The 53,277-nt window shown below is 72.0% G+C and carries 58 protein-coding genes and 1 pseudogene (1 of these 59 only partly in view); 28 read left to right on the top strand and 31 right to left on the bottom strand.

The features are described from left to right. A protein-coding gene (locus JMJ55_RS24945; RefSeq protein WP_202828329.1) for a TRAP transporter small permease crosses the window boundary here: on the top strand, positions 1-109 show its end. It extends 386 nt beyond the left edge of the window; only the last 109 of its 495 coding nucleotides appear in the window; its start codon lies off the left edge, out of view; it ends in the stop codon at positions 107-109. Positions 110-112: 3 nt separating this feature from the next. Further along, positions 113-1,393: a TRAP transporter large permease gene (locus tag JMJ55_RS24940; RefSeq protein ID WP_202828328.1), complete on the top strand. Its 1,281-nt coding sequence runs from the start codon at positions 113-115 to the stop codon at positions 1,391-1,393. On the opposite strand, the gene JMJ55_RS24935 is transcribed toward JMJ55_RS24940, so the two are convergent. Beyond that, the gene (locus JMJ55_RS24935) at positions 1,375-2,064 is read right to left on the bottom strand and encodes a hypothetical protein (protein ID WP_202828327.1); all 690 of its coding nucleotides are present in this window, start codon (positions 2,062-2,064) and stop codon (positions 1,375-1,377) included. The genes JMJ55_RS24940 and JMJ55_RS24935 overlap by 19 nt on opposite strands. 102 nt (positions 2,065-2,166) lie before the next feature. Here JMJ55_RS24935 and hydA point away from each other — a divergent pair, with 102 nt between their 5' ends. Then, positions 2,167-3,645: a dihydropyrimidinase gene (hydA, locus tag JMJ55_RS24930; RefSeq protein ID WP_202828326.1), complete on the top strand. Its 1,479-nt coding sequence runs from the start codon at positions 2,167-2,169 to the stop codon at positions 3,643-3,645. A gap of 169 nt (positions 3,646-3,814) precedes the next feature. Here the strand turns inward: hydA and JMJ55_RS24925 are convergent, their stop codons facing one another. Further along, positions 3,815-4,492: a DNA-3-methyladenine glycosylase family protein gene (locus tag JMJ55_RS24925; protein WP_202828325.1), complete on the bottom strand. Its 678-nt coding sequence runs from the start codon at positions 4,490-4,492 to the stop codon at positions 3,815-3,817. Positions 4,493-4,657: 165 nt separating this feature from the next. On the opposite strand from JMJ55_RS24925, the gene JMJ55_RS24920 reads away from it, so the two are divergent. The 3 genes from JMJ55_RS24920 to JMJ55_RS24910 all read left to right on the top strand — a co-directional run bounded on the left by JMJ55_RS24920 (position 4,658) and on the right by JMJ55_RS24910 (position 7,407). Continuing rightward, positions 4,658-5,377: a response regulator gene (locus tag JMJ55_RS24920; protein ID WP_202828324.1), complete on the top strand. Its 720-nt coding sequence runs from the start codon at positions 4,658-4,660 to the stop codon at positions 5,375-5,377. Further along, entirely contained in the window at positions 5,374-6,720 is a 1,347-nt protein-coding gene (locus tag JMJ55_RS24915; RefSeq protein ID WP_236034021.1) for an ATP-binding protein, read from the top strand. Before JMJ55_RS24920 ends, JMJ55_RS24915 begins: the two co-directional genes overlap by 4 nt. Positions 6,721-6,969: 249 nt before the next feature. Beyond that, a complete protein-coding gene (locus tag JMJ55_RS24910) occupies positions 6,970-7,407 on the top strand; it encodes a helix-turn-helix domain-containing protein (protein WP_202828323.1) in 438 nt (145 codons plus the stop codon). Here JMJ55_RS24910 and JMJ55_RS24905 read toward each other — a convergent pair. From JMJ55_RS24905 to JMJ55_RS24895, 3 genes are read right to left on the bottom strand one after another with little or no spacing between them, the layout of a single operon-like run. Next, positions 7,398-7,670 carry a Txe/YoeB family addiction module toxin gene (locus JMJ55_RS24905; protein ID WP_202828322.1) on the bottom strand — a complete coding sequence of 91 codons (273 nt, stop codon included), beginning with the start codon at positions 7,668-7,670 and terminating at the stop codon, positions 7,398-7,400. The genes JMJ55_RS24910 and JMJ55_RS24905 overlap by 10 nt on opposite strands. 9 nt (positions 7,671-7,679) lie before the next feature. Then, a complete protein-coding gene (locus JMJ55_RS24900; RefSeq protein WP_202828321.1) occupies positions 7,680-7,955 on the bottom strand; it encodes a type II toxin-antitoxin system Phd/YefM family antitoxin in 276 nt (91 codons plus the stop codon). A gap of 58 nt (positions 7,956-8,013) precedes the next feature. Beyond that, positions 8,014-8,868, bottom strand: a complete 855-nt coding sequence (locus JMJ55_RS24895) for an ATP-binding protein (protein WP_202828320.1) — start codon at positions 8,866-8,868, stop codon at positions 8,014-8,016. Between the two features lie 94 nt (positions 8,869-8,962). Here JMJ55_RS24895 and yajC point away from each other — a divergent pair, with 94 nt between their 5' ends. Both yajC and JMJ55_RS24885 read left to right on the top strand, forming a co-directional pair. Then, positions 8,963-9,292: a preprotein translocase subunit YajC gene (gene yajC, locus JMJ55_RS24890; protein WP_202828319.1), complete on the top strand. Its 330-nt coding sequence runs from the start codon at positions 8,963-8,965 to the stop codon at positions 9,290-9,292. Continuing rightward, positions 9,289-9,726, top strand: coding sequence for a hypothetical protein (locus JMJ55_RS24885; protein WP_202828318.1), 438 nt, complete (start codon positions 9,289-9,291; stop codon positions 9,724-9,726). The genes yajC and JMJ55_RS24885 overlap by 4 nt, the downstream gene beginning before the upstream one ends. A gap of 67 nt (positions 9,727-9,793) precedes the next feature. Here JMJ55_RS24885 and JMJ55_RS24880 read toward each other — a convergent pair whose 3' ends face one another. Continuing rightward, positions 9,794-10,192, bottom strand: coding sequence for a hypothetical protein (locus JMJ55_RS24880; RefSeq protein ID WP_202828317.1), 399 nt, complete (start codon positions 10,190-10,192; stop codon positions 9,794-9,796). Positions 10,193-10,302: 110 nt separating this feature from the next. Next, positions 10,303-11,079: an enoyl-CoA hydratase/isomerase family protein gene (locus JMJ55_RS24875; protein ID WP_202828316.1), complete on the bottom strand. Its 777-nt coding sequence runs from the start codon at positions 11,077-11,079 to the stop codon at positions 10,303-10,305. Between the two features lie 60 nt (positions 11,080-11,139). On the opposite strand from JMJ55_RS24875, the gene JMJ55_RS24870 reads away from it, so the two are divergent. The 3 genes from JMJ55_RS24870 to JMJ55_RS24860 all read left to right on the top strand — a co-directional run bounded on the left by JMJ55_RS24870 (position 11,140) and on the right by JMJ55_RS24860 (position 13,941). Next, positions 11,140-12,312, top strand: a complete 1,173-nt coding sequence (locus JMJ55_RS24870; RefSeq protein ID WP_202828315.1) for a CaiB/BaiF CoA transferase family protein — start codon at positions 11,140-11,142, stop codon at positions 12,310-12,312. Further along, complete coding sequence (locus JMJ55_RS24865; protein WP_202828314.1) at positions 12,312-13,490, top strand: mandelate racemase/muconate lactonizing enzyme family protein; 1,179 nt, start codon at positions 12,312-12,314, stop codon at positions 13,488-13,490. The genes JMJ55_RS24870 and JMJ55_RS24865 overlap by 1 nt, the downstream gene beginning before the upstream one ends. Positions 13,491-13,617: 127 nt before the next feature. Next, positions 13,618-13,941: a hypothetical protein gene (locus JMJ55_RS24860; RefSeq protein WP_202828313.1), complete on the top strand. Its 324-nt coding sequence runs from the start codon at positions 13,618-13,620 to the stop codon at positions 13,939-13,941. Here JMJ55_RS24860 and JMJ55_RS24855 read toward each other — a convergent pair. From JMJ55_RS24855 to JMJ55_RS24840, 4 genes are all read right to left on the bottom strand, one after another. Continuing rightward, a complete protein-coding gene (locus JMJ55_RS24855; RefSeq protein WP_202828312.1) occupies positions 13,928-14,965 on the bottom strand; it encodes a WD40 repeat domain-containing protein in 1,038 nt (345 codons plus the stop codon). The two genes, JMJ55_RS24860 and JMJ55_RS24855, sit on opposite strands and share 14 nt — an antisense overlap. After that, entirely contained in the window at positions 14,962-15,978 is a 1,017-nt protein-coding gene (locus JMJ55_RS24850; RefSeq protein WP_202828311.1) for a CobW family GTP-binding protein, read from the bottom strand. The genes JMJ55_RS24855 and JMJ55_RS24850 overlap by 4 nt, the downstream gene beginning before the upstream one ends. A gap of 214 nt (positions 15,979-16,192) precedes the next feature. Then, complete coding sequence (locus JMJ55_RS24845) at positions 16,193-16,966, bottom strand: response regulator (protein WP_202828310.1); 774 nt, start codon at positions 16,964-16,966, stop codon at positions 16,193-16,195. A 5-nt stretch (positions 16,967-16,971) separates the two neighbouring features. Beyond that, a complete protein-coding gene (locus JMJ55_RS24840; RefSeq protein ID WP_407927558.1) occupies positions 16,972-18,303 on the bottom strand; it encodes an aspartate aminotransferase family protein in 1,332 nt (443 codons plus the stop codon). Positions 18,304-18,431: 128 nt separating this feature from the next. Between JMJ55_RS24840 and JMJ55_RS24835 the strand changes: the two genes are divergently transcribed. Continuing rightward, the gene (locus JMJ55_RS24835; protein WP_202828309.1) at positions 18,432-19,097 is read left to right on the top strand and encodes a glutathione S-transferase; all 666 of its coding nucleotides are present in this window, start codon (positions 18,432-18,434) and stop codon (positions 19,095-19,097) included. A gap of 86 nt (positions 19,098-19,183) precedes the next feature. Next, positions 19,184-19,837: pseudogene (locus JMJ55_RS24830) on the top strand (FkbM family methyltransferase); the annotation flags it as partial. Here the strand turns inward: JMJ55_RS24830 and JMJ55_RS24825 are convergent. From JMJ55_RS24825 to JMJ55_RS24815, 3 genes are read right to left on the bottom strand one after another with little or no spacing between them, the layout of a single operon-like run. Next, the gene (locus JMJ55_RS24825; protein ID WP_202828307.1) at positions 19,827-20,912 is read right to left on the bottom strand and encodes a calcium:proton antiporter; all 1,086 of its coding nucleotides are present in this window, start codon (positions 20,910-20,912) and stop codon (positions 19,827-19,829) included. The pseudogene JMJ55_RS24830 and the gene JMJ55_RS24825 overlap by 11 nt on opposite strands. Further along, positions 20,909-21,637 (bottom strand): aspartate/glutamate racemase family protein, encoded by a 729-nt coding sequence (locus JMJ55_RS24820; RefSeq protein ID WP_202828306.1) that lies wholly within the window; start codon positions 21,635-21,637, stop codon positions 20,909-20,911. Before JMJ55_RS24820 ends, JMJ55_RS24825 begins: the two co-directional genes overlap by 4 nt. A 28-nt stretch (positions 21,638-21,665) precedes the next feature. Next, positions 21,666-22,061 carry a hypothetical protein gene (locus JMJ55_RS24815; protein WP_202828305.1) on the bottom strand — a complete coding sequence of 132 codons (396 nt, stop codon included), beginning with the start codon at positions 22,059-22,061 and terminating at the stop codon, positions 21,666-21,668. 194 nt (positions 22,062-22,255) lie between these two features. Here JMJ55_RS24815 and JMJ55_RS24810 point away from each other — a divergent pair, with 194 nt between their 5' ends. After that, a complete protein-coding gene (locus JMJ55_RS24810) occupies positions 22,256-22,678 on the top strand; it encodes a DUF3775 domain-containing protein (protein WP_202828304.1) in 423 nt (140 codons plus the stop codon). Positions 22,679-22,691: 13 nt separating this feature from the next. Here JMJ55_RS24810 and JMJ55_RS24805 read toward each other — a convergent pair whose 3' ends face one another. The 4 genes from JMJ55_RS24805 to JMJ55_RS24790 form a co-directional block, all read right to left on the bottom strand. Further along, positions 22,692-23,441, bottom strand: coding sequence for a DUF1194 domain-containing protein (locus JMJ55_RS24805; protein WP_202828303.1), 750 nt, complete (start codon positions 23,439-23,441; stop codon positions 22,692-22,694). 66 nt (positions 23,442-23,507) lie between these two features. After that, entirely contained in the window at positions 23,508-24,668 is a 1,161-nt protein-coding gene (locus tag JMJ55_RS24800; protein WP_202828302.1) for a DegT/DnrJ/EryC1/StrS family aminotransferase, read from the bottom strand. A 166-nt stretch (positions 24,669-24,834) separates the two neighbouring features. Continuing rightward, positions 24,835-25,557, bottom strand: coding sequence for a transposase (locus JMJ55_RS24795; protein ID WP_328702773.1), 723 nt, complete (start codon positions 25,555-25,557; stop codon positions 24,835-24,837). A 61-nt stretch (positions 25,558-25,618) separates the two neighbouring features. After that, entirely contained in the window at positions 25,619-26,215 is a 597-nt protein-coding gene (locus JMJ55_RS24790; protein ID WP_202828301.1) for an NAD(P)H-dependent oxidoreductase, read from the bottom strand. Between the two features lie 76 nt (positions 26,216-26,291). Here JMJ55_RS24790 and JMJ55_RS24785 point away from each other — a divergent pair, with 76 nt between their 5' ends. Next, positions 26,292-26,912: a TetR/AcrR family transcriptional regulator gene (locus tag JMJ55_RS24785; RefSeq protein ID WP_236034020.1), complete on the top strand. Its 621-nt coding sequence runs from the start codon at positions 26,292-26,294 to the stop codon at positions 26,910-26,912. Between the two features lie 61 nt (positions 26,913-26,973). Next, on the top strand, positions 26,974-27,927 hold the full coding sequence (locus JMJ55_RS24780; RefSeq protein ID WP_202828299.1) for a Gfo/Idh/MocA family protein: 954 nt from the start codon (positions 26,974-26,976) through the stop codon (positions 27,925-27,927). A gap of 25 nt (positions 27,928-27,952) precedes the next feature. On the opposite strand, the gene JMJ55_RS24775 is transcribed toward JMJ55_RS24780, so the two are convergent. The 9 genes from JMJ55_RS24775 to JMJ55_RS24735 form a co-directional block, all read right to left on the bottom strand. Then, a complete protein-coding gene (locus tag JMJ55_RS24775) occupies positions 27,953-29,905 on the bottom strand; it encodes a polysaccharide biosynthesis protein (protein ID WP_202828298.1) in 1,953 nt (650 codons plus the stop codon). 50 nt (positions 29,906-29,955) lie between these two features. Further along, a complete protein-coding gene (locus tag JMJ55_RS24770) occupies positions 29,956-30,378 on the bottom strand; it encodes a DUF2442 domain-containing protein (RefSeq protein WP_202828297.1) in 423 nt (140 codons plus the stop codon). After that, positions 30,365-30,601, bottom strand: a complete 237-nt coding sequence (locus JMJ55_RS24765) for a DUF4160 domain-containing protein (RefSeq protein ID WP_202828296.1) — start codon at positions 30,599-30,601, stop codon at positions 30,365-30,367. The genes JMJ55_RS24770 and JMJ55_RS24765 overlap by 14 nt, the downstream gene beginning before the upstream one ends. A 7-nt stretch (positions 30,602-30,608) precedes the next feature. Then, complete coding sequence (locus tag JMJ55_RS24760; protein WP_236034026.1) at positions 30,609-31,742, bottom strand: glycosyltransferase; 1,134 nt, start codon at positions 31,740-31,742, stop codon at positions 30,609-30,611. Beyond that, positions 31,739-32,818 (bottom strand): non-hydrolyzing UDP-N-acetylglucosamine 2-epimerase, encoded by a 1,080-nt coding sequence (wecB, locus tag JMJ55_RS24755; protein WP_328702772.1) that lies wholly within the window; start codon positions 32,816-32,818, stop codon positions 31,739-31,741. The genes JMJ55_RS24760 and wecB overlap by 4 nt, the downstream gene beginning before the upstream one ends. Next, the gene (locus JMJ55_RS24750; RefSeq protein WP_202828294.1) at positions 32,815-34,014 is read right to left on the bottom strand and encodes a glycosyltransferase family 4 protein; all 1,200 of its coding nucleotides are present in this window, start codon (positions 34,012-34,014) and stop codon (positions 32,815-32,817) included. The genes wecB and JMJ55_RS24750 overlap by 4 nt, the downstream gene beginning before the upstream one ends. Further along, a complete protein-coding gene (locus tag JMJ55_RS24745; RefSeq protein WP_202828293.1) occupies positions 34,015-35,205 on the bottom strand; it encodes a DegT/DnrJ/EryC1/StrS family aminotransferase in 1,191 nt (396 codons plus the stop codon). Between the two features lie 127 nt (positions 35,206-35,332). After that, positions 35,333-35,809 (bottom strand): protein-export chaperone SecB, encoded by a 477-nt coding sequence (secB, locus tag JMJ55_RS24740; RefSeq protein WP_202828292.1) that lies wholly within the window; start codon positions 35,807-35,809, stop codon positions 35,333-35,335. Between the two features lie 54 nt (positions 35,810-35,863). After that, positions 35,864-36,442, bottom strand: a complete 579-nt coding sequence (locus tag JMJ55_RS24735) for a histidine phosphatase family protein (RefSeq protein WP_202828291.1) — start codon at positions 36,440-36,442, stop codon at positions 35,864-35,866. Between the two features lie 113 nt (positions 36,443-36,555). Here JMJ55_RS24735 and JMJ55_RS24730 point away from each other — a divergent pair, with 113 nt between their 5' ends. From JMJ55_RS24730 to JMJ55_RS24715, 4 genes are all read left to right on the top strand, one after another. Next, on the top strand, positions 36,556-37,233 hold the full coding sequence (locus JMJ55_RS24730; RefSeq protein ID WP_202828290.1) for a Tim44/TimA family putative adaptor protein: 678 nt from the start codon (positions 36,556-36,558) through the stop codon (positions 37,231-37,233). Positions 37,234-37,275: 42 nt separating this feature from the next. Continuing rightward, complete coding sequence (gene mltA / locus JMJ55_RS24725; RefSeq protein WP_202828289.1) at positions 37,276-38,325, top strand: murein transglycosylase A; 1,050 nt, start codon at positions 37,276-37,278, stop codon at positions 38,323-38,325. A gap of 65 nt (positions 38,326-38,390) precedes the next feature. Beyond that, positions 38,391-39,158 (top strand): (Fe-S)-binding protein, encoded by a 768-nt coding sequence (locus tag JMJ55_RS24720; RefSeq protein ID WP_202828288.1) that lies wholly within the window; start codon positions 38,391-38,393, stop codon positions 39,156-39,158. Beyond that, entirely contained in the window at positions 39,155-39,889 is a 735-nt protein-coding gene (locus tag JMJ55_RS24715; protein ID WP_202828287.1) for a 2OG-Fe dioxygenase family protein, read from the top strand. Before JMJ55_RS24720 ends, JMJ55_RS24715 begins: the two co-directional genes overlap by 4 nt. A gap of 6 nt (positions 39,890-39,895) precedes the next feature. Here JMJ55_RS24715 and JMJ55_RS24710 read toward each other — a convergent pair whose 3' ends face one another. Then, entirely contained in the window at positions 39,896-40,105 is a 210-nt protein-coding gene (locus tag JMJ55_RS24710; protein WP_090664183.1) for a hypothetical protein, read from the bottom strand. 114 nt (positions 40,106-40,219) lie between these two features. Here JMJ55_RS24710 and JMJ55_RS24705 point away from each other — a divergent pair, with 114 nt between their 5' ends. After that, positions 40,220-41,635, top strand: a complete 1,416-nt coding sequence (locus tag JMJ55_RS24705; RefSeq protein WP_202828286.1) for an amidase family protein — start codon at positions 40,220-40,222, stop codon at positions 41,633-41,635. Between the two features lie 63 nt (positions 41,636-41,698). Here the strand turns inward: JMJ55_RS24705 and JMJ55_RS24700 are convergent, their stop codons facing one another. Genes JMJ55_RS24700 through JMJ55_RS24690 form a run of 3 tightly spaced genes read right to left on the bottom strand, consistent with a single transcriptional unit; the run spans position 41,699 to position 44,806 of the window. Beyond that, entirely contained in the window at positions 41,699-43,114 is a 1,416-nt protein-coding gene (locus JMJ55_RS24700) for a TRAP transporter large permease (RefSeq protein ID WP_202828285.1), read from the bottom strand. Between the two features lie 19 nt (positions 43,115-43,133). Next, positions 43,134-43,682, bottom strand: coding sequence for a TRAP transporter small permease subunit (locus tag JMJ55_RS24695; protein WP_202828284.1), 549 nt, complete (start codon positions 43,680-43,682; stop codon positions 43,134-43,136). A 23-nt stretch (positions 43,683-43,705) separates the two neighbouring features. Next, on the bottom strand, positions 43,706-44,806 hold the full coding sequence (locus JMJ55_RS24690) for a TRAP transporter substrate-binding protein (RefSeq protein ID WP_202828368.1): 1,101 nt from the start codon (positions 44,804-44,806) through the stop codon (positions 43,706-43,708). 192 nt (positions 44,807-44,998) lie between these two features. Between JMJ55_RS24690 and JMJ55_RS24685 the strand changes: the two genes are divergently transcribed. The 7 genes from JMJ55_RS24685 (at position 44,999) to JMJ55_RS24655 (ending at position 53,177) form a co-directional block, all read left to right on the top strand. Further along, positions 44,999-46,999 carry a proton-conducting transporter transmembrane domain-containing protein gene (locus tag JMJ55_RS24685; RefSeq protein ID WP_202828283.1) on the top strand — a complete coding sequence of 667 codons (2,001 nt, stop codon included), beginning with the start codon at positions 44,999-45,001 and terminating at the stop codon, positions 46,997-46,999. After that, positions 47,000-47,959: a respiratory chain complex I subunit 1 family protein gene (locus JMJ55_RS24680; RefSeq protein ID WP_202828282.1), complete on the top strand. Its 960-nt coding sequence runs from the start codon at positions 47,000-47,002 to the stop codon at positions 47,957-47,959. Then, complete coding sequence (locus JMJ55_RS24675; RefSeq protein ID WP_202828281.1) at positions 47,956-48,624, top strand: hydrogenase-4 component E; 669 nt, start codon at positions 47,956-47,958, stop codon at positions 48,622-48,624. Before JMJ55_RS24680 ends, JMJ55_RS24675 begins: the two co-directional genes overlap by 4 nt. Next, on the top strand, positions 48,624-50,063 hold the full coding sequence (locus JMJ55_RS24670) for a proton-conducting transporter transmembrane domain-containing protein (RefSeq protein WP_202828280.1): 1,440 nt from the start codon (positions 48,624-48,626) through the stop codon (positions 50,061-50,063). Before JMJ55_RS24675 ends, JMJ55_RS24670 begins: the two co-directional genes overlap by 1 nt. Then, a complete protein-coding gene (locus tag JMJ55_RS24665) occupies positions 50,060-51,571 on the top strand; it encodes a hydrogenase large subunit (protein WP_202828279.1) in 1,512 nt (503 codons plus the stop codon). The genes JMJ55_RS24670 and JMJ55_RS24665 overlap by 4 nt, the downstream gene beginning before the upstream one ends. Positions 51,572-51,588: 17 nt before the next feature. Beyond that, positions 51,589-52,128, top strand: coding sequence for an NADH-quinone oxidoreductase subunit B family protein (locus JMJ55_RS24660; protein WP_202828278.1), 540 nt, complete (start codon positions 51,589-51,591; stop codon positions 52,126-52,128). 338 nt (positions 52,129-52,466) lie between these two features. Then, positions 52,467-53,177: a pirin family protein gene (locus JMJ55_RS24655; RefSeq protein ID WP_202828277.1), complete on the top strand. Its 711-nt coding sequence runs from the start codon at positions 52,467-52,469 to the stop codon at positions 53,175-53,177. Positions 53,178-53,277 lie beyond the last annotated feature (100 nt).

Genomic DNA, 53,277 nt, shown 5'->3' with positions numbered 1-53,277 from the left:
CGTCACCGCCGCCATCATGGCGCTGCGCACGGTGTTCTGCATGGCGGAGGATATCCGCGCCTTCCGCCGCGGCGAGGTGCTGACCGCCTCCGCCGCCCGGGATTTCTGAGGGATGCTCGGCTTCTTCGGGGCCTGGCTCGGGCTGGTGGTGCTGGCCCAGCCGGTGGCCTTCGCGCTGGGCGTCGTCGCGGTCGGCTGGCTGATGCTGGAAGGCGCACCGATGATCACGGCGCCGCAGCGGCTGATGGCGGGGGCGGATAATTTCGCCCTGCTGGCGGTGCCCTTCTTCGTCCTCGCCGGCAATCTGATGAACACCTCCGGCGTGACGGACCGCATCTATGGCTTCGCCTCCGCCATGGTCGGCCATTTCCGCGGCGGGCTGGGACATGTGAACATCCTCGGCTCCATCATCTTCTCCGGCATGTCGGGCAGCGCCGTCGCCGATGCCGGTGGACTCGGCGCGCTCGAGATCAAGGCCATGGTGAAGGAGGGCTACCGGCCGGAATTCGCCGGCGCCTTGACCGCGGCCTCCTGCGTGGTGGGGCCGATCATCCCGCCCTCCATCCCGCTCGTGCTCTATGCGGTGATCTCCAACACCTCGATCGGCCGGCTCTTCCTCGGCGGCATCATCCCCGGCCTCGTCATCGGCGCGGCGCTGATGGCCTATGTCTGGTATGTCGCGGGGAAGGAGGGTTTCCCGCGCGGCCGCCGCCATAGCTGGGCGGAACGCGGCCAGGCCGCCGCCCGCGCCTTCCTGCCGCTGCTGACGCCGGCGATCATCCTCGGCGGCATGTTCGGCGGCATCTTCACCGCGACCGAGGCCGCCGCCGTCGCCGCCCTCTATGCCCTGCTGCTCGGCACGCTGGTCTATCGCGAGATCGGCTGGCGCCAGCTCGTGCAGGTCTTCCGCGAGAGCATGAACACCACCGCGACCGTCGCCTTCATCGTCTGCGCTGCGACCCTCTTCAACTGGGTCCTGGCGCGGGAGAGGGTGCCGCAGCAGGTGGCGGAACTCCTGCTCGGCGTCACCACGGACCCGATGGTGATGCTGCTGCTGATCAACCTGCTGCTCTTCTTCCTCGGCATGTTCATGGAAGCGCTGGCGATCATGGTGCTGACCGTGCCGGTGCTGATGCCGGTGGTGACGCAGCTCGGCATCGACCCGGTGCATTTCGGCATGGTCATCACACTGAACCTGATGCTCGGCCTGCTGCACCCGCCGATGGGCATCGGCCTCTTCGTCGTGGCGAAGGTCGGCAACATCCCCTATGGCAAGCTGGCCTGGGCGACGCTGCCCTTCTTCATCCCGCTGATCGGCGCGCTGGTGCTGCTGACCGTCTTCCCACAGATCACCCTGATCCTGCCCGACCTGGTCTATGGCCCGCCGCGGTAGCGGCCGATCAGCCAGGCGATCAGCGCCTCCTCCTCGCCGGCCGGCAGGAAGGCATTGGCCGGCACCTGCAAGCCGCAATTGCGGATATGCGAGAGCAGCGCCGCAGCCACCGACCCCGCCGCCTGGCTGCGCGCGAAGGAGCCCTGGAAGCCGGTGACCTTGGCCATGGTGATGGCGCTCGCGGTGCGCGTCCGGGGCTGGCCGCCCCTGTTCGCCTCCACCTTCTCCGTGGTGCTGCCGACGAGGCTGTTGGAGCGGCGATCGACCGGCACCACCCGCACCAGCACCCAGCCGCGCCGGGCCGCCGCCGTTTCGGGGAAGAGGTGGTCCACCGCCAGCGGCCGCCCGCCGAGGCTAGAGGGAACGTCGGACATACCGAGCAAGCCGCAGAACCGCGCCCAACGGGCGGCATAGCGGCCGCTGCCGCCTTCCTTCTCCTCGGGCCTCACCCAGAGCTGCGGCCGGCCCTGCCGGTCCCGCCGCATCAGCGCCTCACCCGGCGCCACATCGCCGAGCGGCGACCAGCCCCCGCCGCCACCTGGCCAGCGCGGATCGGCCAGCTTGTCGAGCCAGGTGAGGTCGGGCAGGGCGATATAGGCGATGTTCGGGCTGGCGAGCCATTCATCGACCAGGGCCTGCCACTGGGTGCGGAGGAAATCGGCATAGGTCATGCTGTATGCTGCCCCGCCGGCAGAGATGTTTTCAACCGTCCCGAGGCTTGCCCGCCTCGCGCGCGGCGCGCCAAGCTGCCCGGGTGCGAGGAGGGTGGGGCGATGGCCGACTATGATCTGGTGGTGCGGGGCGGGCAGGTCGCCAGCGGCTTCGGCACCATGCGCTGCGATATCGGCATCCGCGGCGGCCGGATCGCGGCGCTGGCCGATCGCATCACCGATGGCGCGGCGGTGCTCGATGCCGGCGGGCTGCTGGTGCTGCCGGGCGGCGTCGACAGCCACTGCCATATCGAGGAGCCGGCCCGTGGCGGCTATGTCGGCACCGGCGGCGACCTCGCCGTGACGGTGAACGAGGAGAGCTTCCGCACCGCCAGCACCTCCGCCTTCGCCGGCGGCACCACCAGCGTCGTCTGCTTCGTCCCGCAATGGAAGGGCGAGGGCATCCTGCCCCGTGTGGCGGATTACGAGCAGCGCGCGGCGAAGGGCATGCTCGACTACTCCTTCCACCAGATCATCAGCGACCCGACCGATGAGGTGCTGGAGCGCGAGGTGCCACAGATCGTCGCCAAGGGCATCCGCAGCCTCAAGGTCTTCCTCACCTATGAGCCGCTGCATCTCAGCGACGAGCAATTCCTGAAGGTGCTGGTGACGGCGCGGCGGCATGGCTGCCTCGTCACCGTGCATTGCGAGAATTACGCCGCCATCAAGTGGCGCACCGAGATGCTGCTGCGCGCCGGCATGACCGCGCCGAAATACCATGCCTGGTCGCGCCCCATCGTCGTCGAGCGGGAGGCGACGCACCGCGCCATCGCCCTCGCCGAGCTGGTGGACCAGCCGATCCAGGTCTTCCATGTGAGCTGCGCCGAGGCGGCGGAGGAGATCGCCCGCGCGCAGCATCGCGGCCTCAAGGTCTGGGGTGAGACCTGCCCGCAATATCTGACGCTGACGGCGGCCGACATGGACCGCCCGGGCTTCGAGGGCGCGGCCTATATGTGCTCGCCGAGCCCGCGCACGGTGGAGGAGCAGGGCCGCGTCTGGGAGATGATCCGCCGCGGCACGCTCGACATCGTCTCCTCCGACCATTGCGGCTTCTCGATGGGAGGCGAGGCGGGCAAGGCCGTGAGCGGCCGCGACGCCCCCTTCCGCGACATCCCGAACGGCATCCCCGGCCTCGCCGCGCGGCTGCCGATCCTGTTCAGCGAGGGCGTCTCCAAGGGCCGCATCAGCCTCGAGCATTTCGTCCGGCTGACCGCGACCAATCCGGCGCGGCTGATGGGCCTCGCCCCGCGCAAGGGCGTCATCGCCATCGGCGCGGATGCCGACCTCGCGCTCTGGGACCCGAAGAAGCGGGTCACCATCGCCAACCCGCTGATGCAGCACGCCATCGACTACACGCCCTATGAGGGGCTGGAGGTCACCGGCTGGCCGGTGGCGACAATCCGCCGCGGCGAGGTGGTGATGCGCGACGGCGTGGTGCAGGCCGAGCCGGGCACCGGCCAGTTCCTGCCACGCGCGCCCTACGACTTCATCGCCCCGCGCGGCGTGCTGGCGGATGGTTTCGACGCCGCGCCCCGCGCATGATCCCGATCGAGCCCGACTACACCGCTTACGATGCCGGGGACGAGCCCTAGCGCATCGCCCGGCTGATCCGCACCGATGGAAGGGTGCGGGAGCTGCTGCGGATCCTGACGCCCGAGGCTGTGGAGGGCGAGACTATCCCCTGGCCGCTCGATTCGATTTTGGTCGAGCCCTAGCCATCCTCGACGGCCGGCCGGCCCGTCACGAAGCGCCAGTGATGCCAGAGTAGCCGTGCAGCGAGGGACCGCCAGGGCGCCCAGCCCCGCGCCAGGGCCGCCAGCGCCTTCGGCCCCGGCCGCGCCGGCAGGCCGAGCAGATGCGCCGCACTCGCCGCCAGCGCCAGGTCGCCGGAGGGGAAGACATCCGGCCGCTGCTCGGCAAAGAGCAGGTGGATCTCCGCCGTCCAGGGCCCGAGCCCCTTCACCGCAGCGATATGCGCGACCGCCGCCTCGGTCTCCATCCCCGGTAGCGCCGCGAAATCCAACCGCCCGTCGAGGCAGGCGGTGGCGAGCGAGCGGGCATGCGCCGCCTTGGGCCGCGACAGGCCCGCCACGCCGCAGAGCACCGCATCCTCCATCGCCAGCAGCCCGGCGGGGTCCAGCGCGCCCGGCAGGGCCGAAAGCCGCCACCAGATAGCCGCCGCCGCCTGGTTGCTGATCTGCTGGCCGCAGATGGCCCGCAGCAGGCCGGGAAAGCCGGGTTGCCGGGTGCGCCAGGGCAGGGGGCCTGCCACCGCCTCGATGCCCGCGAGGCGCGGGTCGGCCTCAGTCAGGACGCGCAGCCCCTCCCGTGCCCAGTCGGGCGGGGTGGGGAAGGGGGGCGGCGGGGATGATGCAGGGGGGGAGGCCATCCCCGCCGCCTATAGCCGATCCACGCCCCGGTGGGGCAGAGGCGCGCCGACCCCGTGAAGCTGGACCCGCCATGTTGCCGGCGGAAGGTGCCTTCCGTGTTGAATTGCAACGGCCTGCAACGGCCCGGCGCACAGGCGCCCCGCCCGCGCTATGTTACAAACACCATGGAACCCCAGCCCCATATCCTGGTCGTCGACGACGACCGCGAGATCCGCGACCTCCTCTCGAAATTCCTCGAACGCCAGGGCATGCGCGTCGCCGCCGCCCGGGATGCGAGGGAGGCGCGGCGGCTCTGGCCGCTCGGCCGCTACCATCTCGTCGTGCTCGACCTCATGCTGCCGGGCGAGAGCGGGCTGGACTTCGCCAAATGGCTGCGCAGCCAGGGCGATGTGCCGATCGTCATGCTCACCGCCATGGGCGACGAGACCGACCGCATCGTCGGGCTGGAGCTCGGCGCCGACGACTATCTCAGCAAGCCCTTCAACCCGCGGGAGCTTCTGGCCCGCATCCGCGCCGTGCTGCGCCGCGCCTCGGGCGAGGGCGGGACGCCGAAGGAGCCGGCGGCCAAGGCGGTGCGCTTCGGTGGCTGGACGCTGGAGCCGGCGCGCCGCCGCCTGCTCAACCCCGACGGCGCCGAGGTGCCGCTGACGGGCGGTGAGTATGAGCTGCTGCAGGTGCTGGTCGAACGCCCCAACCGGGTGCTGACGCGGGACATGCTGATGGACCTGCTGCGCGGTCGCCAGGCCGGGCCCTTCGACCGCGCCATCGATGTCGCCGTCTCCCGCCTCCGCCGCAAGCTGGAGGATGACGGGCGCAACCCCAGCCTCATCAAGACGGTGCGTGGCGGCGGCTATGTCCTTGCCGCGACGGTGGAGCGCAGTTGAAGGGCTGGCGGGCCTGGCCGCGGAGCCTTGCCGGGCGGACTGCCCTGGTGCTGCTGCTGGCGCTGACGGCGGTGCAGGCGGCCGGCCTCACCATCCATGCGCTCGACCGGGTGGACCTCCAGCGCTTCTCCCAGGCGCGGGAGATCTCGGCCCGCGCCATCAGCGCCTGGCGCACCGTGATCCTGGCCCCGGCCGAGCGGCGCGGGCAGATGCTGGCCGAGCTCGAACTCCCGGCCGGGCTGACCGCGACGCTGGACGACTTGCCGATGGCCCGGCTCGACCAGCCGCCGGTGCCGCCGCCGATCGCGCGGATGCTGCGGCTCGACCTGCTGGGCGGCGGGCCGCCGCGTTTCCGGCCGCGGGAGATCATCACCTCCTGGGAGCAGCGGGCGCCGGTCTTCCGCGCCAGCCTGCGGCTCCCGACCGGAGAATGGCTCAACCTGCGGATCGAGCTGCCGCCGCCGCGGCCCTGGCATTCCGAGACCTTCCTGATCGCCTTCCTGGCCATGACCCTGGCGGCGTGCCTGCTGATCCTCTGGGCGGTGCGGCGGCTGACCCGGCCGGTGCGGACGCTGGCCGAGGCGGCGGAGCGGCTGGGCCGCGACGTGAATGCGCCGCCCATGCCGGAGACCGGGCCGAGCGAGGTCGCCACCGCGGCCCGCGCCTTCAACACCATGGCGGAGCGCATCCGCCGCTTCGTCGGCGACCGCACCCAGATGCTGGCCGCCATCGGCCATGACCTGCGGACGCCGATCACCCGGCTGCGGCTGCGCGCCGAGTTCATGGATGACGACGAACAGCGGCGGAAGATGCTCGCCGATCTCGAGGAGATGGAGGCGATGGTGGCAGCGACGCTGGCCTTCGCCCGCGACGATGCGGCGGCCGAGCCGACCGTGCCGCTCGACCTCGCCGCGCTCTGCCGCACCGTGCTGGACGAGGCGGCGGATGCTCGGCCCGACCTTGCCGCCGCCATCGGCTATCAGGGGCCCGAGCATCTGGTGGTGCCGGCCCGGCCGGTGGCGCTGAAGCGGGCGCTGGCCAATCTGGTCGGAAATGCGCTGGCCTATGGCGGCGCGGCACGGCTGGCACTCTCCCCGCCCGAGGCGGCGGGGCGGCCGGTGCGGCTGGCGATCGAGGATGCCGGGCCGGGCATTCCGCCGGAGGAGCTGGAGGCGGTCTTCCAGCCCTTCCGCCGGCTAGAGGCGAGCCGCAACCGCGAGACGGGCGGCACCGGGCTCGGCCTGCCGATCGCACGGAACATCCTCCGCGCCCATGGCGGCGATGTGGTGCTGCAGAACCGGGCGGGCGGCGGGCTGGTGGCGCTGGCAACGCTGCCCGCCTGAAGGCCGAAGCTGCAGCCTTCGGACAAACCCCCCTGCTGCCCTCCCCGTCATGGCCGGGCTTGACCCGGCCATCTTCTGTCAGCCGGGAATTCCGGCGGTGAGGGATGCGTGGGTCAAGCCCGCGCATGACGGGCGGGACCCGGGCAAACCAGAGGCGGATGCGGCTGTCAAAGAACGAGGACGATAATCCTATATCGACCTCTCCCGATCCGCAATGAAAACCCGTCCCCGCCGCGGCGTTGCAGGGATATGGAGGAAGAGACGGATACCTCGCCGCCCATGGCGGCGCTGATCGAAGGGCGGCTGGAGCGGCTGGGGTTGACGCCCGAGGCGGCAAGCCGCGCCGCCGGCCTGCCGCCGGATTTCGTGGAACGGCTGCTGGACGGGCGGGCACCGGTCCCACGCGGCGACCGGCTGCGGCGGCTGGCCGAGGCGCTCTCGACCTCCGTCTCCTACCTGGTCGGACTCGACCCCGACGTGCCGCCGCCGGCCGAATGGCTGGAGGAGGAGCAGGGCTCCCTCGGCCTGCTCGCTGGCGATGAGGAGGGGCTGCTGCGGGCCTACCGGAAGCTGGAATTCAGCGCCAAGGCGGCGGTGCTGCTGGTGGTCCGCAAGATGGCCGGGCCGGAGGAGGCGCCGGATGCGGTGCCGGTGAAGCAGCTCAGGGGCGGGCGGCGTCAGCCATAGTGGTAGCGGCACTGGGCGACTTCGATCCGCTGATCCTCGCCCGGCTTGCCAGCGACACGGTAGACCAGCCGATGCTCGCCGGTGATCCGGCGGGACCACCAGCCGGCAAATTCGCCGCGCAGCGGTTCCGGCTTGCCGAGGCCGCGGAAGGGGTTGCGCCTGGCATCCTCGATCAGGGCGAGGAGGCGGAAGAAGACCTCCCGGTCGGCTTCGGCCCAGTGGCGCAGATCCGCCCAGGCGGCGGGCGCGAAGCGGACTTCCATCGCCACCGGTCAGGACTGCGGCAGCGCTTCCCCGGCCGGGATCACTATGGCCGGTTCCTCGCCGGCATCGAAGCTGCGGGTCGCCTCGCGCAACCGCTCGGCATTCCTCGGGCTGCTGAGCAGATGCACCGTCTCCTGCCAGGAGGCGAATTCACGTTCCGACATCAGCACCACATTGCCCTTGCCGCCCTGGCGGGTGACCAAGACCGGAGCAGCACTATCCACCGCCTCATCCAGATAGCGGGCGAGGTTCTGGCGCAACTCGGTAAAGGTCACCTGGGTCATGCGGGCAGCCCTTTCACGTACCAATATAAGTACGCGAAGCGCCGCCGCAAGGCAAACCTCACCCCGTCTCCCCGCTCAGCCCCTGCCGCCCCGCGAGATCCTGGATGAACTGCCAGGCCACCCGGCCGGAGCGCCCGCCGCGGGTCACCGACCACTCATTCGCCTCGCGCCGCACCTGCTCCGCCGGGAGGGTGATGCCGAGCGCCGCGGCATAGCCCTCGACCATGGCGAAATAGGTCGGCTGGTCGCAATTATGGAAGCCGATCCAGAGGCCGAAGCGGTCGCTGAGCGAGACCTTCTCCTCCGTCGCCTCGGAGGGGTTGATGGCCGTGCTGCGCTCATTCTCGATCATGTCGCGCGGCATCAGGTGGCGGCGGTTGCTGGTGGCGTAGAACAGGACATTGGCCGGCCGGCCCTCGATCCCACCATCGAGCACGCTCTTCAGCGCCTTGTAGTCGGCATCCTCCCGCTCGAAGGAGAGGTCGTCGCAGAAGACCAGGCAGCGGCGGGACTGGGCGCGGAGGATGTTCAGCAGCGCCGGCAGGGTGCGGATGTCCTCACGCTGGATCTCGATCAGGGCCAGGCTGCCGGCCCGCTCCTCCAGCGCCGCGGCATGCGCGGCCTTGACGAGCGACGACTTGCCCATCCCGCGCGCGCCCCAGAGCATCACGTTGTTGGCCGGCAGGCCGCGGGCGAAGCGCAGCGTGTTCTCCAGCAGCAGGCCGCGCTGCCGCTCGATCCCCTGCAGCAGGCCGATCGCCACGCGGGACACGCGCGGCACCGGGGACAAGCTGGGCAGCGGCTCCGGATGCCAGACGAAGGCATCGGCGCCGTCCAGCCGGGGCGGGGCGGGGGGCGGCGGAGCCAGGCGCTCCAGCGCCTCGGCGATGCGGGTCAGCAGGGCGGTGTCCATCGGGCCTCCGGTGCGGCCGCCCTTGACGGGCGGGGGGCTGCGGCTAGTTTGCGCCCGCCATACGACAGCCGGCTCAACAAGGAAATCGCCCGGGATGCTGATCTCGCCTGCCTATGCCCAGGATGCCGCCGGCGCCGTGGGCCTCGTCACGCAGCTTGCGCCGCTGCTGCTGATCTTCGGCGTCTTCTACTTCCTGCTGATCCGCCCGCAGCAGAAGAAGCAGAAGGAGCATCGGGCGCTGCTCGCCTCGCTCAAGCGCGGCGACCGGGTGCTGACCGCGGGCGGCATCATCGCCAAGGTCGTCACCGTGAAGGACGGCGTGGACGAGGTGGAGGTGGAGATCGCCCCCAATGTCCGCGTCAGCGTTCTGCGCCAGACCATCGGCGACGTGCTGAAGCCGATCGGGACCGAGGCGAAGGGGTGATTCCCCGCCGGGCACTGGCGGCGCTGCTGCCGGTGCCCCCCTTGGTGACGCGATCCGCGCAGGCGGCCGATCCCGCGGCGCGGGCGCTGGCCGGGGCCGATCTGGTGGCGCTCGCCGCCGCGCCGGGCGTCTCGCCCCTGCTGCGCGGCGCCGCCCGCGGGCGGCAGCAATCGGTCTATGAGGGGCTTCGCCTGCCGGGCCCGCCCGTCACCCTGGTCGAGGAGCGCTGGCTGGTCGGCTGGAGCCGGGAGGCGGAGCGGGGCCTCTATCTCGCCTATGACACCGAACAGGAGCGGCTGTTCCTGCTGCTGCTGATCGATGGCGCGGCGGTCTTCCTCGCACCGGGCCGCTGGGCCAGCTGGCCGGCGGCACTGGCCGAGAGCTTCCACCGCTTCGCGCCCGGCCTGCACCCGGGACCAGGCTTCGAGCCATAAAGAAACGGCCCGGATCGCGGGTGCGATCCGGGCCGCCGTCAGATCGGACTGACGGGAGGGGCGGCGATCAGCCGCCGCCGCCGCTCTGGGCGTTGCCGGAGGTGCCGGTGCCGCCGGGGGTGGCGCCCGGACGGATTGCGCCACCCGGCGTCAGCGGGCTGCCGCCAGTGCCGGCGCCGAGGCCCGGAGGATTCGCCCGGCCCGGAGGCGGAGCGCCGCGGCCGCCGGGGGATTCGCCCGGCAGCGCCGAGGTCGGGGCGCCGGCACCGGAGGTGACGCCGCCGCCCACCTGGGGGAGGGTGCCCGGCGCATTCGGGACCGCATTGGTGCCCATGCCCGGGGTCATGGTGCCCGGGGTCGTGGTCGTGGTGCCGCTGCGGGTCTGGCCGGTCGCCGTCTGGGCCTGCGCCATCCCGAAGGAGGCAAGTCCCAGGATAGTCGCTGAAAGCAGAAGGGTCTTACGCATCGGGCTGTTCCACTCCATTTCTTACCGTTACGGGAAGAACAGCGCCCGTGACGCGCACGGGTTTATTGCAGAACACGATCAATCGCGCGGGCGTGACCCGGTGCGAAACCTTAGCGTCCGGTCCATTGGGCCGGGCGGCGGGCCAGGAAGGCGTCCACCCCTTCGCGGAAATCGGCGCTGGTGAAGCACATCTCCACCAGGTCGTCGCCATTCACCGAACGCGCGGCCAGGCGGAGGCGGCGCATCGCCTCCTTGGTCGCCCGCAGGGTCAGCGGCGCATGGCCGGCGACGGTCCGGGCCAGGGCCTCGGCGCGCGCCTGCAGGGCCGCATGGTCCGGCAGGATCTCGGAGACGAGGCCGATGGCGCGGGCCTCCTCCGCCTCGACCAGCCGGGCGGTGTAGATCAGGTCCAGCACCCGGGCCGGGCCGATCAGCGCGGCGAGGCGGCCGTAATTCGCCATCGACAGGCAATTGCCGAGGGTCTTGGCGATCGGAAAGCCGAAGCGGGCATTGGCGGCCGCGATCCGCAGGTCGCAGACTGCGGCGATGGCCGCGCCGCCCCCGGTCGCGGCGCCGGAGATGGCGGCGATGGTCGGCTTCGGGCATTCCTCCAGCGCGACGAGGACGCGGTCGATCCGCTCCTCATAGGCCAGCGCATCCTCGGGCGTGCGGAATTCGCGGAACTGGGAGATGTCGGTGCCGGCGGCGAAGGCCTTCTCCCCGGCGCCGGTGATGACGAGGACCTTCAGCGCATCGTCGGCGGCGGCGCCCGAGGCGATCTCCCGCAGCCGCTCATACATCGGGAAGGTCAGGGCGTTGCGGGCCTGCGGCCGGTTCAGCGTGACGAAGCCGATGCCGTCGCGGATCTCGTAGAGCAGTTCATCCATGGACTTGCCTCCCCGGTGGTTCGCCGGCAAGGCTACCGTGATCAGGAGGAGCCTCCAACCATGCTGCCGCTCGCGCGCTTCACCGTCCTCGACCTCACCCGTGTTCGTTCCGGTCCGACCTGCGTGCGCCAGCTCGCCGACTGGGGCGCCAATGTCATCAAGATCGAGGCGCCGGATGAGATCGATACCGGCAAGGGGATGGGCGGCGAGCGGCATGGGCCGGATTTCCAGCATGTCCATCGCAACAAGCGCGGCGTCACCATCAACCTGAAGAATCCGGACGGGCTCGCGCTGTTCAAGCGGATGGTCGAGAAGGCGGATGTCGTGGTCGAGAACTACCGGCCCGATGTGAAGACGCGGCTCGGCATCGACTATCCGGCGCTGTCGGCGATCAATCCGCGCATCGTGCTCGGCTCGATCAGCGGCTTCGGCCAGACCGGGCCCTATGCGCGGCGGCCGGGCTTCGACCAGATCGCCCAGGGCATGGGCGGGCTGATGAGCGTGACCGGCCTGCCCGGGCAGGGGCCGGTGCGCGTCGGCATCCCTGTCGCCGACCTGACGGCGGGGCTCTACACCGCGCTCGGCATCATGGTGGCGCTGCTGGAGCGGGAGCAGACCGGCCGCGGCCGCTGGGTCCACACCAGCCTGCTGGAAGCGATGGTCGCGATGATGGATTTCCAGGCGACGCGCTGGACCATGAAGCATGAGGTGCCGAAGCAGGCGGGCAACGACCATCCGACCACGGTGCCGACCGGCCTGTTCCACACCAAGGACGGCATGATGAACCTGGCCGGCGGCGGACAGGAGATGTGGCGGCGGATCGTCGAGACGCTCGGCATCGAGGAAGAGGCGAAGGACCCGGATTTCGCCACCGACAAGTCCCGCGCCGCCAACCGCGCCAAGACCAATGCGCTGCTGCAGAAGGCGCTGCTGGAGGATACCAGCGCGAGCTGGATCGAGCGGCTGAACAAGGCCGGCGTGCCGAGCGGCCCGGTCTATTCCATGGACCAGGTCTTCGCCGATCCGCAGGTGCAGCATCTCGGCCTGGAATGGGCGGTGCCGCACCCGACGCTCGGGGAACTGCACCTGGTGCGGGCGCCGATGAACCTCGACGGCGTCGAGCCGCCGCGCCGGCCGACGCCGGAGCGTGGCGAGCACACCGCCGAGGTGCTGGCGGAGTTCGGCGTGGGCGAGGCGGAGCTGGCGGCGCTCAGGGCGAAGGGAGCCGTCTGATGCGCATCACCTCCGTCCGCGATGCGGTCGCGCCGATCAGCAGCGCCATCGCCAATGCCTATATCGACTTCTCGAAGATGACGGCCTCCATCGTCGCCGTCACGATCGAGGATGGCCAGGGCCGCAGTGCCACCGGCTATGGCTTCAACAGCAATGGCCGCTACGCCCAACCCGGCCTGCTGCGGGAGCGCTTCATCCCCCGCCTGCTGGAGGCGCCGGAGGCGGCGCTGGTCCATGCCGATGGCGGGTTGGAGCCGGCCGGGGCCTGGGCGGCGATGATGCGGAACGAGAAGCCGGGCGGGCATGGCGACCGCAGCGTCGCAGTCGGCACGCTCGATATGGCGCTCTGGGACGCGGCCGCGAAGCTGAAGGGCGTCCCGCTCTGGCGGCTGCTGGCCGACCGCTACCGCGGCGGCGAGGCGGATGAGAGCGCCTGGATCTATGCCGCCGGCGGCTACTACTACCCCGGCAAGAACGAGGCGGCGCTGGTCGAGGAGATGCAGCGCTATCTCGATCTCGGCTACAGCGTGGTGAAGATGAAGATCGGCGGCGCGCCCGGCACGCCGCTGCGCGATGCGCTGAAGGAGGATATCGGCCGCATCGAGGCGGTGCTGAAGCTGCTCGGCGGCGACGGCTCGCGCCTCTGCGTCGATGTCAACGGGCGCTTCGGCCTGCATGCGGCGCTGGCCTATGGCGCGGCGCTGGAGCCCTACAAGCTGCATTGGTACGAGGAACCGCTGGATCCGCTCGACTACGCGACCCATGCGACGCTGGCCGAGCATTACCGCGGGCCGATCGCGACCGGCGAGAATCTCTTCTCCATGCAGGACGCGCGCAACCTCATCCGCCATGGCGGGCTGCGGCCGGACCGGGACTTCCTGCAATTCGATCCCGTGCTGTCCTACGGGCTGGTCGAATATCTGCGAACGCTCGCGATGCTGCAGGAGCACGGCTGGTCGCCACGCCGCTGCGTGCCGCATGGCGGGCACCAATTCGCGCTGAACATCGCGATCGGCCTCGGCCTCGGCGGCAATGAAAGCTATCCGGAGGTCTTCGCCCCCTTCGGCGGCTTCGCCGACACGACGCCGGTGCAGGACAGCCGCATCCGCATGCCGGATGTGCCGGGCATCGGCTTCGAGGTGAAGGCCAATCTCTGGGCCGTGATGCGGGAGTTGTAGCGGGAGGACCATCCACGGCGTGGATGGAGGGCATTCGGAGCGAGGATTGGGCATCGGCCCGCGGCGGCATCATTCTCCCGGTCAACGGAAGGCGCCACGCCTTCCATCAGACCGAAGGAGATACCCCATGATCCGCAATGCCCTGCTCGCTTCCGCCCTGATCCTCGGCGCCGGCGCCGCCCATGCCGAAAGCGGCCCCGTGCTGGTCGGCGGCCTCGGTGCCGGCGGCGCCCGCGTCGAGCGCAGCGCCCCGGCCAGTATCGTCGGCGGCGGCAGCGTGCTGCTCAGCGGCGGCGGCAATGACCGCGCCTATAGCTACAGCAGCCTGAATGCCCAGCCGGGCCGCGTCGGCCGGCTGATCGGCGGCGGCGACGAGGCCCAGGTGGTCTACGAGGAAGCCCCGCAGGCGCCCGGCCTGGCCGCCGCCGGCCGCACCGTCACCGGCGGCTGAGATCGACCAGGCCGGCGAAGCCTTCCTCGGTCCCGAAGGCGAGGACCGAGCCCGCCGCATTCCAGCCGAGGGCGGAGATTCCGCCCCGGCCCGGCGGCGCCACCGGCACCACCTTGCCGGAGGCGATCTCGGCGATGAGCACCAGCCCATCGGCGAAACCCGCGGCGACGACCTCATGCTGCGGATGGCAGGCGACGGCGTTGCACAGCACGCCATCGCCGCCGGCCAGCTCGGTCGGCGCCTTGCCCATCGGCCCGCCGCCGAAGAAGGGCCAGATGACGACACTGTCGGCGCCGCTCGTCGCCAGCCAGCGGCCGCGCGCGGTGAAGCTCAGGAAGCGCGTCTTCGACGGGTAGCCCGACATGCGCATGTGCTGGCTGTCGGAGAGGCGCCAGCCATGCAGCGCATTCTCCTGCATCGCCGTGACCACATGCGTGCCGTCCGGGCTGATGGCGATGGCGGCATGGCTGCCCTTCCATTCCAGCACCCGCGGCTTGTCCTCCTTCGCCGCGACGAACCAGAGGCTCGCGCCGTTGTAGTGGCTGGCGGCGACGCGCTTGCCCTTGGCATCGAAGGCCACGCCGCCGACCGAGGTCGGATGCGTCAGCGTCTTGAGCTTCTGGCCCTTGCCATCGAACAAGTGCAGCTGCTTGCCGACCGAGGCGGCGCGCAGCCCGCTCTCATGCGCGGCGACATGCTCCACCCATTTCATCGCGCCCAGCGCGGCGATCTCGGCGACCGTGCCATCGGCATCGGTATGGACCAGGCGGCCATCATCGCCGCCGGTCAGGAAGCCGTCCCGCGCATCGGCGACCAGCGACAGCACGGCGCCGTCATGCGCCTCGGCCGTCGGCCATTCGCCGCCAGGGCGCGCGATGCGCAGCGTGCCGTCGCCGAGGCCGAAAGCGCAGCTTCCATCCTTGGCGAAGGCCAGGCCGATCACCCAGGCGCCGAGCTCCTGCGACCGGCCGCGGGCCGAGAGCAGGAAGTCGGCGTCGCTCACCTCGGAGCCTTGACCGCTCATACCGGGCTCCAGCGGGCGACCTCGGCCTCAACCTTCGCGCCATCCTCGACCTGGCAGGCCTCGAAGCCGCGGCGGAGCATCGGGCGGTTCAGGTCGCGGCCGATGAAGACGAGCTTGGAGCGGCGCGGATCGCCCTCCCGCACGGGGCCGATATAGTCGCCATCGGCGATCATATGAACGGCCTGGAAGGCGAAGCGGCGGTCCTCGCCGGCATAGTAGAGAATGCCCTTGGTCCGCAGCAGGTCCTGGCCCTTCTGGGCGAGGAGCTGGGTGATCCAGGCATTGAAGCGCTCCGGGTCGATCGGGCGGCTGACCTCGAAGCTCACCGACATCACGTCGCCATCGTGGTCGTGCTCGTTCTCGCCGGTGAGGAATTCCGGCTCGCGCTCCAGGATTCGGGCAAGGTTGAAGGCGTCGCGGCCGAGCACGGTATCGATCGGCACGTCGGACTTCGTGCTACGGCGGATCTCGGCATAGGGGTTGATGGCGCGGATGCGGCGCTCGACCTCGGCCGCCTCCGCCTCGCTCACCAGGTCCATCTTGTTCAGGACGATGATGTCGGCGAAGGCGATCTGCTCCACTGCTTCCTTGCTGTCGGCGAGGCGGGCGGGGAGGTTCTTCGCATCGACCACAGTGACGATGGCGTCGAGCTTGGTCGCGCGCTTCACATCCTCATCGGCGAAGAAGGTCTGGGCGACGGGCGCCGGATCGGCGAGGCCGGTGGTCTCGACGATGATGCCGTCGAACTTCCCGCGCCGCTTCATCAAGCCGTTGATGATGCGGATCAGGTCGCCGCGCACGGTGCAGCAGATGCAGCCGTTGTTCATCTCGAACACTTCCTCGTCCGTATCGACGACGAGGTCGTTGTCCACGCCGAGCTCGCCGAACTCGTTGATCACGACGGCGAATTTCCGGCCATGGTTCTCGCTGAGGATGCGGTTCAGCAGGGTGGTCTTGCCCGCGCCGAGATAGCCGGTCAGCACGGTGACGGGGACGGGTGAGGCGTCGCTCATCGGGGGCTCCGCGAAAGGGAAGGGGGTTCTTGGCCGGGGAATATGGGGCGGCCGGGCGCGGAGGGCAAAGGGGCCCCAAGGGCTATAGGTTCAGGGGAGATGGCGGGTGAGGTCCATGCTGTCGTGGAGCACCCGCAACACCTCGACGGCATCCGGACCGGCCTGGCGATAGATGAACAGGTGCCGGCCGCGCTGCCCCGCCTTCAATATAAGGCTATCCCCGCCGCAACGCCATTTTGGCCGCCACGGCGGCGGCGATCAGCGGCGCCATCAGGGCCGGGCGGCGGGAGGGGCTTTCCTCGATCGCCCGGGCCGCAGCCGCGGCGGCGATGGCGCCCACCGAGTCATAGGCCAGCGCCGCCTGCCGTGCCGCCTCCTGCACATCCGGCAGGCCGGGCGCGGTCCGCAAGGTGGCGATGAAGCCGGCCGCGGCATCCAGCGCGGCGGTGTCGCCGGCCCGCCTGCCCTCGGGGCCCAGCTCCTCCAGCAGCGCGGCCCGGCGGGCAGAGTCCAGCGGCTCGGCCGGGGCATGGGCGACGACGATCCGGCGCAGCAGGGCCTCCAGCGCCTCCGGCTCGGCCGGGCGGCGGACCAGGGCGTCGAATCCGGCCTCCTGCGCGGCCTGTTCCAGCCCGCGCTCCTGCTGCCCGGCCAGCCCCACGATCGCCAGGCGGGAGAGGGGCGGCGGCCAGCCGCGCAGCCGCTTCACCGCCTCGAACCGGCGGGCACCGGGGCAGGCCAGGTCCTGCACCACCACATCGACCAGGGTGCGGCTGAGCAGCGCGACCGTCTCCGCCCAGTCGGGGGCCATCAGGCAGCGATGCCCCGCCGCTTCCAGCCCCGCCCGCAGCTGGGCCGTGTCGCCGGCGGCGGTGCCGGCCAGCAGCACCGTCATCGGACGGATTCTCGGGTCGCCGCCCCCCGGCTGGCCGAGCCCCAGCAGCACCGTGGCCGACAGGGTCGGGAAGCTGGGCTCGGCGCGGGGCATGGCGGTTACGCGGCCTCCGCCCGGATGGCGTCGGACAGCGTGCCGTAGAGCCGCTCGACATGCGGCTTCTCGATGATGAGCGGCGGCGAGAGGGCGATGATGTCGCCGGTGACGCGCACCAGCACGCCCTCATCGAAGCAGCGGCGGAAGACCGCGGTGCCGCGCGCCCCCGGCTTGCCCGGGCGGGGCGCCAGCTCGATCCCGGCGATCAGGCCGAAATCGCGGATATCGGTGACGTTCGGCAGGCCCTTCAGGCTATGCGTCGCCTCCTGCCAGAGCGGCTCGATGGCGCGCGCCCGGCCGGGCAGGTCCTCGGCCCGATGCAGCTCCATGGTGGCGATGGCGGCCGCGGCGGCAAGCGGGTGGCCGGAATAGGTGTAGCCGTGGAACAGCTCGATCCCCGCCGGCGCGCCATCGACCACCGCGTCGTAGATCGCGTTCTTCACCGCGACCGCGCCCATCGGCACGGCGGCATTGGTCAGGCCCTTCGCCATGGTGATGATATCGGGCGTGACGCCCAGGCGTTCCGCGCCGAAATCCGTCCCGATGCGGCCGAAGCCGGTGATGACCTCGTCGAAGATCAGCAGGATGCCGTGCTTGTCGCAGATCGCCCGCAGCCGCTCCAGATAGCCCTTCGGCGGGACCAGTACGCCGGTGGAGCCGGCGATGGGCTCGACCATCACGGCCGCGATGGTCTCGGCGCCGTGCAGCGCGACCAGGGCCTCCAGCGCATCGGCGCGCTCGGCGCCATGCTCGGGCAGGCCGCGGGCGAAGAGATTGGCCTGGATGCCATGGGTGTGGGGCAGATGGTCGACATAGGGCAGCAGGGCGCCGAACTGCTTGCGGTTGCCGCCGATGCCGCCGACCGACATGCCGCCGAAGCCGACGCCGTGATAGCCGCGCTCTCGCCCGATCAGCCGCACGCGGCTGCTCTCGCCGCGCGCCTTGTGGTAGGCGAGCGCGATCTTCAGCGCGGTGTCGGCGCTCTCCGAGCCGCTATTGGTGAAGAAGACGCGGTCCATCCCCTCCGGCGTCCGCTCGGCGATGCGCGCTGCCGCCTCGAAGGCGATCGGGTGGCCGAGCTGGAAGGTGGGCGCGTAGTCGAGGATGGCGGCCTGCTGCTGGATCGCCTCCTTGATCTCGCGCCGGCCATGGCCGGCATTGCAGCACCAGAGCCCGGCGGTGCCGTCGAGAATCTCCTGCCCGTCGGCGGTGTGGTAGAACATGCCCTCGGCGCGGGCCAGCAGGCGGGGGTTGGACTTGAAGTAGCGGTTGTCCGAGAAGGGCATCCAATAGGCGTCCATGTTGTTCGGACGCGGCACATTCATCTCGTTCATCAGGCAGGCTCCGGGCGCAGTCCGCCTATGCTAGGCTCGGCGCCAGGGGAACGAAAGGCCATGCTTGGCAGCCCGCAGGGGCGCCGGCCGGCGCGCGCCCCGCCCGCACCCTGTCCAAGGACCGACCCATGCCCGAAGGCCGCCTCGTCATCGGCAGCAAGCGCTACTCCTCCTGGAGCCTGCGCGGCTGGCTCGCCGTGCAGCTCGCCCGCCTCGATGTCGAGGAGGTGGTGATCGCGCTCGGCGAGACTCCCTCGGCCGAGATCCAGGCGGCGACGCCGACCGGCCTCGTCCCCTTTCTCGAGCATCGCGGCATCCGCGTCTGGGAAAGCATCGCCATCGCCGAATACTGCGCCGAGCAGACGTCCGGCCTCTGGCCCGCTGACCCCAGGCTGCGCGCCCATGCCCGCGCCACCGCCGCCGAGATGCATGCCGGCTTCCGCGGGCTGCGCCAGGCCATGCCGATGAATCTCGGCCGCGACTTCTCGGGCGGCGGTCGCACGCCGGAAGCGCTGGCCGATATCGCCCGGATCGAGGCGGTCTGGCGCGAGGCGCGCGCCCTCTCGGGCGGGCCCTTCCTCTATGGCGCGGGCTTCACCCTGGCGGATGCGATGTATGCGCCGGTCGTGACCCGCTTCATCACCTGGGCGCCCGAGCTCGCGGCGGAGACGCGAGACTACATGGCGACGGTGCGCGCGCATCCGCTGATGGAGCGCTGGTATGCCGAGGCCGCGGCCGAGCCCGCCGCCTGGCTGCTCGACAAGTATGAGAACCCGCCCAGCCTCCACGCATGAGCTCGCCGATCGGGCGCAGCCTCCGCATCTACTACGCGCCCGGCCGGGCGGCGGCGCTGGATGCCTTCCATCGCCGCTTCCTCGGCCCCGGCGAACTCGCCTTCGATATCGGCGCCCATGTCGGCGATCGCACCGCGAGCTTCCGCCGGCTCGGCGCCCGGGTCGTCGCTGTGGAGCCGCAGCCGCGCCTCGCCCGGCTGCTGCGGCTGCTCTTCGGCCGCGATGCCGGGGTGGTGCGCATCGCCGCGCTCGTCGGCGCGGCGGAGGGCGAGGCGGTGCTGCGGCTCAACAGCGCCAACCCGACCGTCGCCACGGCCAGCCCCGATTTCATCGCCGCCGCCGATGGCGCGCCGGGCTGGGAAGGCCAGCGCTGGGACATGGCGCTGCCGCGGCCGGTGACGACGCTCGATGCCCTCATCGCCGCGCATGGGCGCCCGGACTTCGTGAAGATCGATGTCGAGGGCTATGAGGCGGCGGCGCTGGCCGGCCTCTCCCTCGCGCCGCGGGCGCTCTCCTTCGAATTCACCACCATCCAGCGCGGCGTGGCGCGGGATTGCCTGGCGCGGCTGGCGACCCTCGGCTACGGCCACTTCAATGCCTGCCTCGGCGAGGGCATGCGCTTCGCCCATGCCGCGCCCATCGGGGCGCAGGCGATGGCCGAGTGGATCGCGGCGCTGCCGGCCGAGGCCAATAGCGGCGATGTCTATGCCGGCCTCGAACCGGCGCGCCTCATGGGCTGAAGATCAACACCAGGAAGACGGCGAAGAGGGTCAGATGCACCGCGCCCTCCAGCGTCGTCGTCCGCGGGCGGGAGAAGGTGAGGGCCGAGAGGATCAGCGTCGTCACCAGCACCACCATCCCGGCCGGCGCGAGGCCGAGCACCACGGGCTGGCCGGTGGCGAGGCCGATCACCAGCACCGCCGGCACCGTCAGCCCGAGCGTCGAGGTGGCGGCGCCGAGGCAGAGATTGACCGCGCGCGTCAGCTGATTGGCCGTGATCGCCCGCAGCGCCGAGATGCCCTCCGGCGTGAAGACCACCATCGCGATCAGCACGCCGCCCAGCGCCGGCGGGGCGCCGAGCACGGCGATGCCGTAATCCAGCACCTTGGCCAGGCTCTTCGCCAGGATGACGATGGGCAGGATATTCGCCAGCAGCAGCGCGAGATGCGGCCAGGTGCTGCCCTGCGGCGGCGGTGCCGGCGGGGCATTCTCCGCCTCCTCCTCCGCATCCATGAAATGGCCGCGGTGCCGCCCGGTCTGCAGCAGGATGAAGATGCCGTAGAGAACCAGGGTGAAGAGCGAGAAGAACCCCGCCTGCAGCCCCGTCAGCGTGCCGTCGGGGGTCGAGCTGGTGAAGTTCGGCAAGACCAGCGCGATGATCGTCAGCGGGATGATGACCGAGAGATAGGCCGCCGCGCCGCGCAGATTGTGGCTCTGTTCCATATGCCGCTGGCCGCCGAGCAGCAGGCCGAGACCGACCACGCCGTTCAGCACGATCATCAGCACCGCGAACATGGTGTCGCGGCCGAGCGTCGGTGCCTCCTGCGCGCCGAGCATGACGGCGGCGATCAGCGCCACCTCGATGATGACGATCGAGAGCGTCAGGATCAGCGTGCCATAGGGCTCGCCCAGCCGGTGCGCCAGATCCTCCGCCTCATGCACCACGCCGAAGGCGAGCCAGATGATCACGCCGAGCAGCCAGGCAAAGAGCAGCGCCGCGAGCATCGGGTCGGCGAGGCCACCGAGCCAGCCGGCGCCGAAGATCTGGAAGGCTCCGACGCTGCCCCAGCCGGCGATCAGCCGGAGGACCATCATGCCCGCCCCGCATAGAGGCGGGTGAGGTCGGCGTCATAGCCGCTGAGCGTCCGGGCACGGCTGCTGCCGGTGGGCGCCAGCCCCGCCAGGGCCACGGCCAGCCGCACGGCGGCCTGGGTGCCATCGACCAGCGGCACCGGCAGATGCGGCTGCAGCACCGGCGCCAGGCCGGCGAGCGGCCCGCCGGCGAGGATCACCACCTCGGCCCCGTCCTGCTCCACCGCCTCGCGGCAGAGGGTGATCAGCAGGTCGCGCCGTTCCTCCGCGACCCGGCCGGGATCGCCGCTGAAGGGCGGGCCCATGCGGAAGCCGCAGCAGCGGGCGCGGAGGCCGTGATGGTCCAGGCAATCCTCGAACATCGGCCGCAGCGCGGCAGTGAAGCTGACCACGGCGAAACGCCGGCCGAGCATGGCGGCGGCATGGAAGGCCGCTTCCGAGATGCCGAGCACCGGCACCTCCAGCAGCTCCTTCGCCGCATCCAGGCCGGGATCGCCGAAGCAGGCGATGACCGCGGCATCATACCCGCCCCGCCGGGCCGAGAGGGCGGCGAGCGTCGCCGGCCCCGCCACCAGCCAATCGGCGCGGGTGACGATGAGCGGCAGGCCATAGGGGGCGGAGACCGCTTCGACCTCGACGCCCGGAGGCGCCACCGCCCGCGCCGCGGCGCCGATCCGGGCCGTGACGCTGTCGGTGGTGTTGCTGTTGACGATGAGGATCCGGGTCATGCGGGGGAGCATAACCCGATTCGGTGATTCAGCTGCGGCGGACCGGCCCCACCGCCAGCCATCCGGCGCCGACCGGCTGGGCGGTCCAGGGTGTCGCGGCGCAGGTATAGAAGGCCTTGCTCAGGCTCGGCAGCGGCTCGCTGGCCTCGCGCGGCGCTTCCCGCGGGGCGGCCCGAGGGGTGGAGGACCGGGCGGCCTCGGCCCGTCGGACCGGGGCCTGGCGCGGGCGCTGGCGGCGCAGCGCGACCTGGCCATAGAGGGCATTGGCCGCCGGGGCCGCACCGCAGCCGAGGCCGGGAGTGACGAGGGAGGGGGCCTCCAGCGCCGGCATGACGGCGCCGCTGGGGGTGGGGAAGCCGCAGACGACGACGAGACCGGCAGTGCCAAGCAGACAGCGCAGCGAGCCAAAGCGAGAGATATCCATGGGTTGGGGGCTCCCATTGTCGGTTCGTCTGAAGGACGGGCCGCTTGTCCGCAACGCCGCTTTCGCCCTCCTGTTGCATCCCGTATCGGTGTAGTCGCGCTTTCATCCTATCGCCCGGCGCGTGGGGAACCGCTGCGGGGTCCGAGGCTTATCCGGGTGACCGCAACGAGGCCGCAACTGGGGACCGGGACGCCATGGCACCTCCGACCGATGACGATGAAGTCGATCTGGGCATCAGCCTGGAGACCGTGGCCACGATCGTGGACCATGCCCGGGCCCTGCAAGGCACCGAGGAGGGCGATCCCGAGCAGCTCTCCGAGGATGACGACAGCGAGGCCGCCCTCCTCCAGGAGGACCCGGACGACATGACCGAGGAGACGCTCGTCGCCTTCATCGACGGGCTGAACCAGGACGAGCAGGCGGCGCTGATCGCCCTGGCCTGGACCGGCCGTGGCGATTATGGGCCCGAGGACTGGGAGGAGGCGGTTCGCCTCGCCACCGAGCGGAACGAGGCGATGGGGGCCGGCGCCTATCTCGTGCAGATGGAGATGCTCGGCGACCTGCTGGCCGAGGGCGTCGCCGCCTTCGGCCTGTCGATCGAAGACATAGAGCGATGATAGGAAAACAATACTAAATCTTCGTCGGCCCGTCAAGCGCCGCGATCTCGCGGATGAGCTTGCGCTTCACCGCCAGGCCGAAGCTCTGGAAATCCTCGGCGACCACGACGAAGGCGCCGGGGCCGCCGATCACATTCTCCCGGTAGTAGTCATCGAGCGGCACAGGCGGCATGCGGCCGAAGGTCGGGCGGTCGTTCACGATCGGCAGGCCGTTGATGGTCACGCCCTCGGCCACCACCCGGTCGCGGGCCAGCTCCACCGGCCCGCCGCTGTTGTTCACCCCATCGCCGGAGACATCGATGACGCGGCGCGACGCCTCGAAGGGGGCGTCGTTCAGCACCCGCAGCGAGAAGTCCAGCGCGCCCGAGATCGAGGTCCAGGAGAGCGAGGCGCGCGGCGCCTCGGCCAGCCGCTCCGCCCAGCCCTGCGCCTCGGCGGCGCCGGCGATGCGGGTCCAGGGGATGACCAGCCGCTGATACTCGGCCCCCGCCCATTCGACATAGGCGAGGCCGATGGCACCCATCATGCCGCCGCGGATGGCCTCGACCACTGCCGGGTCGGAGACGGCGGCACGGTAGCCCTCCCGCTGGAGGCGCGCCTCGTCCTCGTCGACCGAGCGGGAGACATCGACGGCGAGGACCAGCAGCACATCCACCGGTTCGGCCGCGGCCCGGGCATAGGGCGCTGCGGCCAGGGCGGCGCCGGCGGCGAGAAGCAATCGCCGCCGCAGGGGAGAGGGGTGTGGCACCGCCTTGGCCTCCATGACGCTGGATCATCATGGAAGCGCGGCGGGACCGGCCGGTTCAAGCGGGAAGGCCCCCGCCGAGAATTAAAGCCCGGCCAGGAGGGCGGCGGCGACCCGGCCGACCTCCGCCTCGGTCAGGTAGGGGTGCATCGGCAGCGAGAGCACCTGGTCGCAAAGCCTCTCGCTGACCGGGAGCGGCGGCGGCCCGCCCGCGATCCCCGCGGCATGGGCGCCGGCATAGGCCGGCTGGTGGTGCAGCGGCTTCGGGTAATAGATGGCCGAGGGGATGCCGGCCGCCTTCATGCTTTCCTGCACCCGGGCCCGCGCCGCGGCATCGGGCAGGGTGACGGTGTAGATGCCCCAGGCGCTGGTGCTGCCATCCGGCACCTGCGGGGTGCGGACGCGGCCGGCCAGTGCTGCCTCGTACCAGCCGGCGACCCGGGCGCGGGATTTCAGCTCGCCCTCCAGCAGGGGGAGCTTCGCCAGCAGGATAGCGGCCTGGATGGAATCCAGCCGGCCATTCATCCCGGTGCGCTGCACCTCGTAGCGGGTCTTGCCCTCGCCATGGGTGCGGAGCGAGCGGTAGAGCTCCGCCCGGCTCGCGTCATTGGTCAGGATGGCGCCGCCATCGCCGTAACAGCCGAGCGTCTTGGTCGGGTAGAAGCTCAGCGCCGTGGCATCGGCATGGGTGCCGAGCCGGCGGGTGCCGAGTGCGCCGCCGAAGGCCTGGGCCGCATCGTCGAGGGCGAACATGCCGTGCCGGGCGCAGAGCGCCTCGATCGCCGGCCAGTCGGCGGGCAGGCCATAGAGATCGACGCCGACCACGGCGCGGGGGCGCAGCCGGCCTTCCCGCTGCACCAGGGCGAGGCGGTGTTCGAGATCCCGGAGGTCGATATTGAAGCTGGCGGGATCGACATCGACGAAGACGGGCGTGGCGCCGAGGACGAGCGGCACCTCGGCGGTCGCGGTATAGGTGAAGGCGGGCAGGAAGACGGCATCGCCGGGCCCGATGCCCTCGGCCATCATCGCGATCTGCAGGGCATCCGTGCCGGAGGAGACGCCAACCGCATGCTGCGCGCCGGAGAAGGCGGCGAGCGCGGCCTCAACGGCATCGACCTCGGGGCCCTGGATGAAGCGGCCATGGTCGAGGATGCGGGCGATGCCGGCATCGATCTCGGACCGGATCAGCGCCTGCTGGGCCTTCATGTCGAAGAAGGCGATGGGGCGGGGTGCGGCTGTGCTCATGACGGGGGATTAGACCCGCCGGCGGGGCGGGACAAATCACCGAGTTTGTCGCGTTGCAACATCGGACTGGGCCGGTTCCCTCCACCTCCACTCCCCACGACACCGCTGCGTGGCGCCGTGGGGGCCCCGAATGGGCAGGCGAGGGGGAGGGGGATGGGGTGCCGCATCAGGCCGGTTCCATCCAGCGGGGGATGCGGGCGCGGCCGCCGACGATGCGGTGCATGGAGCGGAGCAGACGGAAGAGGCGGGCGGGCGGGAACCAGAGGCGCTTCAGCATGGAGTCGGCGAAGGCCAGATGGATGGGGCGGTAGATTTCGGACAAATCCGGATCGGGGAGGACTTGCGAGGGCGCGGGCAGGGCGGAGAACAGCTTCAGGCGCCTCGCCAGCACGATCGAGCGCAGGCTCCCCATGATGCGGATGGCGCGACGGAAGGCGCAGCAGAGGCGGTGGGCGAGGCTGGCCAGCGCCTCGCGCTTGAGGGCGAGTTCGACCAGCAGCCGGGCCCAGAGCCCCTGCTTGGCCCAGCGACGGTAGCTCCGGCTGACGGTATCCGGCTTGCCGAACTCCTCCGGCAGCAGGCGCCAGGGTGCACGCCCGCCCCGGTGTTTGGTGGTGGCCCAACGGAAGATGGCGTCGAGCCTCTCCCTTGGTGTGCAGTCGAGCGGCCGGCCCCGGTCGTGCAGGCCGCAGCCCATGCCGGCAAGCACCGGCTCCAGCGCGGCCCATTCGGCATCGGTCATCGGCGCCCAGGGCCGGGGCGGGGTCAGTCCCATGATCGGGTCGAGGCAGAGCCGGCGCAGCAGGTCGTGCCGGACCACGAAGTCCTTGGGGATGATGCCGGCGGGGATGGGGTCTGAGCGGCGGCGCTTGCGGCGGCGGAGGAGCATGGGACGCGGGCTCCAGTTGCGAAACCGGAACATAACCAGAACGCACTGACAGCGCAAGTCCCTATTGCGCTACCGCGACGGCCAGCCCGGCGCCGATCTCGAAGGCCCGGCGCAGCGCCCGCTCCCGCGATGGCGCATCCTCATGCAGCAGCAGGTCAGACCCCACCACCGGCGCGCCGCAATAGCCGAAGATCCCGTGGTCGATCTGGGTCCGCATGGCCTCGGCATAGCCGCGCCGCGCCATGGTCCCCGCATCGGCGCCGCCGATGCCGAGGAGCTGCACCGGGAGCCGGCCGAGCCGCTTCTCCGTGCCGCCCCCCGGCAGCTCGGCATAGGCCCAGCCCCCGGTGAAGACCCGGTCGATCCAGCCCTTCAGCAGTCCCGGCATGGACCACCAATAGACCGGGTAGACCAGCACCAGCAGGTCGGCCCGGTCGATCCGCCGCTGCTCGGCGAGGATATCGGGACCCGCCGCACCACGGCCGTTGAACTGCGCGACATCGGTGAGCGTGAAGCGCGGGTCGAACCCCTCGGCAGCGAGATCGGCCAGCTCGCTCGTCGTGTCAGGATGGGTGCCGAGGCCGGCCATCACCTGCCGGGCCACCGCATGGGTGAGGGATGCGGGATCGGGATGCGAGACGACGATCAAGGCATGCATGGGCTTAGCCTCCTGGCGGCTTGGCTCGGGAGCGTGGGTGTTATATACTTTTAGTAAGTTACCTTTGGTAGGTTACTTGTCAAGCATCCCAGGCCTCTCCCCTGGCCCCTCCGCGCGGCGCCGCCTGTCCCGCGAGGAGCGGCATGCGCAACTGATCGACACCGCCCGGCGGCTGGTGCGGGAGGAGGGGACGGATGCCCTGACCCTCGGGCGGCTCGCCGAGCAGGCCGGCGTCACCAAGCCGGTGGTCTATGACCATTTCGAGACCCGCAACGGCCTGCTGGTCGCGCTCTTCCGCGACTACGACGCGCGGCAGACCGCGATCCTGGAGGATGCGCTGGCGGAATGCGGTCCCGGCCTGGCGGCGAGGGCGGAGGTCATCGCCTCGGCGACGATCGGCTGCGTGCTGACCCAGGGGCAGGAGATCCCCGGCGTCGCCGCCGCGCTCGCCGGCGCGCCGGAGATGGATGCGCTGCGGCGGGGCTACCAGTCAGGCTTCATCGCCCGCTGTCGCGCCATCCTGGAACCCTTCACCGAGGGCGGGAGCCTCAGACCGCCGGCCCTCTGGGCCATGCTGGGCGCGGCGGATGCCCTCGCCGAGGCCGCGGCGCGCGGCGAGATCGCGCCGGAGGAGGCGGTGGCGGAGCTGCGCCGCACCATCATCGCCATGGTGGAGCGCGGCCGGCCGGGCGCCTGAGGACCCTCGACAAGCGCCGGCCCGGCGGCTTTGGTGCGGCCCCCGTCACGGAGACCCGCGCATGCCCGACCCCATCGCCCTCGGCATCATCGGCTATGGCATCATGGGCGAACGCCTGCTGCGCGCCGCCCTGGCCCATGCGGGCGAGAGCGTCCGGCCGGTCGGCGTCTGGGATCCCTCGCCGGGGGCGGCGGCACGGCTGCCGGAGGGCGTGCCGATGCTGGACTCGGCCGCGGCGGTGATCGCGGCCTGTGACTGCCTCTACATCGCCGCGCCGCCGGCGGCGCATGTGCCGCTGGCCGAGGCCGCGCTGGCGGCAGGCAAGGCGGTATTCCTCGAGAAGCCCCTGGCGACCGACCTCGCCGAGGCCCGCGGCTTCGTCGCCCGGGCCGAGGCGGCGGGGGCGCGGGCGGCGGTGAATTTCCCCATGGCCTCCTCGCCGGCGGTGCGGCAGCTCGCCGCCTGGCAGCGCGACCTGGTGCCGGCGCGGCTGGCGATCGAGGTCGGCTTCGCCACCTGGCCACGCGGCTGGCAGCAGGATGCGGCCGGCTGGCTGGCGCGGCGGGCGGAAGGCGGCTTCACCCGCGAGGTGGTCTCGCATTTCCTCTTCCTCACCCGCCGGCGGCTCGGGCCGCTGGCGCTGGAGGAAGCCTCCGTCACCTACCCGCCCGGCGACGGCGCCGAGACGGCGATCCGGGCGCGGCTGACCGCGGGTGGCGTGCCGGTCGAGCTCTCGGGCGGCGTCGGCACCACGGCGAAGGACGACACCAATGCCTGGGTGCTGAACGACGCCATCCGGCTGCGCGACTGGTCCATCGCCGAGCGGCGCGGCGCGGATGGCGCCTGGGCCCCGGCGCCGGATGCGCTGCCGAATGAGCGGATGCGGCCGCTGGTGCTGCGCGACCAGCTCGCCGGCGTCGCCGCGATGACCCGCGGGCAGCCGCACCACCTGGCGACGCTGCGCGAGGCGCTGGAGGTGCAGGAGGTGGTGGAGGCGGTGCTGGCGGCCCGGTAAGGCCAGGGAAAGGGTCGCGGGGCGGCTACTGCGCCGCCCGCGACCCCTCGCCCTCGGCATTGTGGGTGAATTCCGGCACCAGCCGGCCGAGATGCGCCAGCGCCGCGCGGGAATTGCCGCTGCGGCAGGCGGCGGCGATCTCGTCGATGGCGCGGCCGACCAGCGCCGGGTCGGCGGTGCGCGGCGTCGCCATCAGCAGGCCGCGGAAGTCGGTCGGGCGCGGCGGCTCCTGGCCGTGGAACAGCTCCTCATAGAGCTTCTCGCCGGGGCGGAGGCCGGTGAAGCGGATCTCCACATCCTCCTCCGGCCGCAGCCCGGCCAGCCGGATCATCCGCCGCGCCAGGTCGACGATCTTCACCGCCTTGCCCATGTCGAGGACGAAGATGCCGCCCTCGGCCAGCTCCTTCGGCTGGTCGGCGCGGTCCTCGGCGCCGATGACCGAGGCCTGGAGGACGAGGCCCACCGCCTCCCGCACCGTCATGAAGTAGCGGCGCATGTCGGGATGGGTCACGGTCAGCGGCCCGCCGCGCTCGAGCTGGCGGCGGAAGAGGGGGACGACCGAGCCGGTCGAGCCCAGCACATTGCCGAAGCGGACTGTGACGCAGCGCATGCCGCCCTGGGCGCGGGCCTCGCGCTCCAGCGCCTGGCAATACATCTCGGCCAGCCGCTTGCTGGCGCCCATGACGCTGGTCGGGTTCACCGCCTTGTCGGTCGAGATGAAGACCATCGCCGAGCAGCCGGCGGCCCGCGCCGCATCCGCCACGATCCGGGTGCCGAGGGCATTGGTCAGCAGCCCCTCCAGCGGGTCGTTCTCGACCATCGGGACATGCTTCAGCGCGGCGGCGTGGAAGACCAGCTCGGGGCGCAGCTCCTCGAACAGCCGGCGCATGCGCGGCTCGTCGCGGATATCGGCGAGGACGGCGCGGCGGGGGACGTCCGGGTGCCGCTCGCGCAGCTCGAGGTCGATCTCGTAGAGCGCGTATTCGCCATGGTCGAGCAGCGCGAGCTGGGAGGGGCCGAGGGCCGCGACCTGCCGGGCCAACTCGCCGCCGATGGTGCCGCCGGCGCCGGTGACGAGGACGCGGCGGCCCTGGATCAGCCGCGCCATGCCCTCGCGGTCCAGCGGGATCACCGGCCGGTCCAGCAGGTCCTCGATGACGACGGGGCGGAGCTGGAGGGGCAGCGCCTCCTTCCGCTCCAGCCGCTCCTCCAGCCGGCGCTGGGCGGGGTCGAGCGTCGTGATGGAGGGGGCGCGGCGGACCGGGACGCCGTGGCGGTCGGCGGCATCCAGCAGCCGCTCCAGCGCGAGGCCCTGGACATGGTGCGTGGTGAGCACGATCAGCGCCGGCAGGCGGTTCTCGTCCCGCATGCGGTCGAGGACCGCCGGGATCTCATCCGCCGTGCCGAGGATGGGGTGGCCCATGATGCGCCGCCCGGCCTGGCGCGAGCGCATGGAGAGGATGCCGATGACGCGGTAGCCCGGATTCCTCTCCTGCGCGAGGCCGCGGATGAAGAGGTTGGCGCCATCCCCCGCGCCGACCAGCAGCACCGGCTGGGCGGTGCCCACGCCCTCGGCGCCGCGGCGCATATGGTGCAGCCGGCCAGCGACGCGCGGGGCGCCGAGCAGCACGCCGAGGGTGATGGCATGGATCAGCGGGAAGGCCGGGTTGGGCGGCGACCAGGCCTCCAGCAGATGCAGGCCGAGGGTGAAGAGCAGCGCGCCGGCCAGCGCCGCGGCGCCGATGCCGAGCAGGTCCGTCAGCCCGGCATAGCGCCAGTATTGCTGCGGCAGCCGCACCGGCAGCCCGGCGGCGAGCAGCGCCAGCGCCGCGCCAGGTAGCGCACCGAGCCACCACAGCGGCTCGGGCGGCCAGGCGCCAGGGGCGGCGAGCAGCATCGCCAGCGGCAGGGCCGCACAGGCGAGAAGGCTGTCGAGCAGCAGGTTCAGCAGGATACGTTGCGGCGCGCGGCGAGCCATGCCGCCGCTATAGGACGCGCGGCGCGGCTTGGCTATCGGAGAGGCAGGCCTCAGCCCGCAGCCGCTTTGCGCGGCCGCCCACCCCGCCGGCCATTGGCCCGCGCGGCCGCGGCCTTGGCGCCGCCGCGGGCCTTGCCGCCGGCCGCGCCGAGCCGGGCCGCCATCCAGCCCGGCGAGCCAAGCACCCCGTCCAGCAGCGCGGGCAGATAGAGGTCGGCATCGAGCCGCGGGAAGTGGATCCCGAGTCCGAGGGCATCGATCTCGATCTCCGACAGATCCTCCGGCTTGGCGCCTTGCAGCCCTTCGGCGTCGCGCGGCGCGAAGCCGATCTCGATGCCCGTGGTCAGCCGCAGGATGACCCGGTCGCGCCCGGCATCGTAATGCGCGGCCTCGGCCCGCGGCCCGCGCAGCCGGGCCTCGCCGCGCTCGCGGGCTGTCTCGAAGGCTTCCGTCGTCAGCTCAGGCTCCGCCATGCCACCGCCTCCAGGCCTCCAGCAATGAGGTCCGGTGCGCTGCGACCAGCCGCAGCACGCGCCGGGCTTCCGCCTCCTGGCAGCCTATCGCCTCGCGCAGCTCCGGCCCCAGCAGGTTGACCACTACGACCCAGCCCGGGCCGACGACATGGATATGGGCTGGCGGATGGTCATTGGGATAGACCACGAACCGCAACCCCTCGATGCGAAGGACGGTGGGCACGGGGAGCCTAGCCGAAACCCAAGCCCTTCGGAAGCGGGCGCGAATCCTTCAGCAGCCGGCGATAGAGCGCGACCAGCCGCGCCGCCTCGCCGGCCCAGGCATAGTCGGTGGCAGCGGCGCGGCGGCCGGCTTCGCCGAGGAGGGCGCGGCGGGTCGGATTCTCCAGCCGGCGGATGGCGTCGGCGATGGCGCCGGGGTCGGCGGTCTCGACCAGCTCGCCGCAGGCGGCGGCGCTGACGATGCCGGCGACCTCGGTGGCGAAGGCGGGGGCGATGACCGGCAGCCCGGCCTGCATGGCATCGAACAGCTTATGCGGCAGGGCGAGGCGGTGGTTCTCCTCGCCCGGCTGGAACAGGATCAGGGCGATGTCGCATTCCGCCAGCCGCGCCAGCGCCTCGGGCTGCGGCAGCCAGCCTAGGCATTCCACCCGGTCGCCGAAGCGGGCGGCCCGGGCGCGGAACTCGGCCTCCGACCCATCGGTGAAGCGGCCGATCAGGCGGAGGCGCGTCCCCTCCGGCAGCAGGGCCAGGGCGTCCAGCATCTGCGGCCAGCCGCGGCTGCGGGTCATGGCGCCGGCATGGACCAGGGTCAGCGGGCCGGGGCGGTGGCAGCGCGGCGTGACGGCGGCGGGCAGGGCGTAGTTCCGCACCGCGAGCGTCCGGGCGGGGGCGGCGAAATCCCCGGCCAGCCCATCCTTCGCCACCACCACCGCATCGGCGGCGCGGCCGGCCAGACGGCAGAGCAGCCGCAGCGCCGCCCGCGCCACCGGCCGCAGCGGCGCGGCCAGGCGGGAATCGAGCCGGGAGGGATAATGCTCATGCACGTCGAGCACGACCCGGGCGCCGCTGCGCCGCGCGGCCAGCAGGGCGGCGGCCCAGGCATCCGGCTCGCTGGCATGCAGCACCGTGGCGCCGCTGGACGCGGCCCGGGCGGCGAGGCGCGGCAGGTAGCGCAGCCTGCCGCGCCAGCCGGGCGGGCGGCGATAGGTCTCGATCGAGACGCCCGCCAGGGCGGTGGGCGCATCCTCGGGCCCGGGGGCGAGGTGGCAGACCGGCCAGCCGGCGGCGGCCAGCGCCGCGCCCTCCTTCCGCACCACGCGGATATCGTCATGGGGATGCGCGGCCGAGAGCAGCAGGATCATCCGGCGCACCAGGGTTGCTCGGCGAGATGCGCCACCATCCGTTCCCCGGCCCGCCCGTCCCAGAGCGGAATCGGCCGGGCGCGCGGCCAGGCGCCGGCGAGGACGGTGGCGACCGCCTCCGCCAGGGCATCCGGCGCGACGAGGCGGTTGCCGCCCGCCTCCAGCGTCACCGGCCGTTCGGTGGAGGGGCGGAGGGTGAGGCAGGGCAGGCCGAGCACCGCCGCTTCCTCCTGCACCCCGCCGCTATCGGTGGCGACCAGTCGGGCGGCGGCGAGCAGCGCCAGGAAATCCGGATAGGGCAGCGGCGGCAGCACCAGGACACCCGGCGGCGGGGCGAGGCGATGCGTGGCCAGCCGGGCGGCGGCTCGGGGGTGCAGTGGCCAGGCCAGCGGCAGCAGCCGGGCGGCGGCGGCGAGGCCATCGAGCAGCGCGGCGAAGGCGGCCGGGTCATCCACATTGGCGGCGCGATGCAGGGTGACGACGCCGTAGCCACCGGGTGCGAGGCCCTCGGGCAGCGGCCGGTCGCGCGCCTCCGGCAGGCGGCGCAGCAGCGTGTCGATCATCGCATTGCCGACGGCGCGGACCTGCCCATGCCCCTCGGCGGCGAGGCGGGCGGCGCTGGCGGCATCGGGGGCCCAGTGATGGGTGGCGATGGCATCGATGGCGCGGCGGTTGATCTCCTCCGGCATGTCGGCATCGGCGCAGCGCAGCCCGGCCTCCAGATGGATCAGCGGCAGGGCCAGCTTGCGGGCGGCGAGTGCGGCGGCCAGCGTGCCATCGACATCGCCGGCGACCACCACGGCGGCGGGACGGCGGGCCGTCCAGCACTCCGCCGCCGCCATCATGGTGCGGCCGGTCAGCGCCGCATGGCCGCCGCAGGCGATGCCGAGGCGAATCTCCGGCTCCGGCAGGCCGAGTGCCGCCAGATGGCCGCCGAACAGCGCCGGGTCGTGGTGCTGGCCGGTATGCAGCAGCGCCGGGCGCAGCGGCAGCCGGGCCTCGGCCAGCGCATGCCACAGCGCCGCCAGCTTCGGCAGGTTGGGCCGGGCGGCGGCGACCAGGTGCAGCTCCCTCACGCCGCCGCCTCCAGCACCGCGCAGAAGCGCTCGGCCAGCAGGCGCCGGTCCCAGCGCTGCTCGGCCTGGGCCCGGCCAGCGCGGCCGAGCGCGGCGCGGCGATCGGGATCGGCGGCCAGCCCATCCAGCGCCGCGGCCAGCGCCGCCGGATCGCCGGGCGGCACCGCGATGCCGCAGGGGCCGAGCGGATCCGCCTCCAGCAGCCTTGCGGCGCGGCCGCCGGCATTGGAGACCGTGGGCAGGCCGGCCGCCATGCAGTCCATCAGCTTGTTCGGCGCGGTCCATTCGGCGAAGGCCGGGACCGGCGCCAGGCAATGCAGCCCGATCTGGCTGGCGGCCAGCAGCGCGGCGAGGCGGGGCTTCGGCATCGGGTCGAGGAAGCGGAGATTGGGCAGCAGGCGCGCGGCGGCCATCAGCCGCGGCCGCTCCGCGCCCTCGCCGACCAGCAGGATCAGCAGGCGGCGGTCACGCAGCAGGGCCGCCGCCTCCAGCAGCTGGAACAGGCCATTGGCCGGGCCATGCGCCCCGGCATAGACGGCGAGCAGCGCCTCCGGCGGGATGCCGGGCGGGCGCCAGGGCCGGATGCCGGGACCGAAGAGCGCGAGGTCGCAGCCATTGGGCAGCACCGCGACCTGCCGGGCGCCGCGGGCGCGGGCGGTCTCCGCCATGCCCTCCGACAGGGCGATGACGGCGCGGGATTCGCGGCAGGCGGCATCCGCCACCCGACTCATGGCGCGCCAGAGCGCCGGGCCGCCCACCCCCATGGCGCGGGGCAGTTCCGGCCAGGGATCGCGCATCTCATAGACGAAAGGCAGCCGGCGGAGGCGCCGGGCGGCCAGCGCCGGCAGCACCACGCTGAGCGGGGTGGAGCTGGCCAGCACCAGGTCGAACCGCCCGGCCAGCGCCAGCGTCGTCGCACGGGCGGCATAGCGGAGGAAGGCGCGCGACCGGGCCGCCGCGCCTTGGACATTGCCGCAGGGGATGGCGAATTCCACCACCCGGAAGCCGGCCACCGCGCCCTCCCGCCTGCCGCGGCGGAAGGGGCCGGCGAGGCCGGTGACCGCCCCGGCATATTGGCCGCAGGCCAGCGTCACCTGATGCCCGCGCGCCGCCAGCGCCCCGGCCATGGCGAAGCTCCGCGTCGCCGTCGCACCCTCGGGCGTCGAGAAATGCTGGTGCAGGTAGAGAAGGCGCAATCAGGCGTTCCACAGGCCGCGAAGGATGCCGATGACCCGCGCCTGCTGCGCGGCGCCGAGGGCGCTGCCGGAGGGCAGGCAGAGGCCCTGTTCGAACAGCTGGGCGGCGACCGCGCCGCCGGCGCGCGGGGCGCGGCGGAAGGCGGGCTGCAGATGCATCGGCTTCCAGACCGGGCGGCTCTCGATCCCCGCCGTGGCGAGGGCGAGGCGCGCGGCCTCGCGCCCCGGCGCGCCTGCCGCCGGGTCGAGGGTGAGGGCGGTCAGCCAGCGGGTGCCGCGGCTCCAGTCGGGTTCCGGCATGAAGGCGATGCCCGGCAAGTCGCCGAGCCCGGCCTGGTAGCGCGCGAAGATGGCGCGGCGGGCCTCGACCCGCGCCGGCAGGGCGCCGAGCTGGGCGAGGCCGACCGCGGCGAGGATGGAGGAGAGGCCGTAGGAATAGCCGGTAGTCTCGTGTTGGTAATGCGGCGCCGCCTCCTTCGCCTGGGCGGCGAGGCGGCGGGCCTCGGCGATCAGCGCCGGGTCGTCGGAGGCGAGAGCGCCGCCGCCGCCGGCGGTGATGATCTTGTTGCCGTTGAAGCTGAAGGCGGCGAGCCGGGCGCCCTGGCCGGCCGGCCTGCCGCGCCGGGTGGCGCCGAGGGATTCCGCGCTGTCGCAGAGCACGGCGACGCCCCAGCGGTCGCAGAGAGCGGTGATGGCATCGAGGTCGCAGCTCTGGCCGAAGAGATCGACCGGGACCACGGCGCGGGGCAGGCGGCCGGCGCGGGCGGCGCGGGCCAGTTCGCGTTCCAGCAGGTTCGGGTCGAGGGTCCAGCTTTCCTCGGCGACATCGAGGAAGCGGGGGCGGGCGCCCATCTGTACCGCAGGAGCGATGGTGGCGACATAGGTGAGGGTGGCGGTCCAGACCTCGTCCCCCGGCACCAGGCCGAGGACCCGGTAGCCGAGATGCAGCGCGGCGGTGCCGGAGGCGGTGGCGAGAACCTGCGGCAGGCCGAGGACGGGGGCGAGGGCGGCCTCGAAGGCGGCGGGGACCGGACCGGCCGGGGCGATCCAGCCGGATTCGAGGGTGGCGGCGAGGCGGTGGATTTCCTGCCCGGTCAGCTGGGGGGGCGAGAGCAGGATCGGCTCGGCGGCCGGGCGGGTCGGGCGGCGAAGGGCCGGCGGGGCAACGGGCACCGCCTGGGCGATGGGCATGGGTTGGCTCTCGTTGCGTTAGCAGACCATACTATAGACGCAACGAATCGACCCGGGCGCAAGAGGTTTGTTTCGTCATCACAACAGAGAGGGCTGGACGGGCCGGACGGCGCCGGCCCGCTGCCGCTCAGGCCGTGCCGGCGACCTGGCCTTCGCCGCGGCGGGACTGCCAGAGGGTGACGAAGTCGATCGGCGCCAGCATCACCGGCGGGAAGCCGCCATCGCGCGTCACATCGGCCAGGATGTTGCGGGCGAAGGGGAAGAGCAGGCGCGGGCATTCGACCAGCAGCACCGGCTCCAGCTGCTCGGGCGGGACGGTCACGGTGAAGATGCCGCAATAGACCAGCTCGGCGATGAAGCAGGCCTTGCCCTCGGCCTGGGCATCGGCGCGGATCTGGAGGGACACCTCGAAGACATTGCCCCCCTCCTGGATCGGCCGCGCCTGGACATCGAGCTGGAGGTCGACCCGCGGCTGCTCGCGCAGCGTGGCGAAGATCTCCGGCGCGCCGGGCACCTCGAAGGAGAGGTCCTTGGTGTATTGCAGGTTCAGCACCAGCGGGCCCATGGGGGCGTCGTTGGGATCGCCGTTCGGCTGGTCGGACATCGGGATGCCTTTCGGGAAAAGGGGTGGCGGGTTAGCACGCCGCCCCGCCGGGTGTCAGGGCTTGACCGCGCTGGCATGCGGCAGGCGCCACTGGATGGCCTCGGGCGCCGGCCCGGTCGGGTCGCAGCGGCGCCATTCGCCGTTCATCACCCGCTCCCCGGTCATCGCCAGGATGAAGCCCCAATGGGAGACGACCAGCGTCTCCTCCCAATCCGGCAGGGCGGCCAGCTCGGCGCGGAACAGGGCGGCACGCTGCTCGATCCCCTGGTCCGGCTCCTCGATGGCGGGCCACCAGACCTCCTCGATATGGGCGAAGTCCACCTCCGGGAAGGCGATGGCGAGCTCCATCCGCGGCGAGCCGACATCGCAGGAGAAGGCATAGCGTTCGCGCACCAGCGGATTGACCAGGATCGGCAGGCCGCGCTGCCGGGCGATGGGCGCCGCGGTCTGCAGGGCGCGAGTATAGGGCGAGGCGATGATGCGCCGCAGCGGCATCTCGGCGAGCGCCAGCACCGCTGCCTCGGCCTGTTCCTGGCCGAGCGGCGTCAGGCGGGGATCGGGGATGCCGGGGTCGCGTTTGGTGGCGGTGAAATGCAGGTTGAATTCGCTCTGCCCGTGGCGCAGCAGGATCATGAAGCGCGGCCCCCCTTTCCGCCGTTCATGGTCCATTGTTCAGGCGTGGTCCACCCTGCCGGCCGTTGCGGGCGGGGCCGCGCCACCCTAGATAGGTGAAAAGGAGTTCATGAATGACGGGCGGCTTTCCGGTCGATCTGATCCTCTTCGCCATGATCGCGGCCTTCCTGGTGCTGCGGCTGCGGAGCGTGCTGGGCAAGCGCACCGGTTTCGAACGACCGGTGCAGCCCGAGGCGCGTCCGGGCGGCTTCGACCCCCGTCCGGCGACCATCGATGGCGTGGCCGAGCCGGTGCCGGCGCCCCAGGCGGGCGGCGGGCGCCGCGTCGTGCCCGATCCGCGCACGCCGCCGGGCCAGGCCTTGCAGCGCATCGTCGCGGCCGACCACAGCTTCGAGCCGAACCGCTTCCTCGACGGCGCCGAGGCGGCTTTCCGCATGATCGTCACCGCCTTCGCCGCCGGCGACCGGGCGACGCTGCGGCCGCTGCTCTCGGACGACACCTATGCCGGCTTCGAGAGGGCGATCAGCGCCCGCGAGGCCGCCGGCGAGCGGCAGCGGACCGAGATCCGCGGCGTGCATGAGCTGGGGATCGAGGCGGCCGATCTGCGCGGCACGGTGGCCGATGTCACCGTCCGCTTCGTCACCGACCAGATCAACCTGACCACCGGCCGCAATGGCGAGGTGGTGACGGGCAGCGATGCGGTCACCGAACTGACCGATCTCTGGACCTTCCAGCGCGATCTGCAACAGGCGGACCCGACCTGGAAGCTGGTGTCGACGCAAAGCGCCTAGCATTCCCCACAACACCGCTGCGCGGCGTTGCGGGGGCCCCGGATGAGGGCAGGTCGCCCGAGGCTTCGGCCCCGCCTGCCGTGGCAAAGCCACGGCAGGACACCCTTCAAGAATCGCCTTCTCGCCGCCGCCTTCGCCCTGCTGCTGGGCGGGGCGGGGCCGTTCGATGGCATCCCCGGATGGCCGGGGGAGGCGCCGGAGGCGGCGCTGCCGGCCCTGCGCCGCTCCTGCGAGGCGCTGCTGGCGGGGCCGGCGGAATTCGCCGCGCCCTGGCGCCCGGCCTGCGAGGCGGTCGCCACCGTCCCGCCCGAAGGCGCCGCAGCCTTCTTCGAGAGCTGGTTCACGCCGCACCCGCTCGGAACCGGGCTGGTGACCGGCTATTACGAGCCGGAGCTGCGCGGGGCGGAGTGGCCGGGCGGGGAGCATGCGGTGCCGCTCTATGCCCCGCCGCCGGAGGGGCCGCTCAGGCTGCTCGACCGCGCGGCGATCGAGGCGGGTGGGCTGGAAGGGCAGGGGCTGGAACTGGCCTGGCTGGATGATCCGGTCGATGCCTTCTTCCTGCAGATCCAGGGCTCGGGCCGCGTCAGGCTGCCGGATGGGCGGGTGCTGCGGCTCGGCTATGCCGGGCGGAATGCGCATCCCTACCGGCCGATCGGGGCCAGCCTGATCGCGCGCGGCGCCATCGCGCGGGAGGCGATGTCGATGCAGGCGATCCGCGCCTGGCTCGGCACCGCCCCGCCCGGCGAGGCGGCGGCGCTGCTGCGGGAGAACCCCTCCTATGTCTTCTTCCGACAGGTCGAGGGGCTGGACCCGGAGGCGGGACCGATCGGCACCCTCGGCGTGCCGCTGACGCCGGGGCGGTCGCTGGCGGTGGATGCGGGGGTGGTGCCGCTCGGCGCGCCGGTCTTTCTCGCCACGCGCGACCCGTTGGACGGGACGCCGCTGCGGCGGCTGGTGCTGGCGCAGGATACCGGCGGCGCGATCCGCGGCGTGGCGCGGGGTGACCTGTTCTGGGGCTGGGGACCAGAGGCCGAGACCCGCGCCGGGCTGATGCGGGAGACCTCCGAACTGTACCTGCTACTGCCCCGCTGAGGAGGCAGTACAGTTCCGCCGCCGGCATCCTTTCGCCGCGGGCGCCGCGCGCCTAGATTGCAGGCATGCTCCAGACCCGTCCCCGCGTCGCGCTTTTCGTCACCTGCCTGGTCGATCTCTACCGGCCGACGGTCGGCTTCTCGGCCATCGCCCTGCTCGAGGAGGCGGGCTGCCAGGTGGAGGTGCCGCGCACCCAGACCTGCTGCGGCCAGCCCGCCTACAACACCGGCGATAGGCAGACGGCGAAGGACCTGGCCCGCGCCGTGATCGACGAATTCCTGCCCTATGACCATGTCGTCGTCCCCAGCGGCAGCTGCGGCGGGATGATCGGCCACCACTACCCGGCCCTGTTCGACGACGACCCCGAATACCGCGGCAAGGCCGAGGCGCTGGGCGCCAAGACGCATGAGCTGGTCTCCTTCCTCGTCGATGTGCGGGGGATGGAGAGCGTCGCGGCGCGGCACCGGGGCGTCGTCACCTATCACGACAGCTGCTCGGGCCTGCGCGAGCTCGGGGTGAAGGCGCAGCCGCGCAAGCTGCTGTCCAGCATGCCGGGGGTGGTGGTGAAGGAGATGCCGGATGCCGAGATCTGCTGCGGCTTCGGCGGCACCTTCTGCGTGAAATACCCGGACATCTCGACCCGGATGGTGGCCGACAAGGTGAAGTCCATCGCCTCGACCGGCGCCGATACGGTGCTGGCCGGCGATCTCGGCTGCCTGCTGAACATGGCCGGGCGGCTGAAGCGGGAAGGCGTGCCGGTGAAGGTGCGCCATGTGGCGGAAGTGCTGGCGGGCCGCACCGAGGAAGCGCCCGCGATCGGTGAGGCAACATGAGCGCGGCGCTGCGGATCGAGGACGGGGACGGGCTGCTGGCGGAGGTCGCGGCGCGCGGCTTCGCGCGGGTGGCGGGCGAGGCGCTGGCGGCGCGGCTGGCGCTGCCGCCGGCCGCGCTCGACGAATTCGCGGCGAGCTGGGAGCGGCTGGAGACCGACCGCTTCATGGCCGATGGCGGGCGCTACCGCCGCCGGCGGCATGCCAATTTTGCCGCCCGCGCCGGCCTCCCCGGCCATCTGCGGGGACCGCACCGGCCGCATTTCCAGGCGGTGGTCCATAACAGCCTGAATGGCGGGGTGGAGCGCTGGTTCGCCCCGATCGAGGATGCGGTGGCGGATGGGCCGGCGCTGCGGGCGATGCTCGATCTCGGCCGCGCCGTCGCCGATGCGGGGACGCCGGGCGCCGACTGGTTCGTCGAGGTCCACCAGTTCCGGATCGAGGCCGCGGCCGGCGCGCCGGGCTTCCCGACGCCGGAGGGCGTCCACCACGATGGCGTCGATTACGTGCTGATCGGCATGATCGCGCGCACCAACCTCGCGGGCGGCGAGACGCTGATCACCGATGACGAGGGGACGGAGCTGGCGCGCTTCACCCTGCTCGACCGGCTGGACACCGCCTTCATCGACGACCGGCGGGTGATGCATGGGGTGACGCCGGTGCAGCCGGCCGATCCGGCGCTGCCCTCCTGCCGGGACGTGCTGGTCATCACCTGGAAGCGCGACGGCGGCTGAGGCCGCCTACCGGTTGGCGGCCTTGTTGGTGCCGACATTCTCGTGCCATTCGATCGGCAGCCCGTCCCAGCTGGCGAGCTGCTTGCCCGGCCATTTGCGCCGGACATAGACCCGGAAGCCATCCGCGGTCGCCTCGACATAGCCCGACTTGCCGTCATTGAGCCGGAGATGCTGGGCCAGCTCCTCCGCACGGTCCTGCATGTAGCTGTCGGCCATGGCCGTGATCCTTCCTATTCGGCCCGAGTTTGCCCGATCGGGCCGCGGACGGGGCTACAAAGCCTGGTGTCCGCGGGGCCATGATGGCCGCCTTCAGCCAAGGGGACGGCCTCCATGCAGCATCTTCCCTCCGAACTCTGGCGCTGGGACGCCATCGACCTGGCGCGGGCCATCCGGCTGCGCGCGGTCTCGGCGCGGGAGGCAGTACGGGCGGTGCTCGACCGCTGCGCCGCGGTGAACCCCGCCATCAATGCCGTGGTGCTGGTGCTGGAGGAGGAGGCGCTGGCCGCCGCCGATGCCGCCGATGCCGCCATCGCCCGCGGCGAAGCCGTCGGGCCGCTGCACGGCGTGCCGGTGACAACCAAGATCAATGCCGATCAGCGCGGGCTGCCGACCAGCAATGGCTGCGTGCCCTGGCGCGACCTGATCGCGCCGGAGGACAGCGCCGTCGTCGCCAATCTCCGCGCCGCTGGGGCCATCATCGTCGGGCGGACCAATACGCCGGCGCTCTCCATGCGCTGGTTCACCGAGAATGCGCTGCATGGGCGGACGCTGAACCCCTGGAACCGGGACCATACGCCGGGCGGCTCCTCCGGCGGGGCGGCGGCGGCCTGCGCGGCGGGGATCGGGCCGATCGCGCATGGCAATGACCTCGGCGGCAGCGTGCGCTACCCGGCCTATGCCTGTGGGATCGCCGGCATCCGGCCGAGCTTCGGGCGCATTCCCGCCTTCAACCCGACCATGGCGGCGGAGCGGCCGCTCTCGGGCCAGCTGATGTCCACGCAAGGGCCGCTGGCGCGCCGCGTCGCCGATCTGCGGGTGGCGCTGGCGGTGATGGCGCGCGGGGATGCGCGCGACCCCTGGTGGATGCCGGCGCCGCTGGAGGGGCCGCCTCTGCCGCGGCCGATCCGCGTCGCGCTGAGCATCGACCCGGCCGGGACGGGGGTGCATCCGGAGGTCGCGGCAGCAGTGCGGCGGGCGGGCGAGATCCTGGCCGCCGCCGGCTATGCGGTGGAGGAGCGGGAGCCGCCGGATTTCGCCGGCACGGCGCGGGACTGGGACGCCTTCGCCCATGGCGAGGCGCGGCTGTTCATGGCCGAGACCTTCGAGCGCTATGCCGATCCGGGCGCGCAGGACACCTACCGGTATATGCTCGCGCATTGCCCGCCGACCGACCTCGATGGGTATATGCGCCTCGCCGCCCGGCGGACGACGCGGCAGCGGGACTGGGCGCGCTTCATGGCGGAGGTGCCGCTGGTGCTCTGCCCCGTCTCCGGGGAGCCGCCCTTCCCGCAGGGGCTCGACGTGGCGGGGCAGCAGGGCTTCGATTCGGTCTACCGGGCACAGCAGCCGCTGCTGGCGACCCCGCTGCTCGGCCTGCCGAGCGTCTCCGTGCCGACCGGGCTGACGCCGGAGGGGCTGCCGATGGGGGTGCAGATCATCGCGCCGCGCTGGCGGGAGGATCTGGCGCTGGATGCGGCGGAGGTGGTGGAGGCGGCCTGTCCGATGGCGACGCCGGTCATCGGCTAACGACTGACGGGGCCCGGGGGGAAGCTTTCCCCCCGGCGGGGGTGCGGGGGCAGAGCCCCCGCCTTACCGGAACACCGGCGGCGAATCATCCTCCGGCAGGTCGGGCAGCGGCACCTCGATGCGCACCGTGCTCGGGTCCACGCCCGTGCCCCTGTCGATCCAGTACGTCACGCTCTGCGGCCAGAAGATGACGATGGCGACCAGCACCAGCTGCAGGAACACCCAGGGGATGGCGCCCCAGTAGATGTCGCTGCTGCGGACCTCCTTGGGCGCGATGCCGCGGAGGTAGAAGAGCGCGAAGCCGAAGGGCGGGTGCATGAAGCTGGTCTGCATGTTCACGCAGATCAGCACGCCGAACCAGACGAGATCGATGCCGAGCTTGGCCGCGACGGGAGCCAGCAGCGGGATGACGATGAAGGCGATCTCGAAGAAGTCGAGGAAGAAGGCCAGGAAGAAGATGAAGATGTTGACCGCGATGAGGAAGCCGGTCGCGCCGCCCGGCAGCTTCATCAGCATGTGCTCGATCCAGAGCGAGCCGTCGACGCCCTGGAAGACCAGGCTGAACACCGTGGCGCCCATCAGGATGAAGATCACCATGGCGGTGATCCGCATGGTGTTCTCCATCGCCTGGCGCAGCAGCGGCCAGGTGAAGCGGCCATTGACCCAGGCGAGGCCGATGGCGCCGACCGCGCCCATCGCGCCCGCCTCGGTCGGCGTGGCGAGGCCGAGGAAGATGGTGCCGAGCACGAGGAAGATCAGCACGATGGAGGGCACCATGCCCTTCGCCACGCGCCAGATCAGCGGCCAGCCGCGCTGGGTCAGCGCCTCGTCCGGCAGGGGCGGCACCTTGTGGGGCGCGAAGATGCTGACGCCGGCGATGAACAGGATGAAGAGCAGGACCTGCAGGATGGAAGGCCCGATCGCGCCCGCATACATGTCGCCGACCGACTTGCCGAGCTGGTCGCCGAGGACGATGAGCACGAGCGAGGGCGGGATGACCTGGGTGATGGTGCCGGAGGCCGCGATCACGCCGGTGGCGATCCGCATGTCGTAGCCGTAGCGCATCATGATGGGCAGCGAGATCATGCCCATGGCGATGACCGAGGCGGCGACCGTGCCGGTGATGGCGCCGAGCACCGCACCGACCAGGATGACGGCATAGGCGAGGCCGCCCGGAATCTTGCCGAAGAGCTGGCCAGTGCCCTCCAGCAGATCCTCGGCCAGGCCGCATCGTTCGAGGATGGCGCCCATCAGGGTGAAGAAGGGGATCGAGAGCAGCAGGTCGTTCTGCACGATCCCGAAGACGCGAAGCGGCAGGTTGCCGAGATAGGAGGGCGTGAAGAAGCCCAGCTCGATCGAGAGGAAGCCGAAGAACAGCCCCGTCGCGGCGAGGCTGAAGGCGACCGGGAAGCCGATCAGCAGGAAGACGACCAGCCCGCCGAACATCAGCGGGGCCATCACATCCATGTCGAGGGTCATCGGATCGGTGGGTCCTGGTTCATTGCTCGGGGCGGTGGTACTCGACCACCACCTCGGCCGAGGGCCGGATGCCGCGGAGCAGGGCGATGCGCTTGATCAGCTCCGAAAAGCCCTGGAGCGTCAGCAGGAAGAAGCCGACCGGCAGCAGCAGCTTCACCGGCCAGCGCATCAGCCCGCCGGCATTGGGGCTGCCCTCGGACCGCACCCAGCTATCGACGAAGAAGGGCCAGGTCATCCAGGCGAGCAGCATGACCGCCGGCAGCATGAAGACGATGAAGCCGAAGACATCGATCCAGAGCCGGGTGCGCTCGGAGACATTGCCATAGAGCAGGTCCACCCGGACATGCTCGTTCCGGAACAGGGTATAGGAGGCGCCGAGCAGGACGATGGCGCCGAACAGGTACCACTGCACCTCCAGCCAGGCATTGGAGCTGTAGGAGACGCCGTAGCGCACGAAGGCATTGCCGGCGCTGATGACGCAGGCGGCGAGCACCGCCCAGTCGGCCAGCTTGCCGACCGCGGCATTCAGCTTGTCCACGCCACGGCTGAAGGCGAGCAGGGGACCCATTCTACACCAGCCTCCCAGGCGCCCTAGCGGCGCTGCTGCTGTTCCTGCGACTGCATGAAATAGCCGAAATTGTCGAAGCTGCTCTCGGCCACGCGGAACCACTGGTACTGGCTGTCGCGGAAGGCGCGCCAGTGGTCATAGACCTTCCTGAAGGCCGGGTTCTTGGCCGCCGTCTCGTCATAGAGCTCGAAGGCGGCCTTGTAGCAGGCCTGCATCACCTCGCGCGGGAAGGCGCGGAGCTGGGTGCCGGCGCCGATCAGGCGGCGCAGCGCCTGCGGGTTCTGCACGTCGTATTTGGCCATGGTCTCGATGGTGCTGTCGCGGCAGGCGCTTTCCAGCGCGTCCTTGTAGATCTGCGGCAGCTCCTCATACTTCGCGCGGGCGATGTAGAAGGAGAGGTTCAGCGAACCCTCCCACCAGCCCGGGTAGTAGTAGTACTGGGCGACGCGGTTGAAGCCGAGCTTCTCGTCGTCATAGGGGCCGATCCATTCCGCGGCATCGATCGTGCCCTTCTCCAGCGCCGGGTAGATATCGCCGCCGGCGATCTGCTGCGGCACGACGCCGAGCTTCTGGAGAACATTGCCGGCGAAGCCGCCGACGCGGAATTTCAGGCCCGAGAGATCCTGGACGGTCTTGATCTCCTTGCGGAACCAGCCGCCCATCTGGGCGCCCGTATTGCCGGCGGGGATGGAGACGGTATTGAAGCCCTCGAAGAACTCCTTGAGGATCTCCCGCCCGCCGCCGGCCTGCAGCCAGGCGTTGTTCTGGCGCATATTGAGCCCGAAGGGCACGGCGCCGTCGAAGGCGAAGGTCGGGTCCTTGCCGACGAAGTAGTAGCTGGCGGTATGGGCGCATTCGACCGTGCCGTTCTGGACGGCATCGGCGACCGCGAGGCCCGGGACCAGCTCCCCGGCGGCGAAGACCCGGATCTGGAACTTGTTGTCGGTCAGCGCGGCGACGCGCTTCGCGACGTGTTCACCGGCGCCGTAAATCGTGTCGAGCGATTTCGGGAAGGAGGAGGCGCAGCGCCAGCGCACCTCCGGCATCGCCTGCGCCAGGGCAGGGGTGGCCAAGGCCAGCGTGCCGGCGGCTGCGGCGCCGGCGAACAACCCACGACGATCCATTGTCAAGCTTGTCTCCCGGACGAAGCAGTCCCCTGGCGCCAGCGGCGCGAAGGCGCTCTCTATCCTCTCATTGCGCGGTTGTTAAGTGAGTGTTTTTCCATGGTTGGCAACGGTCGGGGCGGCAAAGGCCCCTTCGCGCCGGTCGCGAGGCCGGGATAGGATGCCCGCCGTGCCATCCATCCTTCCCATTCCGTGCTGACGGCGCTCGCCCTCGGCCTTCTCGGCTTCCCCCTGCTGGCAGCGCTGGCCCTGCCGCTCGGGCGGCGTGGCGGGCTGGTGGTGCATGGGGGCTCGGCCGGGCTCTGCCTGCTGCTGGCGCTGGCGGCCGGCGGCAGCCTCGGCTTCGGCCTGCCGGAGGGGGTGCTGGGGCTGCCCTTCGGCCCGGCCTGGGGCGGGGCGGGGCTGGCGATGGACGGGCTCTCGGCCTGGTTCCTGCTGCTGCTCGGCCTGGCGGGGGCCTCGGCCTCGGTCTTCGCCCTCGGCGGGCCGCCGCGCGGGCTGGTGGCCTGGCCGCTCTTCCTCTTCGGCATGGCGCTGGCGCTGCTGGCCGCCGACAGCTTCACCCTGCTGCTCGGCTTCGAGGCGATGTCCGTCGCCTCCTGGGCCCTGGTCGCGCTGGACCACCGGGAGGAGTCGAACCGGGCGGCGGCGCGGCTCTATCTCGTCTTCGCGGCACTGGCCGGGCTCTGCCTCGTCGCCGCGTTCGGCCTGCTGGGCGCGGTGGAATTCGCCGCCATCCGGGCGGTGCCGCCGGAGGGCTGGCGGGCGAATGCGGTGCTGGTCCTGGCGCTCCTCGGGGCGGGGACCAAGGCGGGGCTGGTGCCGCTGCATGCCTGGCTGCCGCTCGCCCATGCCGCGGCGCCGAGCCATGCCTCGGCGCTGATGTCGGGGGTGATGACCAAGGTTGCGCTCTATGTGCTGGCGCGGCTGCTGCTCGACCTTGCCGGGCCGGTGCAGCCGGGCTGGTGGGGGCTGCCGCTGCTGGCCCTCGGTGCCGCCTCGGCGGTGTTCGGGGCGCTGCGCGCCAATCTCGAAGAGGATACGAAGACGCTCCTCGCCTGCTCGACCATCGAGCATGTAGGGCTGGTGACGATGGGCCTCGGCCTCGCGCTGCTGTTCCGCGGCGCCGATCTCGGGGCGCTGGCGGCGCTGGCGGCGGGGGCGGCATTGCTGCACGCGCTGGCGCATGGGCTGTTCAAGACGCTGCTCTTCCTCGTCGCCGGGGCGGTGCTGCATGCGGCGGGCAGCCGGCGGCTCGACCGGCTCGGCGGCCTGATCCATGCCATGCCGCGCACGGCGGTCCTGGCGCTGGTCGGGCTGGGCGCGGCGGCGGCGCTGCCGCCTCTTTCCGGCTTCGCCAGCGAATGGCTGCTGCTGCAGGCGCTGCTGGCCGGCTGGCGGCTCGATGAATTCGGCGCCCAGATGGCCGCGGCGGCGGCGCTGGCCCTGGTCGCCATGGCGGCGGCGCTGGCCGCGGCGGCGATGCTGCGCTTCTTCGGCATGGCCTTCCTCGGCCGGCCGCGCAGCCCGCGCGGCGCCGGGGCGCGGGAGGCGGGGCGGTTCGAGCTTCTCGCCCTGCTGCTGCCGGCGGGGCTGACCCTGCTGATCGGACTGGTTCCGGGCGCGGCGCTGGCCCTGGCGGAGCCGGCGATCCGGCTGCTGGCCGGCGCGGCGCAGGTGCCGGCCCAGGGGATAGCGCAGGGCGTGGGTCTGGCGGCGGGCGAGGGGCAGGCGGGGCTGCTGCCGCTCTCGGTCGCGCTGCTGCTCGGCCTGGCGGGGGTGGGGGCCTGGGCGGTGATCCGCTGGCGCTCGCCCGGCGCGACGCGGCGGGGGCCGGTCTGGAATTGCGGCTTCATCGACCCGCCGGAGCACCTGATCTTCGGCGACCCGCTGAGCCAGCCGAGCGCCGCCGGCCTCGCCCAGCCGCTGCGGCGGATGCTGGGCGGGGCGCTGCTGGCGGGGCGCGAGGCGGTGGCGATGCCGTCCCCCGGCGAGACCCGCCCGGCGCGGCTCGAGGCGGGTTTCGCCGATCCCTCCGGCCGGTTCCTGCTCACCCCGGCGGCGCGGCTGCGGGATGCGGTGGCGGCGCAGGTGGAGCGGCTGCGCGACCTCTCGATCCGCGGCTGCCTCTCAATGGCTTTTGGCACGCTGGTCGGGCTGCTGGCGCTGCTGGCCTGGCTGGAGGGTGGCTAGGTGCTGATCCTCGGTTCGATTCTCGTGCAGCTCCTGCACCTGGCGCTGGTGCTGGCGGCGGCGCCGCTGGTCATCGGCCTGGTGCGCTGGCTGAAGGCGCGGATGATGGGGCGGCGTGGCGCCTCCCCGCTGCAGCCCTGGCGGGACCTGCTGAAGCTGCTGCGCAAGCGCCCGGTGCTGGCGGAGAATGCCTCCGTCATCTCGGAGGTCGCGCCCTTTGCCGGCTTCGCCGCGACGGCGGTGGCGGTGGCGCTGGTGCCGAGCTTCGCCCGCGGCATGCTGCTGGCCCCGGTCGGCGATCTGGTGCTGCTGGCCGGGCTGCTGGCGCTCGCGCGGATGGCGCTGGCGCTCGCCGGGATGGATGTCGGCACCGCCTTCGGCGGCATGGGCGCGGCGCGGGAGATGAGTTTTTCGGCCTTCGCCGAGCCGGCCCTGCTGCTCTGCGTGCTGACCTTTGCGATCCTGGCGGGCACGACCAACCTGGATGCGGTCTCGGCCACCTTCCACGACGGGGCGCTCGGGCTGCGGGTCTCGCTCGGGCTGGCGGCGGTGGCGATGCTGGCGGTGGCGGTGGCGGAGAATGGCCGCATTCCGGTCGATAATCCGGCGACGCATCTCGAACTCACCATGGTGCATGAGGCGATGCTGCTGGAGGCCTCGGGGCGGCACCTCGCCCTCTGGGACTATGCGGCGGCGCTGCGGCTGACCCTCTGGCTGGCCCTGGTGGCGGCGGTCTTCCTGCCCTTCGGCGCGGCGCCGGCCGGCAGCGGGCCGTTGGCCTGGCTGGTCGGGCTGCTGGCCTGGGCGGTGAAGATGGGCGGGCTCTGCCTGATGCTCGCCGGTTTCGAGAGCGCGGTCGCCAAGATGCGGGTCTTCCGGGTGCCGGAATTCCTCGGCGCGGCGCTGCTGCTGGCGCTGCTGGCCGCCGCCTTGCTCTTCGTCTCGACAGGCCTCGCATGACCTTCGGCCAGCTTCCCTATGACGTCGCGCATCTGCTGGGCGGCGGGATGCTGCTGCTCTCCTTCATGCTGCTCTATCAGCGGCGGGTCGGGGCGGTGGTGAATGCGCTGGCGACGCAGGGCGCGCTGCTCGCCGCCGCCGCGGCCTGGCAGGGCTTCGTGCAGGATGCGCCGCAGCTCTACCTCACCGCGCTGATCGCGCTCGGCGCCAAGGCGGTGCTGATCCCGCTGGCCCTCAGGCTGCTGATCCGCCGGCTGGCCCTGGCGCGCGGGGTGGACACGGCGCTCGGCATCGGGCCGAGCCTGCTGGCCGGCGTGGCGCTGGTCGCGCTCTCGATCCTCGTCGCGCTGCCGATCACCACCGGCGTCGCGGCGATGGCGCGGGAGGATCTGGCGATCGCCCTCTCGGTCGTGCTGCTCGGGATGCTGATGATGATCACGCGGCGCAATGCCATCCTGCAGGTGGTCGGGCTGATGAGCCTGGAGAACGGGCTGGTACTGGCCGCCGTCGGCGTCGCCGGCATGCCGCTGGTGGTGGAGCTTTCGACCGCTGCGCTGGTGATGCTGGTGCTGGTGGTGGCCGGCGTCTTCGTCTTCCAGATCCGCGGGCGGTTCGACAGCGTCGATATCGCGCTGCTGCACCCGCATCGCGGCGAGGGCGGCTGATGCCGGAGGAGTTCTCCCTCGCCTGGCTCCTGGTCCTGCTGCCCTGGGCCGGGGCCGTCCTGCTCGCTTTCCTGAAGGGGGAAGTGCTGGCGGCGCGGGTCAATTGCGGCGTCTCGGCCGCCGGCTTCCTGCTGGCCCTCGTCGTGATCGGGGAGCCGTTTGCGGTGCAGGGCTGGACCCGGCTGGATGCGCTGAACCTGCCGCTGCTGCTGGTCGCCGCGCTGATCGGCCTGACCACCGCGATCTATTCGCTGGGCGCCGTCGAGACGGAGGCTTTCGATACGCTGCGGCTGCGCGCCTATCACGCCGCCTTCCAGACCTTCATGGGCGCGCAGGCCCTGGCGCTGCTGGCCGACAATATGGGCGTGATGTGGGTGGCGATCGAGATCGCGACCCTCGCCAGCGTGCTGATGGTCGGCGTCCATGGCACGCCGCCGGCGATCGAGGCGGCGTGGAAATTCTTCATCCTCTGCGGCGTCGGCATCGCGCTGGCCCTGCTCGGCACCATCATCCTGCATCTGGCGGCGCAGCCGGTGACGGGCGGGGCGGATGGGCTCTCCTGGGCGGCGCTGCGGGCCGTCGCGGCGCGCTGCGATCCGGGCGTGCTGAACCTCGCCTTCGTCTTCATCCTGGTCGGCTATGGCACCAAGGCCGGGCTGGTCCCGCTGCATGCCTGGCTGCCGGATGCCGAGGCCGAGGGGCCGATCGCGATCTCCGCCGTGCTGTCGGGCCTGCTGCTGAATGCGGCGCTGCATGCGGTGCTGCGGGTGAAGGCGATCCTCGGCGCGAACCCGGATGTGGTGCCGCCGGAGAATCTGCTGCTGGCGCTCGGCCTGGCGTCCGTCTTGGTCGCGGCATTCGCGCTGTGGCGGCGGCGGGATGCGCGGCGCTTCTTCGCCTGGAGCAGCATCCTGCATATGGGCCTCGCCGCCTGCGGCTTCGGCTTCGGCGGCGCGGTCGGCAATCTCGCGGGGCTGCTGCACATGCTCGGCCATTCCCTGGCGAAGTCGGCCGCCTTCTTCGGCATCGGCGCCGCGATCCGGCTCCGCGGCTCGCAGCGCCTCGCCGATCTCGGCGGGCTCTGCGCCTCGCAGCCGGCGCTGGGCTGGGCGCTGCTGGTCGCGGTGCTGGCGGTGGCGGGGCTGCCGCCCTTCGCCCTGTTCGCCAGCGAATTCCTGCTGCTGGCCGAGGCGGCTTCGCATCATGCCTGGGCCGTGCTGCCGCTCGGCCTTGGTTTGCTGGTGGCGGTGGCGGCGAAGATCACCGTGGGGCAGGCGCTCTGCCTCGGCGAGGCGCGGCCGGACCTGGCAGGGCCGGCCCCGGGCTGGACGGTGCTCGGCCCGATCTGGCTGCACCTGGCGCTGGCGCTGCTGCTGGGCGCGGCCCTGCCGGGGCCGGTTAGGGCCCTGCTCGGCGAAGCGGCGGGGGTGGCGGGATGAGCACGGAGCCCGAAGCCCTGCTGCGGCTGATCCGGCACGGGCAGGAACAGCCCTGCCGGCCGCATCCGCGCCACCTGCTGGACCGCAGCCAATGGGCCGCGCTGGTCGAGGCGCTGGCGGCCTCGCCCGAGGTGGCGCTGCTCGGCCTCTGGGCGGAGCCGGCCATGGTGCATGCGGCGCTGGTGATCGGGACGGAGATCCGCCTCGTCTCCTGCGCCGCGCCGGAGGGGCGCTATCAGGGCCTCTCGCCGGTGCGGCCGGCCGCCGCCTGGTTCGAGCGGATGATCCGCGACCTTTGGGGCCTGGTAGCGGAGGACGGGATCGATCAGCGGCCCTGGCTGGATCATGGGCGCTGGCCCGCCACCGGGCCGCTGGCCCTGCGGCCGGGGCCGGCGCCGCTCTCGGTGCCGCAGCCGGTCTTCCTGCCCGTCGAGGGGGAGGGGGTGCATCAGATCCCGGTCGGGCCGGTGCATGCCGGGGTGATTGAGCCGGGGCATTTCCGCTTCCATGTCCAGGGCGAGACGGTGGTGCGGCTGGAGGTGCGGCTCGGCTATGTCCATAAGGGCCAGATCGGGCTGATGCTGGGCCGCCCGCCGCGCGCCGCGGCGCGCTTCGCAGCCCGGCTATCCGGCGATTCCACCGTCGCGCATAGCTGGGCCTTCGCCCAGGCGGTGGAGGCGGCCACGGGGGCCGAGGTCCCGCCCCGGGCGCTCGCGCTGCGGGCGCTGATGGCCGAGCTGGAGCGGCTGCACAACCACCTGAACGACTGGGGCTTCGCCTGCAACGACGCCGCCTTCGCCTGGCCGCATGCCAGGGCCGGGGCGCTGCGCGAGGCGCTGCTGCGCGCCGCCGCCGCGGCCTTCGGCCACCGGCTGATGATGGACCGGGTGGTGCCCGGCGGCGTCACCGACGACCTGCGCCCGGGCGGTGCCGCGGCGATCGAGGCGGCGCTGGAGGCGGTGGCGGCGGAGCTGCCGCGCCTGGCCTCGGTCTATGAGGGGCATGCGAGCCTCGCCGACCGGGTGGTCGGCACCGGCACCGTGGCGCCGGCGCTGGCCGCGCGCTTCGCCGCCGGCGGTGTGGTCGGCCGGGCCTCGGGCCGTGACTTCGATGCGCGGCGCTGGCCGGGCTATGCGCCCTATGGCGCGCTCACCGTGCCGGTGCTGGCGGAGGGCGATGTCGATGCCCGGCTGCGGCTGCGGCTGGCGGAGATCGGCGAATCCATCCGGCTGGCGCGGGGCTTCCTGGAAGGGTTGCCGGAGGGGCCGCTCGCCGCCCCGCTGCCGCAGCGGGGCGGGGAGGGGCTGGGGCTGGTCGAGGGTTTCCGCGGCGAGTGCCTGCACTGGGTCGCGCTCGATGATGGCGGGCTGCTCCGCGCCGCATTTCCGCGCGATCCGTCCTGGCTGCACTGGCCGCTGCTGGAGGCGGCGATCGAGGGCAATATCGTGGCCGATTTCCCGCTCATCAACAAAAGCATCAACGGCTCCTATAGCGGGGTCGATCTGTGATGCGGGGCTGGCGGGACATGCTCTGGCCGCAGCTCGCCCGCGGGCTGTTCAGCCGGCCGCTGACCGATCCGGCGCCGGCCGTGCCGGAGGTGGTGGCCGAGGCGTTGGCGGTGCGGCTGGAGGAGGCGGCGCGGGTGCGGCTCGGCCGTAGCCTGGCGATCCGGCATGTGGATGCCGGGTCCTGCAATGGCTGCGAGCTGGAGATCCATGCCGCCGGGAATGTGGTCCATGACCTCGAGCGCTTCGGCCTGCGCTTCGTCGCCAGCCCGCGCCATGCCGATGTGCTGCTGGTGACCGGGCCGCTGACCCGCAACATGCGCGAGGCGCTGGAACGCACCGCCGCCTGCATGCCGGAGCCCTGTTGGGTAGTCGCGGTCGGCGATTGCGCGGCGGATGGCGGCGTCTTCAAAGGCAGCCCGGCGGTGGAGGGCGGGATCGGCACGGCGCTGCCGGTCGATCTGCTGATCCCCGGCTGCCCGCCGACGCCACGGCAGCTGCTGGAAGGGCTGCTGGCGCTGCTGGAGGCGCAGGCGGAGCCGAAACCCAAGCCGGATTGAAAAAGAAACGGGCCGGCCGGACGGATCCAGCCGGCCCGATGGCTGCCAGAGGCTGCCAGTCTGACAGCGGCTTGCCGGGAAATAGCCACTGCCGAACGTCGCCCGTCCGTCCGCCCGAAGCCGGGCCAACAGGACGACAGGGGCAAGTCTCGGCCAGTCCGCCTCTACGGGAGGTGTGAGGCAGCTTAACTTGCGTTCATGCAGCGCCCCGGGGCAGCACCATGGGGCGCATGAATGACCGCCATGGCCGGGGGCGATGGGACAGTGGGCCGGCCGCGCCCTATCTAGGGGGCCATCCCGCCGGCCCCGCCGGCATCCCTTCGAGGGAGTTTCCCGCGATGATCGATGTCCGCCCCTTCAACAGCCTCGGTGGCGCCAATCATGGCTGGCTGAAGGCCCGCCACCACTTCTCCTTCGCCGGCTACCACGATCCCGCCCGGATGAATTGGGGCCGGCTGCGCGTCTGGAACGATGACGAGATCGCCGCCGGCACCGGCTTCGACCCGCATCCGCACCGCGACATGGAAATCATCACCTACGTCCGCGAGGGCGCCATCACCCATCGCGACAACATGGGCAATGAAGGCCGCACCGAGGCGGGCGATGTGCAGATCATGTCGGCCGGGACCGGCGTGGTGCATAGCGAATACAACCTGGAGCCGGAGACGACGAAGATCTTCCAGATCTGGATCATCCCCGACCGCCGCGGCCTGGCGCCGAATTGGGGCGCCAGGCAATTCCCGAAGGAGCGGCGCGAGGCCGGGTTCGAAGTGCTGGCGAGCGGCCGGCCAGGCGATGCCGGCGGCGATGCGCTGCCGCTGAACGTGGATGGCGCGGTGATGGCGGCGACGCTGAAGGCCGGGCAGGTGCTGCGCCAGCCCCTGGCGGCAGGGCGTGCGGCCTATCTCGTGCCGGCCAAGGGCGCCGTCACGGTGAACGGCAAGCCGCTTGGTGCCCGCGACGGCGCCGGCATCGTCGATGAGGCGATGCTGGAAATCAGCGCGCAGGAGGATGCGGAGCTGGTGCTGGTGGAGGTGGCGGCGGAGTAATCCGCCGCCGTCAGGCTTCACAGGACGAAGTCGCTTTCGAGCAGTTGGGCTTTGGTGATGCCGACGAGGTAGAGGTAGTCGAGGCCGTCGCCGAGGGCGA

The sequence above is a fragment of the Belnapia mucosa genome (genome assembly GCF_016775475.1).
Classification (GTDB): Bacteria; Pseudomonadota; Alphaproteobacteria; order Acetobacterales; family Acetobacteraceae; genus Belnapia; species Belnapia mucosa.
Note: the sequence above shows the minus strand (reverse complement) of the source record. Positions and strands in the feature narration are given on the sequence as shown.

Bases quoted from the DNA above. Each gene is read 5' to 3' on its own strand.
- JMJ55_RS24920 (WP_202828324.1), top strand. From the start codon at position 4,658: ATGGAACCCCAGCCCCATATCCTGGTCGTCGACGACGACCGCGAGATC.
- JMJ55_RS24940 (WP_202828328.1), top strand. From the start codon at position 113: ATGCTCGGCTTCTTCGGGGCCTGGCTCGGGCTGGTGGTGCTGGCCCAG.
- JMJ55_RS24735 (WP_202828291.1), bottom strand. From the start codon at position 36,442: ATGATCCTGCTGCGCCACGGGCAGAGCGAATTCAACCTGCATTTCACC.
- JMJ55_RS24845 (WP_202828310.1), bottom strand. From the start codon at position 16,966: ATGCCCCGCGCCGAGCCCAGCTTCCCGACCCTGTCGGCCACGGTGCTG.
- JMJ55_RS24860 (WP_202828313.1), top strand. From the start codon at position 13,618: ATGATCCGCAATGCCCTGCTCGCTTCCGCCCTGATCCTCGGCGCCGGC.
- JMJ55_RS24870 (WP_202828315.1), top strand. From the start codon at position 11,140: ATGCTGCCGCTCGCGCGCTTCACCGTCCTCGACCTCACCCGTGTTCGT.
- JMJ55_RS24790 (WP_202828301.1), bottom strand. From the start codon at position 26,215: ATGCATGCCTTGATCGTCGTCTCGCATCCCGATCCCGCATCCCTCACC.
- JMJ55_RS24655 (WP_202828277.1), top strand. From the start codon at position 52,467: ATGATCGATGTCCGCCCCTTCAACAGCCTCGGTGGCGCCAATCATGGC.
- JMJ55_RS24865 (WP_202828314.1), top strand. From the start codon at position 12,312: ATGCGCATCACCTCCGTCCGCGATGCGGTCGCGCCGATCAGCAGCGCC.
- JMJ55_RS24810 (WP_202828304.1), top strand. From the start codon at position 22,256: ATGGCACCTCCGACCGATGACGATGAAGTCGATCTGGGCATCAGCCTG.
- JMJ55_RS24900 (WP_202828321.1), bottom strand. From the start codon at position 7,955: ATGACCCAGGTGACCTTTACCGAGTTGCGCCAGAACCTCGCCCGCTAT.
- JMJ55_RS24850 (WP_202828311.1), bottom strand. From the start codon at position 15,978: ATGAGCGACGCCTCACCCGTCCCCGTCACCGTGCTGACCGGCTATCTC.
- JMJ55_RS24720 (WP_202828288.1), top strand. From the start codon at position 38,391: ATGCTCCAGACCCGTCCCCGCGTCGCGCTTTTCGTCACCTGCCTGGTC.
- JMJ55_RS24910 (WP_202828323.1), top strand. From the start codon at position 6,970: ATGGAGGAAGAGACGGATACCTCGCCGCCCATGGCGGCGCTGATCGAA.
- JMJ55_RS24905 (WP_202828322.1), bottom strand. From the start codon at position 7,670: ATGGAAGTCCGCTTCGCGCCCGCCGCCTGGGCGGATCTGCGCCACTGG.
- yajC (WP_202828319.1), top strand. From the start codon at position 8,963: ATGCTGATCTCGCCTGCCTATGCCCAGGATGCCGCCGGCGCCGTGGGC.
- JMJ55_RS24875 (WP_202828316.1), bottom strand. From the start codon at position 11,079: ATGGATGAACTGCTCTACGAGATCCGCGACGGCATCGGCTTCGTCACG.
- JMJ55_RS24745 (WP_202828293.1), bottom strand. From the start codon at position 35,205: ATGCCCATCGCCCAGGCGGTGCCCGTTGCCCCGCCGGCCCTTCGCCGC.
- JMJ55_RS24700 (WP_202828285.1), bottom strand. From the start codon at position 43,114: ATGACCCTCGACATGGATGTGATGGCCCCGCTGATGTTCGGCGGGCTG.
- JMJ55_RS24805 (WP_202828303.1), bottom strand. From the start codon at position 23,441: ATGGAGGCCAAGGCGGTGCCACACCCCTCTCCCCTGCGGCGGCGATTG.
- JMJ55_RS24815 (WP_202828305.1), bottom strand. From the start codon at position 22,061: ATGGATATCTCTCGCTTTGGCTCGCTGCGCTGTCTGCTTGGCACTGCC.
- JMJ55_RS24665 (WP_202828279.1), top strand. From the start codon at position 50,060: ATGAGCACGGAGCCCGAAGCCCTGCTGCGGCTGATCCGGCACGGGCAG.
- JMJ55_RS24675 (WP_202828281.1), top strand. From the start codon at position 47,956: ATGACCTTCGGCCAGCTTCCCTATGACGTCGCGCATCTGCTGGGCGGC.
- JMJ55_RS24840 (WP_407927558.1), bottom strand. From the start codon at position 18,303: ATGAACGAGATGAATGTGCCGCGTCCGAACAACATGGACGCCTATTGG.
- JMJ55_RS24925 (WP_202828325.1), bottom strand. From the start codon at position 4,492: ATGGCCTCCCCCCCTGCATCATCCCCGCCGCCCCCCTTCCCCACCCCG.
- JMJ55_RS24660 (WP_202828278.1), top strand. From the start codon at position 51,589: ATGCTCTGGCCGCAGCTCGCCCGCGGGCTGTTCAGCCGGCCGCTGACC.
- JMJ55_RS24775 (WP_202828298.1), bottom strand. From the start codon at position 29,905: ATGGCTCGCCGCGCGCCGCAACGTATCCTGCTGAACCTGCTGCTCGAC.
- JMJ55_RS24695 (WP_202828284.1), bottom strand. From the start codon at position 43,682: ATGGGTCCCCTGCTCGCCTTCAGCCGTGGCGTGGACAAGCTGAATGCC.
- JMJ55_RS24795 (WP_328702773.1), bottom strand. From the start codon at position 25,557: ATGCTCCTCCGCCGCCGCAAGCGCCGCCGCTCAGACCCCATCCCCGCC.
- JMJ55_RS24825 (WP_202828307.1), bottom strand. From the start codon at position 20,912: ATGATGGTCCTCCGGCTGATCGCCGGCTGGGGCAGCGTCGGAGCCTTC.
- JMJ55_RS24770 (WP_202828297.1), bottom strand. From the start codon at position 30,378: ATGGCGGAGCCTGAGCTGACGACGGAAGCCTTCGAGACAGCCCGCGAG.
- JMJ55_RS24895 (WP_202828320.1), bottom strand. From the start codon at position 8,868: ATGGACACCGCCCTGCTGACCCGCATCGCCGAGGCGCTGGAGCGCCTG.
- JMJ55_RS24835 (WP_202828309.1), top strand. From the start codon at position 18,432: ATGCCCGAAGGCCGCCTCGTCATCGGCAGCAAGCGCTACTCCTCCTGG.
- JMJ55_RS24705 (WP_202828286.1), top strand. From the start codon at position 40,220: ATGCAGCATCTTCCCTCCGAACTCTGGCGCTGGGACGCCATCGACCTG.
- JMJ55_RS24935 (WP_202828327.1), bottom strand. From the start codon at position 2,064: ATGACCTATGCCGATTTCCTCCGCACCCAGTGGCAGGCCCTGGTCGAT.
- JMJ55_RS24760 (WP_236034026.1), bottom strand. From the start codon at position 31,742: ATGATCCTGCTGCTCTCGGCCGCGCATCCCCATGACGATATCCGCGTG.
- secB (WP_202828292.1), bottom strand. From the start codon at position 35,809: ATGTCCGACCAGCCGAACGGCGATCCCAACGACGCCCCCATGGGCCCG.
- JMJ55_RS24780 (WP_202828299.1), top strand. From the start codon at position 26,974: ATGCCCGACCCCATCGCCCTCGGCATCATCGGCTATGGCATCATGGGC.
- JMJ55_RS24670 (WP_202828280.1), top strand. From the start codon at position 48,624: ATGCCGGAGGAGTTCTCCCTCGCCTGGCTCCTGGTCCTGCTGCCCTGG.
- JMJ55_RS24820 (WP_202828306.1), bottom strand. From the start codon at position 21,637: ATGACCCGGATCCTCATCGTCAACAGCAACACCACCGACAGCGTCACG.
- JMJ55_RS24855 (WP_202828312.1), bottom strand. From the start codon at position 14,965: ATGAGCGGTCAAGGCTCCGAGGTGAGCGACGCCGACTTCCTGCTCTCG.
- JMJ55_RS24880 (WP_202828317.1), bottom strand. From the start codon at position 10,192: ATGCGTAAGACCCTTCTGCTTTCAGCGACTATCCTGGGACTTGCCTCC.
- hydA (WP_202828326.1), top strand. From the start codon at position 2,167: ATGGCCGACTATGATCTGGTGGTGCGGGGCGGGCAGGTCGCCAGCGGC.
- JMJ55_RS24800 (WP_202828302.1), bottom strand. From the start codon at position 24,668: ATGAGCACAGCCGCACCCCGCCCCATCGCCTTCTTCGACATGAAGGCC.
- JMJ55_RS24710 (WP_090664183.1), bottom strand. From the start codon at position 40,105: ATGGCCGACAGCTACATGCAGGACCGTGCGGAGGAGCTGGCCCAGCAT.
- JMJ55_RS24715 (WP_202828287.1), top strand. From the start codon at position 39,155: ATGAGCGCGGCGCTGCGGATCGAGGACGGGGACGGGCTGCTGGCGGAG.
- JMJ55_RS24730 (WP_202828290.1), top strand. From the start codon at position 36,556: ATGACGGGCGGCTTTCCGGTCGATCTGATCCTCTTCGCCATGATCGCG.
- JMJ55_RS24690 (WP_202828368.1), bottom strand. From the start codon at position 44,806: ATGGATCGTCGTGGGTTGTTCGCCGGCGCCGCAGCCGCCGGCACGCTG.
- mltA (WP_202828289.1), top strand. From the start codon at position 37,276: ATGAGGGCAGGTCGCCCGAGGCTTCGGCCCCGCCTGCCGTGGCAAAGC.